Origin of the sequence: Leptolyngbya sp. AN10 (genome assembly GCF_050565645.1) — a bacterium.
Taxonomy (GTDB): domain Bacteria; phylum Cyanobacteriota; class Cyanobacteriia; order Leptolyngbyales; family Leptolyngbyaceae; genus Leptolyngbya.
In genome coordinates, this window is the sequence record NZ_JBNXVP010000012.1 from 56374 (window position 1) to 113717 (window position 57344).

55 protein-coding genes (1 of these 55 running past the window's edge) are annotated in these 57344 nt (G+C 46.9%); 19 read left to right on the forward strand and 36 right to left on the reverse strand.

Features of this window, described 5'->3' with window-relative positions:
• The 6 genes from ACQ4M5_RS18095 to ACQ4M5_RS18120 form a co-directional block, all read right to left on the reverse strand.
• On the reverse strand, window positions 1–77 hold the 5' portion of the coding sequence (locus tag ACQ4M5_RS18095; protein WP_430677054.1) for a response regulator. It extends 3085 nt beyond the left edge of the window; 77 of the gene's 3162 nt are visible here — the first part of the coding sequence; it begins with the start codon at window positions 75–77; its stop codon lies beyond the left edge, outside the window.
• Window positions 78–81: 4 nt separating this feature from the next.
• Window positions 82–4377: a GAF domain-containing protein gene (locus ACQ4M5_RS18100; RefSeq protein ID WP_430677055.1), complete on the reverse strand. Its 4296-nt coding sequence runs from the start codon at window positions 4375–4377 to the stop codon at window positions 82–84.
• Between the two features lie 56 nt (window positions 4378–4433).
• Window positions 4434–4871 (reverse strand): chemotaxis protein CheW, encoded by a 438-nt coding sequence (locus ACQ4M5_RS18105; RefSeq protein ID WP_430677056.1) that lies wholly within the window; start codon window positions 4869–4871, stop codon window positions 4434–4436.
• A gap of 86 nt (window positions 4872–4957) precedes the next feature.
• Window positions 4958–5323, reverse strand: coding sequence for a response regulator (locus ACQ4M5_RS18110; protein WP_430677057.1), 366 nt, complete (start codon window positions 5321–5323; stop codon window positions 4958–4960).
• Window positions 5324–5434: 111 nt separating this feature from the next.
• Complete coding sequence (locus ACQ4M5_RS18115; protein ID WP_430677058.1) at window positions 5435–6649, reverse strand: response regulator; 1215 nt, start codon at window positions 6647–6649, stop codon at window positions 5435–5437.
• 342 nt (window positions 6650–6991) lie between these two features.
• Window positions 6992–8191, reverse strand: a complete 1200-nt coding sequence (locus ACQ4M5_RS18120; protein ID WP_430677059.1) for a TetR family transcriptional regulator — start codon at window positions 8189–8191, stop codon at window positions 6992–6994.
• Window positions 8192–8362: 171 nt separating this feature from the next.
• On the opposite strand from ACQ4M5_RS18120, the gene ACQ4M5_RS18125 reads away from it, so the two are divergent.
• On the forward strand, window positions 8363–9202 hold the full coding sequence (locus tag ACQ4M5_RS18125) for an acyl-CoA desaturase (protein ID WP_430677060.1): 840 nt from the start codon (window positions 8363–8365) through the stop codon (window positions 9200–9202).
• A gap of 54 nt (window positions 9203–9256) precedes the next feature.
• On the opposite strand, the gene ACQ4M5_RS18130 is transcribed toward ACQ4M5_RS18125, so the two are convergent.
• Together ACQ4M5_RS18130 and mrdA are read right to left on the reverse strand one after the other, a co-directional pair.
• Window positions 9257–11053, reverse strand: coding sequence for a DNA polymerase III subunit gamma/tau (locus ACQ4M5_RS18130; protein ID WP_430677061.1), 1797 nt, complete (start codon window positions 11051–11053; stop codon window positions 9257–9259).
• A gap of 57 nt (window positions 11054–11110) precedes the next feature.
• Window positions 11111–12886 carry a penicillin-binding protein 2 gene (mrdA, locus tag ACQ4M5_RS18135; protein WP_430677062.1) on the reverse strand — a complete coding sequence of 592 codons (1776 nt, stop codon included), beginning with the start codon at window positions 12884–12886 and terminating at the stop codon, window positions 11111–11113.
• A 189-nt stretch (window positions 12887–13075) separates the two neighbouring features.
• Between mrdA and ACQ4M5_RS18140 the strand changes: the two genes are divergently transcribed.
• On the forward strand, window positions 13076–14305 hold the full coding sequence (locus tag ACQ4M5_RS18140) for an LL-diaminopimelate aminotransferase (protein ID WP_430677063.1): 1230 nt from the start codon (window positions 13076–13078) through the stop codon (window positions 14303–14305).
• A gap of 161 nt (window positions 14306–14466) precedes the next feature.
• On the opposite strand, the gene ACQ4M5_RS18145 is transcribed toward ACQ4M5_RS18140, so the two are convergent.
• Window positions 14467–15897: a glycosyl hydrolase family 57 gene (locus ACQ4M5_RS18145; protein WP_430677064.1), complete on the reverse strand. Its 1431-nt coding sequence runs from the start codon at window positions 15895–15897 to the stop codon at window positions 14467–14469.
• 156 nt (window positions 15898–16053) lie between these two features.
• Here ACQ4M5_RS18145 and glgA point away from each other — a divergent pair, with 156 nt between their 5' ends.
• Complete coding sequence (glgA, locus tag ACQ4M5_RS18150) at window positions 16054–17532, forward strand: glycogen synthase GlgA (RefSeq protein ID WP_430677065.1); 1479 nt, start codon at window positions 16054–16056, stop codon at window positions 17530–17532.
• Between the two features lie 229 nt (window positions 17533–17761).
• Window positions 17762–18406 (forward strand): peptide-methionine (S)-S-oxide reductase MsrA, encoded by a 645-nt coding sequence (gene msrA / locus ACQ4M5_RS18155; RefSeq protein WP_430677066.1) that lies wholly within the window; start codon window positions 17762–17764, stop codon window positions 18404–18406.
• Here the strand turns inward: msrA and ACQ4M5_RS18160 are convergent.
• The 3 genes from ACQ4M5_RS18160 to ACQ4M5_RS18170 form a co-directional block, all read right to left on the reverse strand.
• The gene (locus ACQ4M5_RS18160) at window positions 18391–20034 is read right to left on the reverse strand and encodes an MBL fold metallo-hydrolase (protein ID WP_430677067.1); all 1644 of its coding nucleotides are present in this window, start codon (window positions 20032–20034) and stop codon (window positions 18391–18393) included. The two genes, msrA and ACQ4M5_RS18160, sit on opposite strands and share 16 nt — an antisense overlap.
• Before the next feature lie 89 nt (window positions 20035–20123).
• A complete protein-coding gene (locus ACQ4M5_RS18165; RefSeq protein WP_277881347.1) occupies window positions 20124–20246 on the reverse strand; it encodes a hypothetical protein in 123 nt (40 codons plus the stop codon).
• Window positions 20247–20441: 195 nt separating this feature from the next.
• Window positions 20442–20900, reverse strand: coding sequence for a hypothetical protein (locus ACQ4M5_RS18170; protein WP_430677068.1), 459 nt, complete (start codon window positions 20898–20900; stop codon window positions 20442–20444).
• 328 nt (window positions 20901–21228) lie between these two features.
• Here ACQ4M5_RS18170 and mgtE point away from each other — a divergent pair, with 328 nt between their 5' ends.
• Genes mgtE through ACQ4M5_RS18185 form a run of 3 tightly spaced genes read left to right on the forward strand, consistent with a single transcriptional unit; the run spans window position 21229 to window position 24288 of the window.
• Window positions 21229–22581 (forward strand): magnesium transporter, encoded by a 1353-nt coding sequence (gene mgtE, locus ACQ4M5_RS18175; RefSeq protein WP_430677069.1) that lies wholly within the window; start codon window positions 21229–21231, stop codon window positions 22579–22581.
• Between the two features lie 34 nt (window positions 22582–22615).
• On the forward strand, window positions 22616–23797 hold the full coding sequence (locus ACQ4M5_RS18180) for a DNA double-strand break repair nuclease NurA (protein ID WP_430677070.1): 1182 nt from the start codon (window positions 22616–22618) through the stop codon (window positions 23795–23797).
• 32 nt (window positions 23798–23829) lie between these two features.
• Window positions 23830–24288 carry a DUF29 domain-containing protein gene (locus tag ACQ4M5_RS18185; RefSeq protein WP_430677071.1) on the forward strand — a complete coding sequence of 153 codons (459 nt, stop codon included), beginning with the start codon at window positions 23830–23832 and terminating at the stop codon, window positions 24286–24288.
• 115 nt (window positions 24289–24403) lie between these two features.
• Here the strand turns inward: ACQ4M5_RS18185 and ACQ4M5_RS18190 are convergent, their stop codons facing one another.
• The 8 genes from ACQ4M5_RS18190 to ACQ4M5_RS18225 form a co-directional block, all read right to left on the reverse strand.
• Entirely contained in the window at window positions 24404–24538 is a 135-nt protein-coding gene (locus ACQ4M5_RS18190; RefSeq protein WP_430677072.1) for a fasciclin domain-containing protein, read from the reverse strand.
• Between the two features lie 135 nt (window positions 24539–24673).
• A complete protein-coding gene (locus ACQ4M5_RS18195) occupies window positions 24674–25297 on the reverse strand; it encodes a hypothetical protein (RefSeq protein WP_430677073.1) in 624 nt (207 codons plus the stop codon).
• A 169-nt stretch (window positions 25298–25466) separates the two neighbouring features.
• Complete coding sequence (locus tag ACQ4M5_RS18200; RefSeq protein WP_430677074.1) at window positions 25467–26477, reverse strand: fasciclin domain-containing protein; 1011 nt, start codon at window positions 26475–26477, stop codon at window positions 25467–25469.
• Between the two features lie 208 nt (window positions 26478–26685).
• Entirely contained in the window at window positions 26686–27486 is an 801-nt protein-coding gene (locus ACQ4M5_RS18205; protein WP_430677075.1) for an anti-sigma factor domain-containing protein, read from the reverse strand.
• A gap of 25 nt (window positions 27487–27511) precedes the next feature.
• A complete protein-coding gene (locus ACQ4M5_RS18210; RefSeq protein WP_430677076.1) occupies window positions 27512–28087 on the reverse strand; it encodes a sigma-70 family RNA polymerase sigma factor in 576 nt (191 codons plus the stop codon).
• Window positions 28088–28253: 166 nt separating this feature from the next.
• Window positions 28254–28370 (reverse strand): fasciclin domain-containing protein, encoded by a 117-nt coding sequence (locus tag ACQ4M5_RS18215; RefSeq protein WP_430677077.1) that lies wholly within the window; start codon window positions 28368–28370, stop codon window positions 28254–28256.
• Window positions 28371–28378: 8 nt separating this feature from the next.
• A complete protein-coding gene (locus ACQ4M5_RS18220) occupies window positions 28379–29137 on the reverse strand; it encodes a hypothetical protein (protein WP_430677078.1) in 759 nt (252 codons plus the stop codon).
• A gap of 103 nt (window positions 29138–29240) precedes the next feature.
• A complete protein-coding gene (locus tag ACQ4M5_RS18225) occupies window positions 29241–30215 on the reverse strand; it encodes a fasciclin domain-containing protein (RefSeq protein WP_430677079.1) in 975 nt (324 codons plus the stop codon).
• 336 nt (window positions 30216–30551) lie between these two features.
• Between ACQ4M5_RS18225 and ACQ4M5_RS18230 the strand changes: the two genes are divergently transcribed.
• On the forward strand, window positions 30552–31667 hold the full coding sequence (locus ACQ4M5_RS18230; RefSeq protein WP_430677080.1) for a sensor histidine kinase: 1116 nt from the start codon (window positions 30552–30554) through the stop codon (window positions 31665–31667).
• Window positions 31664–32290: a response regulator gene (locus tag ACQ4M5_RS18235; RefSeq protein WP_430677081.1), complete on the forward strand. Its 627-nt coding sequence runs from the start codon at window positions 31664–31666 to the stop codon at window positions 32288–32290. Before ACQ4M5_RS18230 ends, ACQ4M5_RS18235 begins: the two co-directional genes overlap by 4 nt.
• A 248-nt stretch (window positions 32291–32538) precedes the next feature.
• Here ACQ4M5_RS18235 and ACQ4M5_RS18240 read toward each other — a convergent pair whose 3' ends face one another.
• From ACQ4M5_RS18240 to ACQ4M5_RS18250, 3 genes are all read right to left on the reverse strand, one after another.
• The gene (locus tag ACQ4M5_RS18240; RefSeq protein WP_430677082.1) at window positions 32539–32940 is read right to left on the reverse strand and encodes an ACT domain-containing protein; all 402 of its coding nucleotides are present in this window, start codon (window positions 32938–32940) and stop codon (window positions 32539–32541) included.
• Entirely contained in the window at window positions 32937–34052 is a 1116-nt protein-coding gene (wecB, locus tag ACQ4M5_RS18245; RefSeq protein ID WP_430677083.1) for a non-hydrolyzing UDP-N-acetylglucosamine 2-epimerase, read from the reverse strand. Before wecB ends, ACQ4M5_RS18240 begins: the two co-directional genes overlap by 4 nt.
• Window positions 34053–34249: 197 nt before the next feature.
• Window positions 34250–34624 (reverse strand): hypothetical protein, encoded by a 375-nt coding sequence (locus ACQ4M5_RS18250; protein ID WP_430677085.1) that lies wholly within the window; start codon window positions 34622–34624, stop codon window positions 34250–34252.
• Window positions 34625–35173: 549 nt separating this feature from the next.
• Between ACQ4M5_RS18250 and ACQ4M5_RS18255 the strand changes: the two genes are divergently transcribed.
• The 6 genes from ACQ4M5_RS18255 (at window position 35174) to ACQ4M5_RS18280 (ending at window position 43186) form a co-directional block, all read left to right on the forward strand.
• Window positions 35174–38629 carry a HEAT repeat domain-containing protein gene (locus ACQ4M5_RS18255; protein WP_430677086.1) on the forward strand — a complete coding sequence of 1152 codons (3456 nt, stop codon included), beginning with the start codon at window positions 35174–35176 and terminating at the stop codon, window positions 38627–38629.
• Between the two features lie 60 nt (window positions 38630–38689).
• Window positions 38690–38815 (forward strand): hypothetical protein, encoded by a 126-nt coding sequence (locus tag ACQ4M5_RS18260; RefSeq protein WP_430677088.1) that lies wholly within the window; start codon window positions 38690–38692, stop codon window positions 38813–38815.
• A gap of 92 nt (window positions 38816–38907) precedes the next feature.
• A complete protein-coding gene (locus ACQ4M5_RS18265; protein WP_430677089.1) occupies window positions 38908–42105 on the forward strand; it encodes a TIR domain-containing protein in 3198 nt (1065 codons plus the stop codon).
• Window positions 42106–42249: 144 nt separating this feature from the next.
• Entirely contained in the window at window positions 42250–42471 is a 222-nt protein-coding gene (locus ACQ4M5_RS18270; RefSeq protein WP_430677090.1) for a hypothetical protein, read from the forward strand.
• A 20-nt stretch (window positions 42472–42491) separates the two neighbouring features.
• Window positions 42492–42683 carry a hypothetical protein gene (locus tag ACQ4M5_RS18275; RefSeq protein ID WP_430677091.1) on the forward strand — a complete coding sequence of 64 codons (192 nt, stop codon included), beginning with the start codon at window positions 42492–42494 and terminating at the stop codon, window positions 42681–42683.
• A gap of 161 nt (window positions 42684–42844) precedes the next feature.
• Complete coding sequence (locus ACQ4M5_RS18280; protein ID WP_430677092.1) at window positions 42845–43186, forward strand: hypothetical protein; 342 nt, start codon at window positions 42845–42847, stop codon at window positions 43184–43186.
• A 316-nt stretch (window positions 43187–43502) separates the two neighbouring features.
• Here the strand turns inward: ACQ4M5_RS18280 and ACQ4M5_RS18285 are convergent, their stop codons facing one another.
• From ACQ4M5_RS18285 to ACQ4M5_RS18310, 6 genes are all read right to left on the reverse strand, one after another.
• On the reverse strand, window positions 43503–43874 hold the full coding sequence (locus tag ACQ4M5_RS18285; RefSeq protein ID WP_430677093.1) for a hypothetical protein: 372 nt from the start codon (window positions 43872–43874) through the stop codon (window positions 43503–43505).
• Window positions 43875–43987: 113 nt separating this feature from the next.
• Entirely contained in the window at window positions 43988–44386 is a 399-nt protein-coding gene (gene psb27, locus ACQ4M5_RS18290) for a photosystem II protein Psb27 (RefSeq protein WP_430677094.1), read from the reverse strand.
• 187 nt (window positions 44387–44573) lie between these two features.
• On the reverse strand, window positions 44574–44906 hold the full coding sequence (locus ACQ4M5_RS18295) for a DUF5615 family PIN-like protein (RefSeq protein WP_430677095.1): 333 nt from the start codon (window positions 44904–44906) through the stop codon (window positions 44574–44576).
• On the reverse strand, window positions 44903–45133 hold the full coding sequence (locus ACQ4M5_RS18300) for a DUF433 domain-containing protein (protein ID WP_430677096.1): 231 nt from the start codon (window positions 45131–45133) through the stop codon (window positions 44903–44905). Before ACQ4M5_RS18300 ends, ACQ4M5_RS18295 begins: the two co-directional genes overlap by 4 nt.
• Before the next feature lie 239 nt (window positions 45134–45372).
• The gene (locus ACQ4M5_RS18305; protein WP_430677097.1) at window positions 45373–45957 is read right to left on the reverse strand and encodes a DUF6658 family protein; all 585 of its coding nucleotides are present in this window, start codon (window positions 45955–45957) and stop codon (window positions 45373–45375) included.
• Between the two features lie 39 nt (window positions 45958–45996).
• The gene (locus tag ACQ4M5_RS18310) at window positions 45997–46371 is read right to left on the reverse strand and encodes a hypothetical protein (RefSeq protein ID WP_430677098.1); all 375 of its coding nucleotides are present in this window, start codon (window positions 46369–46371) and stop codon (window positions 45997–45999) included.
• 200 nt (window positions 46372–46571) lie between these two features.
• Between ACQ4M5_RS18310 and ACQ4M5_RS18315 the strand changes: the two genes are divergently transcribed.
• Window positions 46572–47432 (forward strand): UPF0104 family protein, encoded by an 861-nt coding sequence (locus ACQ4M5_RS18315; protein ID WP_430677099.1) that lies wholly within the window; start codon window positions 46572–46574, stop codon window positions 47430–47432.
• On the opposite strand, the gene ACQ4M5_RS18320 is transcribed toward ACQ4M5_RS18315, so the two are convergent.
• A complete protein-coding gene (locus tag ACQ4M5_RS18320; RefSeq protein ID WP_430677100.1) occupies window positions 47421–48797 on the reverse strand; it encodes a hypothetical protein in 1377 nt (458 codons plus the stop codon). The two genes, ACQ4M5_RS18315 and ACQ4M5_RS18320, sit on opposite strands and share 12 nt — an antisense overlap.
• A gap of 692 nt (window positions 48798–49489) precedes the next feature.
• On the opposite strand from ACQ4M5_RS18320, the gene ACQ4M5_RS18325 reads away from it, so the two are divergent.
• Genes ACQ4M5_RS18325 through ACQ4M5_RS18335 form a run of 3 tightly spaced genes read left to right on the forward strand, consistent with a single transcriptional unit; the run spans window position 49490 to window position 51670 of the window.
• A complete protein-coding gene (locus ACQ4M5_RS18325) occupies window positions 49490–50296 on the forward strand; it encodes a Tic22 family protein (RefSeq protein WP_430677101.1) in 807 nt (268 codons plus the stop codon).
• A gap of 6 nt (window positions 50297–50302) precedes the next feature.
• On the forward strand, window positions 50303–51172 hold the full coding sequence (gene prmC / locus ACQ4M5_RS18330) for a peptide chain release factor N(5)-glutamine methyltransferase (protein WP_430677102.1): 870 nt from the start codon (window positions 50303–50305) through the stop codon (window positions 51170–51172).
• Between the two features lie 3 nt (window positions 51173–51175).
• A complete protein-coding gene (locus ACQ4M5_RS18335; RefSeq protein WP_430677103.1) occupies window positions 51176–51670 on the forward strand; it encodes a DUF427 domain-containing protein in 495 nt (164 codons plus the stop codon).
• A gap of 361 nt (window positions 51671–52031) precedes the next feature.
• Here the strand turns inward: ACQ4M5_RS18335 and ACQ4M5_RS18340 are convergent, their stop codons facing one another.
• From ACQ4M5_RS18340 to ACQ4M5_RS18365, 6 genes are all read right to left on the reverse strand, one after another.
• Window positions 52032–52931 carry a carbohydrate ABC transporter permease gene (locus tag ACQ4M5_RS18340; protein ID WP_430677104.1) on the reverse strand — a complete coding sequence of 300 codons (900 nt, stop codon included), beginning with the start codon at window positions 52929–52931 and terminating at the stop codon, window positions 52032–52034.
• Window positions 52932–52967: 36 nt separating this feature from the next.
• Window positions 52968–53570, reverse strand: coding sequence for a hypothetical protein (locus ACQ4M5_RS18345; RefSeq protein WP_430677105.1), 603 nt, complete (start codon window positions 53568–53570; stop codon window positions 52968–52970).
• A gap of 270 nt (window positions 53571–53840) precedes the next feature.
• Entirely contained in the window at window positions 53841–54842 is a 1002-nt protein-coding gene (egtD, locus tag ACQ4M5_RS18350) for an L-histidine N(alpha)-methyltransferase (protein ID WP_430677106.1), read from the reverse strand.
• 10 nt (window positions 54843–54852) lie between these two features.
• The gene (locus tag ACQ4M5_RS18355; RefSeq protein ID WP_430677107.1) at window positions 54853–56010 is read right to left on the reverse strand and encodes an SUMF1/EgtB/PvdO family nonheme iron enzyme; all 1158 of its coding nucleotides are present in this window, start codon (window positions 56008–56010) and stop codon (window positions 54853–54855) included.
• Window positions 55979–56761, reverse strand: coding sequence for an ergothioneine biosynthesis protein EgtC (gene egtC / locus ACQ4M5_RS18360; RefSeq protein ID WP_430677108.1), 783 nt, complete (start codon window positions 56759–56761; stop codon window positions 55979–55981). Before egtC ends, ACQ4M5_RS18355 begins: the two co-directional genes overlap by 32 nt.
• 48 nt (window positions 56762–56809) lie before the next feature.
• Window positions 56810–57190 (reverse strand): DUF423 domain-containing protein, encoded by a 381-nt coding sequence (locus ACQ4M5_RS18365; protein WP_430677109.1) that lies wholly within the window; start codon window positions 57188–57190, stop codon window positions 56810–56812.
• Window positions 57191–57344: the final 154 nt, after the last annotated feature.

Below are 57344 nucleotides of genomic sequence, written 5' to 3' on the forward strand. Positions count from 1 at the left end.
AGATGCAAAAACTCCTGTGCTTCTTGCACAAAGAACTCATACGCTTGGTCACGAATTGCAGCATCCAGATCGAGCATAGGGCTATTTCACCTTGAATTGAGCCACACTAACTTGAAGTTCCTGCGCGACCTGTAGCAAATGATTAAAAGATTCCGCCACAGTCTCAGACTTCTTGGAGGTGTCTTCTGCGATCGCAGCTACTTGCTCCATCGTCTGACTCACTGTAACAGAGGTCTGAGTTTGCACAGTCGCAGCCTGAGAAATTTCTCGAACTAATTGATTAATTTCTGTACTCACTTGGCTAATCTGACTCAATTGGCGACGAGATTCTTCCACGAGCTGTGTTCCCGTGACTACTTGATCCGTTCCCGCTTCCATTGCAGCAACTACATCGCCTGTTTGCTTTTGAATTTCTTCAACCAGTTGTTCAATTTCCTCAGTTGCAGTAGCAGATTGTTGTGCGAGTGTGCGAACTTCCTCAGCGACGACTGCGAATCCTTCCCCTTCTTCCCCTGCCCTTGCAGCCTCGATCGACGCATTCAGAGCGAGCAAATTAGTTTGTGCTGCAAATCCATTAATTAGGTTGACCACCCGCGAAATTTTCTGCGAAGCTTCTCCAAGTCGCTTCACTTTTTTTGCGGTTTCTGCCACCGTTTCCCGAATTGCAGAAATTCCCGAAACGGTGCGGTTCATTGCTTCATCTCCTGCTTGAAGCGTTTGAGCTGCAATTTGAACGCTCGTTTCTGCTTGTTTCGCCCGTTGGGATACGCCTTGAATCGACTCAACCATCGCTTGAATCTGTCCAAGCGCCTCACTCACAGCTAACATTTGATGCTTTGCTTCTCCAGACAAAGCGCCGATCGCGGATTCGTTTCCGGTAGCCGTTTCTGCTACAGATTTTGATGCCGTTTGCACTTGCTCTACAATCTGTCTCAGCGATGTAATGATCGTGTTATACGAATCTGCGATCGTTCCAACTTCATCCGGTGTAACTTTCGCTCGAATCGTCAAATCACCTTTACAGACAGGCTCAACTTCAGTCAAAAGCTCCAATGCCCGACGTTGTAGAAATTCACGCTGTTGACGTTGTTCTTCTGCCTTTGCATCTGCTTCTTGACGGGCTTCCTGACGTGCTTTTTCTGTGTACTCCAGCAATCCTGCTTGATCCAGTGCAAATCCCAATTGAATTGCAAGTTGCGTAAACAAATCAATTTCTTCAGGTTCCCATTCTCGTGCCCCAGAACATTGATGAGCACAAAGCAGTCCAATCAGTTCTCCGTTCTGTAGAATCGGTGCGACGATGCTTGCCCGAATCTGGAAGCCTTCCAAAATATCTTTGTGACAGTCGGTTAATCCTTCTGCATAGATGTCATTCATCGCCCGGACTCGACCATTCCGATAGCGCTCGATTAAGCCTTCTCTGAATGGATCAGTGACTACTTCGCCTAAAATCTTGCGCCAACCTGCTGCGACCGATTCTGCCACGATCGCGCCATTCCAATCATCATGAAAACGATAGGCAATCACTCGATCTGTATTCAAAGCGTACCGTAGTTCACTCACCGTGGTATTGAGAACACCATCTTGAGTCATCGATCGACGCATATTTCCAACAATCTCACTTAACAAGCGAGACTGCTCAGCACTTCGAGTTTGCTTTCTGAGTGTTGCTGCTTGATCGAGAGCAAACCCAAGCTGAATCGCTAACTTTGTAAATAAATCGATTTCTTCTTCTTCCCACTTTCGAGATCCAGAGCATTGATGAGCGCAGAGTAATCCAATCAGTTCACCGTTCTGCAAGATTGGAGTCACGATACTGGCACGAATTTGGAAACCTTCTAAAATCTCCCGGTGGCAGTCTGTCAGTCCTTCTGCATAGATGTCATTCATTGCGCGGACTCGACCGTTCCGATACCGTTCAATCAAGCCCTCTCGAAATGGATCATGCACCGTTCGACCTAAAATCTTTTCCCATCCCAATGCAACAGATTCTGCAATGATTGTTCCATTCCAGTCATCGTGGAAGCGGTATACAATTACTCGATCGGTGTGCAGTGCATAGCGCAATTCGCTCACGGTTGTATTGAGAATATCTTCTTCTTTTTGCGATCGTCGCATTGTATCAACAATTTCGTTCAGTAAGCGCGATCGTTCTGCACTCCGAATCTGTTTTCTCAAAAGTGCTGCTTGATCTAACGCGAACCCCAACTGAGTTGAGAGTTTAGCAAACAAGTCCACATCTTCAGACTCCCAAACTCTCGCCCCAGAGCATTGGTGAGCGCAGAGTAATCCAATTAACTCACCGTTTTGCAGAATGGGAGCCACGATACTGGCACGAATCTGAAACCCTGACAAAATCTCGCGATGACAATCTGCAAGTTCCTCAGAATCCACATCATTCATCACTCGAACTCGACCATTCCGATATCGCTCAATTAAGCCCTCTCGAAACGGGTCGTTAACTTGTTCACCAAGAATCTTCGCCCAACCTAAAGCAACCGATTCTGCAACAATCGTTCCCGTCCAATTCGATTCAAAGAAGTAGACAATCACACGATCGGTATTCAAGGCATAGCGCAATTCACTTACCGTAGTATTGAGAATGTCCTCTTCTTTAAGCGATTGCCGCATGTTATCTACAATCTCGTTGAGTAGCCGCGATCGTGCTGCACTCCGAGTTTGCTTTTGTAACAATGTTGCTTGCTCTAAAACAAATCCCAACTGCGAAGAAAGCTTTGTAAATAAATCAATATCTTCCTCTTCCCATTTGCGTGCTCCGGAGCATTCATGAGCACACAGTAGTCCAATCAATTTCTCGTTCTGTAGAATTGGTGCGACGATACTTGCGCGAATCTGGAATCCTTCTAAAAGATCGCGATGGCAACGAGTTAGACCTGCTGCGTAAATATCACTCATCGCACGGACACGACCATTGCGATATCGATCGATCAATCCTTCTCGGAATGGATCAGTGACCTTTTCGCCTAAAATCTTTTTCCATCCAGCACCAACAGATTCTGCAATTACCGTTCCATTCCAATCGTCGTGGAACTCATACACAATCACCCGATCCGTATCCAGAGCATACCGAAGCTCGCTCACCGTTGTGTTGAGGATATCTTCCTGTTTGAGTGATTGCCGCATTCGCTCGACAATCTGAGTCAGAAGCTGCGATCGCTCACTCATTCGAGCTTGTTTTTGCTCTAGTTCTTTCTGTTTTCGTTGCAGATCTTGAACTTCACTTTCGACGAGTTGAGATGCGCGTTTAGTGCTGAAAATTGCGATCGCTGCAATCAAGACAGCAGTAGAAAGCGTTCCTAATGCCAGCAAGACCACCAAACGACGTTGAGCATCGATTACCGCTTGAGGATCAGCCGCAGAAACAATTCCCCAATTTGGATTTGGCATTCCTGCAACGGGGACTGTTTTGGCAAAGCCGATCGCGTAGTCTTTTTCAGTAGGAGATGAATTGATGCTTTGCAGGAGAGAAAGACCATTCTGCAACTTTCCAGAGGTTAAAGCGCCGAGCTTGCTTGATGCTCGATGAGGCTGAAGGTCTGTAAACTGAGTATCAATGTTTTGATTCACTTGACTTTTATCAGGTGCAAACAGAACATTGCCTGTGGCATCAAAGATATAGTCCTGAGCATTTGTACGATCGCTCAAAAGCGATTCTATTCGCTCTAAAGGAAGACGGGCTGTGATAACCGCGATCGTTTTTCCAGTGGTATCTTGAATGGGAGCCGCAAAGTAGAGATGTGAACTCTCTGGGCTACTCATCGCTGGGCGATTTGATTTGAGAACTGCTTGGAAATAATCCTTCGTCCTTATATTGGTGAGCGATGTTGCGCCTGTTTGAATAATCGGAGTTCCGATCAGATCAAAGATAGCAAGACTGTCGTAAAGGTCGTAGCTTTCTTTAAGTTGCTCTAATACGATCTTGTCTTGAGCCGTATTGTTGATGCGTAATCTGATTGTTTTGAAGTTTGGTAAGCTGGCTAGTGTTTCGATATCTCGGTAGCGCTCTGAGAGGAATTGACTGAGTTTTTCAGACAGTTGAAGCGATCGAGCTTTTTGAGCTTCAGCAGCATCATGCGTAATCGAACGAGTTGCACTCACGTAGCTAAGACCACCTAGTGCGAGAACGGGGAGAAGTCCTAACGCGATCGCTTTGAGCGTAATCTGCTGCCGCCATTCGAGTGGGAACTTTCGAGCAGACTGCTTGCTTGTGGATGAAGGGGTCACACGCTTAGCAGGCTGGTGATTCATGCGTAATGGAGGTGGCGCAGGAGGTTTGGGTAGAGCACCAGTTTTGGGTGGGGACTTTTGTGGTGATGCAGAATTTGATTGCTCTGCTGAATTTCCGTTCGATAGCATGAAAGTGTCCTTATTTTTTGAAAACTAGACGATTGAGACGTGCAATCTAATGCAATCTAATTTGTTCTCCGTTTCAGCGTTAACTGACTTCGACTGTGCAGAACGTTGATCACTGCATCACTATCAAGCACCCAAATCGTTTCGCCCTCTGGAGTTGACCAGTATCCTTGTAAACATTGAGAAAGTTTTGTTGTGCGCTGTGTAGCTGACAGCAGTTGAATTTCCGCAGGATTGCACCAGAAAGACTGGCTAATCTGATTAATCACTAATCCGATCATTCCCTGTGGATGCTGTACAACTAGCGCGTTGTAACTTCCTGATTCCAACTGGTGAAAGAGTGGTTCTGTACCAAGCAGGTAACTCAAGTCCACAAGCCACAAAACCTCACCCCGCCAGTTGAAGACCCCGACTACCTCTGGAAAAACATCAGGAAGCGGGATAATCTGTTGCGGGTTGAGGTTGAGAATCTCAGTGATCCGATCCGTTGCCAGCATGGTCTGAGTGCTAGGGGAAAGTGCAAATCTCAGAAAATGTTGGGATCGAACTGAGGGGGATGTAGGCTGAGTTGTCATGCGAAAAGTTATGGACTAACAAGGAGTCGGACAGTACGAATGAGTTCTTCTGGGTTAATGGGCTTGGTGATGTATGAGGAAGCGCCTTGTTTCATGCCCCAAAACCGATCGATTTCTCCATCTTTGGTAGAACACATGACGATTGGGATATTGCTGGTTTCAGGGTCTGCTTTGAGCGATCGGCAAAATTCAAAGCCGCTTTCACCGGGGAGAACAATGTCTAGCACGATCGCATCGGGTTTGAGGTCTCCGAGTCTAGTTTTTGCATCTTCGCTGCTAGAGACTGAGACTGTCTCAAAGCCGCTGCGTCGTAATGTTCCAGCAATAATTTCTGAATCGGTGAGCGTGTCATCTACTACAAGAACCGTTGCCATAACAGATTTCCCTCGCTGCATGCGAAATAAGCTAAATAATTTAAGAGGTAGAAAGTCTGATGCGGGGGCGAATAAACTGAGTATTCCCGGATTGCAGAGGATGTAACTGAATTATGCAATTGCAATCTGAGCGGGTTTGATTGTGGGAGTATCGTGACTGTGACCGAGATGTTTCTGAATAATCCGAATCGTTTTTTCGGGTTGGATGGGCTTTGCGAGAAACTCAGAGGAACCAACCATTTTCGATCGCAGTCGATCGATGATGGTGTCGTTGTCAGTCAGAATCACGATCGGTGTTTTCTCAAAAACAGAGGTTTTTCTCAAAAACGTACAGAGTTCATAGCCGTTTGTATTCGGCATAATCAGATCGAGAAAAATTAGATCAGGTTTGCGTTCCAGTAGCGTTGTGATGCCCTGTAGAGGATTTGCGATTGGCAGGACTTCGTAGCCAAGTGGATTCAGAATGTGTGAGAGCGTGTGTCCGACGAGGGGACTATCATCGATACAAGCAATCAGGGCTTTTGCCGTGGAACAGGGTCGGAATGTTGACATTTCTGGCTGTGATGCTGGCAGCGGAAGATCTGAGATTTCTTGTAGTTCGATGATGTCGGATTCGATCCAGGGAAGGAGGGCATGAAGGATGTCAGGGAAGGGTTTTTGCATGGCAACCGAGACATCCCACAGGCTGTGAGTTCCTTGTAGAAAGCGGGTCAAGTTGTGATAAATAATCGGAGAAACGCTGGCTTCTAACTGTCTGGGCTTACGAAGAATAGGGGCAAGATCAGCCAAAAAGCTTGGAGAAACTGTGCGAGAAAGATTGTCTAAACTGAACTTTTCCCAACTTGATTGGAGTGCGATCGTGGTTTGCAAAATCGGCTGAATCGGTAAGAAAGCGAGACGGGGTTCAATTAAGCGATCGGGGTGCCATTGTGCAGTTGCTTTTGGTTGTTTCATCAAGCTAAAAACGACTTCTTGAGCAAGCGTTTGCAGGATCGCTTTGGCTTGTGAATCAGTCATTTGATTTTGCTCGATCGCGTGATCTAATAGTTCGAGTTCCCACCCGATTTCGTTACTTTCTGGGCGAGGTTGCCACTGAGTATTGTAAGAAGGATGGCAATGCTGTCTGAGGGCGCGATACCATCGACGAACGGCGTGATTTCCTCCGGTCGCGTAGACGAGACAGCCTGCGTAAAAATAAAGCCGCCACGGAGCAGAGGTTTTACTGGTGATGAAAAGCTCACCTGTTGACCGTTGCTCATATAGGTCGGAAAGAGTTTGCGAGAGTGCTTTACCCCATGCCGTGATGTTAATCGCTTCAATTGCCATAGAGCTAGTGAAGGTGAGTCATTTAATAGGATTAAAATTTGTCTTCAGTCTAAATAGGACAAATTTATTCACTTATTAAACTAGCATCAACAAATATCCATAAATGTGTGATTGGGACAATAAAACAATGAAGCTTTTATGTTGTTTTTTATTATTTGGAGTGCCAAAAAATCGCGATTTCAGTAATATTATCGAGGGTCTGTTTGGGGGTTTTGATCATCGTAATCCTCAAAGGTAAAAATCCTGGTGTTTGTACCTGTTTGGAATTAGGAAAGCAGTAGATTTCAGTAGTCATGTCTAAGGGATTCTAAGGATCTCTGTCAGAATTACTGAGGGGTTATTTTAGGGACTCGATTTAATTCGAGGGGGTTGATCTAGGCGGATCGCATGTTCTAGAGCAGCTTTTTCTCTTGCTCGATCGACAAAGGGCTGCAATTGTGTTAGATCTCGTCGTGTCAGAACTTGTAAATCTGTGATCGACATTCCCCGCATCAAGAGTTCGACGCACCAAGTTTGGTAAGCTTGCTCGATTTTTAGCGGGTGATCGTTCAGAATGTCCTCAGTCAAACTATTCCAGCGTTGCGATAAATCGGATTCGTTAATCGGCTGACCGCTTGAATTCAAAAACATGGCAGAAAGCGCATCTTTTCGACTTTTAAGCCACTGTGTCAATGGATTCTTTGTATATGAGCCGTAGCGTTTTCCCAAAATCCATTGGTTCAGCGGGCGAATTTGTCCTTGAGGAATGTGTAATTCTTGTTGGTGTCGAGTGGCATGATAATTCGATCGCGTCAGTTGAATAAGCTCACTCGAATTAAGTCCCGCCCCAAAGAGGACGTAAGCGATCGCATAATCTTGTAATCCTCGTTTCTTGGCACGTTGCAAAATTAGGTGAACGGTATCAGCAGGAAGATCTTCAACCTCTGAAGTGACAGGTTGAAAGGGTTGAATTGCCCCTTGTAAAAAGAGCGTAACCAAACTAGATAAAAATTCTTCTCGACTTTGCCAGAGTTCATGAAATTCGCTGGTGAATTCGATCACTGCGTACCCCAGAAGCATTCCATTCAGCAGACTAGCAAGGGTTTCAGCGGAAAGGTTCGGCTGCATTTGGCGGCGCTGAATCATTTGGTCGAAATATTGAGCGACGTAACGATTCGCTTGGGTAAGACCGCGACCAAGGGCTTTACGGTTTTCAGCGGGATATTGTCCAGCTTCTCCAACCACCGATCTCACCATTTCGGGGACTCGTTCGAGTGCTTCTAGGCAAGCGGTGGCGTATTCCTTGAGCGCTTGATCGACCCCAGCAGATTGATCTGCTTGTTGGATGAGAGTTTGACCGAGTTCAGTGAAAACGGCGGCTTCTTCGATCGCGGCGAGTAATAGCCCGTGTTTATTCCCGAAATGCCGAAACAGCGTCACTTCATTTACGTCTGCTAATTCAGCGATTTGTTTGGTCGTGGTGTCGGTTACACCGTGGGCAGTAAATAGCTCCAGTGCTGCCTGAATCAGCCTTTGGCGGGTTGTAGTGCGGGGAGTAGACATAAATAATGCAAGTAGCACTTGCAGAAATTCTCATTCGTTGTTAGGCTACAAATGCAAGCGTCACTTGCAAATGTGTCTATCAACTGTAACGGATTTTGCCGTAAGTTGGGGGATGCGAATGAGATTGGCTTGAATGCAGGTCGATCGTTGTTAACTCAGTAAAGGATTTTCATGACTTCTAATTCTGTTCAAGTAGACTCCGAAAAAGCTCTCAAATTGGAGTGGACGAACGTTGCTTTTTTCGGAGCCTTTCACCTGCTGGCGCTGACTGCTCCTTGGTTTTTTTCCTGGAAAGCGCTGGGTGTGATGATTTTTCTGCACTGGTTGTTTGGCAGTATCGGGATTTGCTTGGGCTATCACCGACTGCTGACCCACCGGAGTTTGCAGGTTCCCAAAGTGGTGGAGTATGCGCTGGCGGTGATTGGATCGCTGGCACTGCAAGGAGGAGTGATTTTTTGGGTTGCGGGACACCGGATGCACCATTTACACACGGAAGATGTGGATAATGATCCGTATTCGGCGAAGCGTGGATTCTGGTGGAGTCACATGGGCTGGGTGTTGTACCCACGCGAGAAGTTTTTTAACTATGAATCTTATCGACGGTTTGCGCCAGATTTGGATCGCGATCCGTTTTATCGCTGGCTCGATCGAACTGAGAATTATTTAATGCTACAGATTCCGGTGGCGATCGCACTTTATTTGATGGGTGGCTGGTCGTTCATCATCTATGGCTTGGTACTAAGAGCGGTGTTCTTGTGGCATAGCACCTGGTTTATTAATTCTGCGACTCATTTGTTTGGTTATAGAACGTATGAAGCGGAAGATAATTCGCGGAACCTTTGGTGGGCGGCATTGATTACCTACGGTGAAGGTTGGCACAACAATCACCACGCTCAGCCGAATGTGGCGAAAGCGGGTCGGAAATGGTGGGAAATTGATGTGACCTGGTGGGCAATTCAAGCGTTGAAATCCGTTGGTTTAGCTCGTCGTGTGGTGATGCCGCCGAATTGAGCCAAATTGAAAAGTTGAACCGCGATCGTACTTTTTACGACCGCGGTTTTTGCTTTAAAAGTCGGTATCGTCGTCCTCGTCGTTTTCTTCGATCGTGTCTTCTAACGGGGCGATGTCAGAAGAGAGGTCGGAAACATCGATCGTATCGATATCAGCCTCATCATCGACTAAGGAGCCATTAAAGGCTTCAGCGAGTGTTCTGGCGGCGCGAGTCACTTCGTCTTCATCCCAATCGGGTCGTGTGTAAGCTTCGGGAGTGGGTTCTTCAGGAAAGGGTTCGGGATCGGGAGTGCGATCGCGAATCGGTTCGGGTTCGGGGTCTGAAGGTTCAGCCGTTGGAGTGGGGATGTTTGTAGTGCGTTCCTCGTTCGTTCCGGTGATTGAGGCAGCAACTAAGCTGAATTTGATCTCTTTTCCAAAGGTTTTATTCAGAGCAGCAACAATGCTTTTCGATCGACTTTGTGCCATCGGTAAAAGCTTCTGTGGAAAGCTGATTTGTGCTGCTTCACCGTCATATAAAACTAGGTTGCCGTGTTGTTTGAATAGAGCTTGAGTGCCAAAGGGTTGAATATTACTGATGATGTTTTGCCATAAGCGATCAAGATCTGTTTCCTCAGTTTGAGTGGGTTCGTCGATCGGTTCTTCTACAGGTTTTGGTGGTTCTTCTACAGGTGAGCTAACAGATTCAACGGGTTTGGAAACGGGACGAGAAATCGATCGAGTTGGTTGCTCAATTGATCGAGTCGGTTGCTCAACTGAAGTAGCAGAAGCTAACAGTCCCATGAGTGTCACTTCTAACCAGAGTCGGGGTTGTGTCGAGTTTTTGAGTTGAATTTCGCTTTCTTTTAGACGTTGTTGACCGGAGAGAATTGTTTCGATCGACATTCCCTTAGCAAACTCACATAACTGTGTCCAAGTTGAGGATGTGAGTGCAACCAAATCGCCTCGATCGGGAGCGGTTTTTGCAATGAGTAAATCGCGGTAGAAGCTGGCTAGATTTTGCAGAACAATCAAAGGTTCTCGTCCGCGATCCATTAAACGGCGGGTCGTATCGAGAACGGATTCGGGATGATTTTGTGCGATCGCTTCAATCAGCGCCATCAAATCCCGCTCTGGAACTGCACCAACAAGATCCCAAACTCGTTCAGTTGTGATATCTCCAGCTAAAAGACTGAGTTGATCGAGAAGGCTTTCGGCATCGCGGAGTCCGCCTTGAGAAATTTGGGCGATCAGATAGAGGGCATCATCTGCGATCGCGATTTGTTCTTTCTCGGCGATCATTTTTAGGTGTTGGGTCATATCGTCGATCGGAATCCGGCGGAAGTCGAACCGCTGACAGCGAGAGATGATCGTGGGTAATACTCTTTGTGGATCAGTGGTCGCTAAAATGAAAACAACTCGTTCCGGTGGTTCCTCTAAAGTTTTCAATAAAGAATTGAACGCCGCATTACTAAGCATATGACATTCATCTATGCAATAAACTTTGTATCTGCATTGCACTGGTGCGAATTGGGAGCGTTCGATTAACTCTCTAATATTATCTACTCCAGTGTTGCTTGCAGCGTCAATCTCAATGATATCTAAAGCATTACCTTTAGTGATCTCGATACAAGTCTGACAAACGCCACAAGGCTTATCCGTCGGAGCATTCACAGAAATGCAATTCAGTGATTTTGCAAAAATGCGGGCGCTGGAAGTTTTACCTGTACCGCGTGCGCCAGTGAAGAGATAGGCGGGAGCGATGCGGTTCTGCAAGAGCGCATTAGAAAGCGTGGTGGCGATCGCAGATTGACCCACAAGCTGTGAGAACGTTTGGGGACGATACTTATGATGGAGGGGAATGTAGGTCACAGGGCGCTTGTGCAAATCGACTGATTGATCCTACCAAGCTCAGTGCGACTTTGGGACTTATTCTGATTTTGGCGTGGGTTTGACTCCGAAAAAGGCTTTATAGACTTCGTGCGCGATCGGAACGGCTGAAGTTGCACCGTATCCACCGTTTTCGACCACGACTGCGATCGCAATTTGCGGATTGTTCGCAGGACCGTAACCAACATACAGCGAGTTGTCTTCTTGTCCTTGAACTTCTGCGGTTCCTGTTTTTCCAGCGGTAAGCGGGATCGAGCCATCGTTTAGACTGCGGGCGGTTCCTTCTTGAACTACTGCGGTCAGTCCCTCTTGTAAGACCTTGAGTGCAGAAGGTTCAAACCCTAACGATTCTGGCTGCATATTCGACTGGTAGGTTTGACTCTTCAAGAGATGCGGTTTGATACGTTTTCCGCCATTTGCGATCGTTGAAACCATGACCGCCATTTCAAGTGGGGTCATCTGTACCATGCCTTGCCCGATCGAAGTACTGACGGTATCGCCAACGTACCAAGGTTCTTTGAACTGCTGCTCCTTCTGCTTAGGAGTTGGAATAATGCCGTGACTGCCGCCATCTAAGCCCATTGTAGAAGTCGTACCCACTCCAAAACGTCCTCCCCATTCGGAGATCGCTTCAGGTCCGATTTTCATACCGAGTTGGTAGAAGAAAGAATTACTGCTGACAGCTAGGGCATCTCGAAACCCGATCGTGCCGTAGCTGGCATCTCCATGCTCGTGGAAGAACGTTCCCCCGATGTTCATGGCGCTGAATGTCGGCAACATGGAAGACGCGGAGAAATGACCGGATTTCATTGCTGCCATTGCAGTCACGATTTTGAAGGTGCTTCCGGGAGGATAGCCTTGTAACGTGCGATTGAGGAAAGGATGATCTTGGCTTTGTAGCGCATCCCAGGTTTTCTGGCTGATTTTGCGAGTGAAGATATTTGGGTCGAATGTGGGACCGCTTGCCATCAACAGTACGGCTCCAGTTTTGACATCCAGTGCGACCACTGCCCCTCGACGGTTGCCTAGTGCTTTTTCTGCGGCTTGTTGCAGTTTGACATCCAGTGTGACTTGTAGCGGCAAGCCTGCGATGGGTTGCTGCACTCCGAGCATTTTCAGTTCTTTTCCGCCAGAATCGACCTCGATTAATCGATTGCCCCAAGTTCCGCGTAGAGTCGCATCTTGAATGCGTTCGATTCCCATTTGTCCGACGAGCATTCCATTGGGAAATTCGGGATTGGCTTTGAAATCTTCTTTGGTCGCTTCTCCGATGTAGCCGAGAACGTGGGCAGCGAGGCTGCCGTAGGGATATTGGCGGGTTGATTCGGCTTGGACTTCTAAGCCGCGAATTTGTCCGATTTCATAAAGTGCGGTGTATTTTTTCTCATCGAGTCCCCGTAAGATTCGGACTGGGGAAACCGATTTATATTGCACTTCTTCGAGCTTTTTGATGATGTCTTCTTTGGGAATGTCTAAGAGTTCACTGATGCGTTGTGCCGAAACTTGCCATTGTTCTTTGGTTTGCTCACGCGGGTAGAGATAAACCGATCGAGATAATCGATTGACGACGATCGTTTTCCCTTTGCGATCGATGATATTTCCGCGATCGGCGACGATGGAAATCGATCGAATGCGGTTTTGATCCGCGAGTTGGCGATTGTGTCTGCCTTCGACGAGTTGGAGATATGCCAGACGAAATCCACACACGCTCATCAAGCCAGCGGCAAGCATGAAGAGAATCACAGCCCGGAACGATCGCTGCGATCGCGCTTTACTGACCCAAGAATTGGTAGATGAGAAAGACGAGTTCGCCATACGTCACGTAGTGAAGGTTAACTTTCAGACAAGTTCAGGACATTCGCACTTACTGTAACAGAAACTCAGTCGGTGTGCGATCGTCCTTTTCTAGTTTCGTAGGGGATTAGGATGGCTCCGGAATCATTATTTGAAGCCTGCGTAAAATCGAGGAATAATGGTGAGTCAGATCTGATTTAACCGAGTGACATGGCAACCGTTAACGACAACTATTTGAAGCTGAAAGCTGGCTATTTGTTTCCCGAAATTGCTCGTCGGGTGAATGCCTTCGCACAATTGAATCCTGATGCCCCGATTATTCGGTTGGGAATTGGAGATGTGACTGAACCGCTCCCGGAAGCGTGTCGCAGTGCGATGGTGAAAGCGATCGAGGATATGGGCGATCGCGGTTTGTTTAAGGGCTATGGTCCTGAACAGGGCTACGAGTGGCTGAGAGAAAAGATTGCGAAGTTCGATTTTCAGGCTCGTGGGTGCGAGATTGATGCGTCTGAGATTTTTGTGTCCGATGGCTCAAAGTGCGATAGCGGCAATATTTTGGAAATCTTTGGGCACGACAATACGATCGCAGTCACTGATCCGGTTTATCCCGTGTATGTCGATACGAATGTGATGGCGGGAAATACCGGAGATGCCAACGAGAGCGGGGAATACGGCGGATTAGTGTATTTGCCAATTTCGGCTGAGAATCACTTTACGGCTGAGATTCCTTCGCAGAAAGTGGATTTGGTGTATCTCTGTTTTCCGAATAACCCGACGGGTGCGACTGCAACGAAGGAATACTTGAAAGCTTGGGTGGATTACGCGAAGGCGAATGGCACGATCATTTTCTTTGATGCGGCGTATGAAGCGTATGTGACTGATCCGACATTGCCGCGATCGATTTACGAAATTGAAGGAGCGCGGGATTGTGCGATCGAGTTTCGATCGTTCTCGAAGAATGCTGGATTTACTGGAACTCGATGCGCGTTCACAGTAGTTCCGAAAACTCTGACTGCGAAGGCTTCGGATGGTTCTGATGTGGAATTGTGGAAGCTTTGGAATCGTCGGCAATCGACTAAATTTAATGGCGTTTCTTATATTGTTCAACGAGGCGCAGAAGCGGTTTATTCCGAAGAAGGACAAGCTCAGATTAAACAATTGGTGAGTTTCTATTTGGAAAATGCCAAGATCATTCGCGAACAGTTAACAGCAGCGGGAATTGCCGTCTATGGTGGCGTGAATGCTCCTTATGTTTGGGTGAAAACGCCGGATGGTTTATCGAGTTGGGACTTTTTCGATAAGTTGCTGAATGTTTGTAATGTTGTGGGAACACCCGGATCGGGATTTGGTGCAGCGGGAGAAGGATATTTCAGAATTTCTGCTTTTAACAGTCGCGAAAATGTGGTCGAAGCAATGAAGCGGATTACAGCAAAGTTCTAAGGGAGTGCTTGAAAAGCAATCGTTCATCGCATTCATCCGCCCGGAGATTCATTTCCGGGCGAACTCGCAACGCAGCAAAGCCGCTTTTTATACTTCTCAAACATCCTCTAAATTGATTAATGCGACAGAGCGATCGATAAATCTCTGTCGCATTCCATCATTTAACTCAAGACAGATTTTCCACGTCGATAAATTTCACGAGCATAGTCCGTCCAAGCCCCTTGACCCCAATATCTGAAACAACTGGTTTGTAGTAGCAAGTTGTACATCAATGCTTCTTGATAGTTCGATTGTTCCGTGACGCTTAGATCGGTTGTATCGAACCTCTGATGAAATAGTGCACTGAGTTCGGTCATCGGTTCTAGAACATTCTCATAGCCTCTGACCCAACTGAGATCATTTGTCCAAGATGCGCCATCAATGTGAAAGCGATCGTCATTTTGTTTCAATTGCGCGATCGCTCTTTCCACATTTTCAGGCGTAATGTGATCCACCTTCTGCCAAATCTTATGTTGCTGAACCGCTTGAATCTCAGGATAGTCGTTAGCACCAACTCCGGTCGATTCAATTAATTCTAAATACTCTGTTCCATTGATTGCGACAACACCCGAATGATTGTTGCCTGAGTCTCGAATCTCGTGATAGATCCTGAAGAAATCACGCGGGTATTCATTCATCATTACGCCGCCATTTTCCCCATCTGCAATTTGCGAAACGAGTGAAGGGATTGTAGTGTTATTGATCGATTGCTTTGATCGAGTTTTTGCCTCGAAATAAGGCTGCATTTGCGCGACCAATTTCGTATCTGAGCCTTGAGTTTTAATTAATGCAGTGATCGAAATTGTTTCGCCATTAGAATTACGTGCAACCAATTGGTTTGGAATGTACTTCTGATCGTGCGGCAAACTTGAACCATCTAAGCACTCTACAGAATGTTCTTGAACTAACAACCATTGATAACCGCATTCTTTCAGCGCTTTGATGTACTCGAACAAGGTATCAGGATGATTCGGTAAGTGCATCTCTGGTGGCGAAAATCCTCGAACTCGTTGAAGTGCATCGATTCCGAAGATTGAAGCGAAATGATGCTGCCATGCTTGAATATGCAACTTGAGATCGGGAATGGGAGTAGATGGAACGACTGCATGGCTCCACATTGTACCGAGCCATTCGACGTAGGGTTGGAATTGTCGATCGCAAGTTATCTTCTTCAAATTATTCAAAATATCATCCCGTCCCATCTGCTGAAGTCCCCAGAGCAGATTCCCGGAATAGTCCAGCATGATGCGCGGATTACAGCCTTGAGCAATCAGATCCGGGATAAATTCGCCCATGCGACCGTAGCACCAAGCGAACACACCCGCATTGTGATTGTCGCCTTGGTTCGGATGCTCGAACATGTGTTGTAGATTGCTGATCAATTCGCCATTCATGCCAGCAGGAATCGTCGGTTGGTGCATGTGGAGAGCGCAGGCGAACGCGGAATCGATCGCATCTAATCTTAAATTTGTGGTCGGTAAAAAGACGGGAGAAGATGTCTGAGGCAGTGTTGCGCCCGAAATCGGGGGCAGTTTGGTGAGGGTTGCAGTCATGGAAAATGCCTATATCTATGGCTCAAATCATAGATCGGACGTTCTGAGAGCGGGTTTAAGTTTTAAGACAGAAGAGGGATTTCTCTTGCAAAAAAGCAGGCTTACGTATTGAATAAAGACATCAAAAATGAATTTTTGTTAAGTAAGGGGATACAAATGTACATCGTGCAAATTGCCTCCGAATGCGCCCCGGTGATCAAAGCGGGAGGCTTAGGAGATGTGGTCTACGGGCTGAGTCGGGAGTTGGAAAGTCAAGGGCACTGCGTCGAATTGATTCTGCCAAAGTATGACTGCATGAGGTATGACCACATTTGGGGACTGCATGAGGCTTTTGTCAATTTGTATGTACCTTGGTTCGATGGCTTAGTGCATTGCTCGGTATATTGCGGTTGGGTGCATGGTCAACTTTGCTTTTTTATTGAGCCGCATACTGAAGACTTTTTCTTCGATCGAGGATGCTACTACGGCTGCAATGATGACAATATGCGCTTTGCGTTCTTTAGTAAGGCTGCACTGGAATTCTTACTACAAAGCAACAAGCGACCAGATGTGATTCATTGTCATGATTGGCAAACTGGATTAGTGCCTGTGATGCTGTTTGAGATTTATAAGTATCACGGCATGGCAAATCAGCGAGTGTGCTACAGCATCCATAACTTTAAGCATCAAGGCTTTGGTGGTTCGGATATCCTAGAAGCGACGCAGCTTAGACGACCGGAGTACTACTTTAGCTATGACAAGCTGAGAGACAATTTCAATCCGTTCTCGATCAATTTTATGAAAGGTGGGATTGTTTACGCGAATGCTGTGAATACGGTTTCGCCGCATCATGCTTGGGAAGCTCGACATACAACAATTAGCTATGGTTTGGGGCATACCTTAGAGGTACATCAAGACAAATTCACTGGAATTCTCAACGGGCTTGATTATGGCTTTTGGAATCCAGAGAACGATCGATATCTTCCCTACCATTATTCTGCGGATAGCTTCGAGCAGAAACACTACAATACTAAAGCCCTTCGCGAACGGTTGTTATTGCAAGAAACAGAAAAGCCGATCGTGTGTTTTGTCGGTCGCTTAGATGACCAAAAAGGCGTTCATCTCGTTCATCATGCGATGTACTACACATTAGAGCGAGGCGGACAGTTTATATTGCTTGGATCAGCGACGGAAAAAGCGATCGACGAATGGTTTAGACACGAGAAAGAATTCCTGAACAACAATCCAGACTGCCATATCGAACTTGGATTCAACGAGGAACTATCGCACTTGATTTATGCAGGCTCAGATATGATTGTTGTTCCGAGTAACTTCGAGCCTTGTGGATTAACACAGGTCATTGCTCTGAAGTATGGAACAGTGCCGATCGTTCGGGGTGTCGGTGGATTGGTCAATACAGTGTTTGATCATGACTATGATCAGGCTCATCCACCTGAAGAACGCAATGGATTTGTATTCTACGAATCGGATAACGTCGCGCTCGAATCGGGGATGGGGCGGGCATTTGACCTTTGGGGACAGAATCGGAAAGTCTTTAATCAGTTAGCGACTCAGGGAATGAAGTACGACTATTCTTGGAAAGATCCGGCGAAAGAGTATGTGGCGATGTACGATCGTATCCGGCATAAATACTAGATTGCTAAATTGCGATGTGAACGCCGTGGCGAATAGAATTCGCGGCTATACAAACGAAGTCCGCGTTCGGCGGGACTAACAGCCAGTTTCTTAACCCGCGACGGCGGGTTTTGTCTGTGTAGCTGCGAATTCTATTCGCCAAACGTTCGGAGTGATTAGATTCACATTCCTAAGCAAAATCAGCGTTCACGCTAAAATCTAGAAGTATGAACATTGAGAGTAAAAACAAATGGTCTTATTTGGATTTGGCAAGAAGCTTACAGTTCCGACCCCGGATGAAGCGCTCAAAGGTCGATCGACAAAAATGCCCGTTCCCGCGAAACATTTCGTCAATGGTCATCCGTTGCAGGCTCCATTCCCCGTTGGAATTGAAACCGCAGTCTTTGGTTTGGGTTGCTTCTGGGGTGCAGAACGGAAATTCTGGCAGCAAGACGGCGTTTATTCGACCGCAGTTGGATATGCGGCAGGTAGCACTCCAAATCCGACTTACCAAGAAGTTTGCTCTGGTATGACCGGACATAATGAAGTGGTGCTAGTTGCTTACGATCCGAAAGTGATTAGCTATGAAAAGCTTCTGAAAGTGTTCTGGGAAAGTCACGATCCGACTCAAGGAATGCGCCAGGGTAATGATGTCGGAACACAGTATCGATCGGGCATTTATATCTACAACGATGAACAGCGCCAAGCCGCAGAAGCATCGTTGAAGATGTACCAGGAAGAACTCGCAAAAGCAGGCTACAAGCCGATCACGACTGAGATTTTAGATGCCCCTGAGTTCTACTACGCAGAGGACTATCATCAGCAATATCTTGCTAAAAATCCGAATGGCTACTGTGGATTAGGTGGCACGAAAGTCTGCTATCCCGGAGCTTGATCGACATCTTCGCGAATCGGCTCGATCGCAGTTTGAGCCGATTCAAATACTGGACAGTATCCGTCTGGGGTCACTTTGAAATTAAACAACGGTGATCCCGGATTCCAGCAGCGTTGTCCTCGAAAATGCCGACACCGGAAACAGCAATCTCTTTCGTCACTCTCCATCCAAGCAGGCGATCGCTCATTGTTCTGCGTCATCAATTCCCGCTGAGACAAGCCCCGCAACACGAGATCCTGACCTTGCCAGCGAGCTTCGACGAGTCCCGTATCAGAAATCGATCGCCATCTCGAATCATTCGTAATCGCATCCGGTAGCGTAATCGTCACGACTGTTCCAAGCTCTGCAAGTTCGCCCTCGTAAGTTGTTTCTGGCGGTGCAGGTTGCAGAAATGTTTCCCCGATCGGTAATTCGACTAAGCTTCCCGATGCGGGAGAGTGCAGATGATAGCGATTGTGCAATTCATCTAATCCGGTCAAGTCCGCGAGATAGTTCGGATCGCCGTGAACAAAGATGACGTGCTGTGGACGTAAGTTGTGAATAAACTGCGTGGTACTTGCCCCATCACAATGCTGTGCTAACACATACGTTTCAATATCGAACTCTGACGAAATCTCGATTAAGCCTTCTTCTAAATGGTGCGGCAGTAGAATCAGCCAGCGTTCAGGACTGTCTTCGCAGAATTCTTGCCAATCGATCGAGAAATCCGTTAGCACCACACAAGGCGATTCACCGACCAGCGATCGCTGTTCTGGATGCAATCTCCGAACTCTCGGACGCACTCGCTCATCCCAAAACAACGATTGATGTTTCGCAAAATTCTGAACCGATGCGGGTAAGTGCGGTAACAGTTCCAAATACGCATCACACCCGGAGGCAACTGTTCCATCGACCCAAATATCGATGTCCCGTCCAGTGAATAAATGATGGCTTCGGAGCAACATTAGGAGTTCTTGTCCGAGTCCGACCATTGGAAGCGGGAAAAGGATCGATTGTCGATCGCTGAGTGCCCGACTAATTTTTTCCGCAATTTGATTTTCTTGCTGTCTTCGGTGTGGAAATCTCGCTGTTCCGTAAGTTCCTTCAACAATCACGACATCCGGGCGCAATCCTCGCAATTCTTCTAGTCGCAAGCCCTCCACCAATCGCGAATTCGATAAAAAGAAATCTCCGGTATATAGAACGGAATACGATCGACCTTCTGGCGGCGTATAAGTTAACAAAATGGCAGCCGCACCTGGAAGATGTCCCGCTGGGAACAATTCAGCCGTGAGTCCATCCTGAAACTCAACGGGCGATCGCCAAGGTAGCGCATGAACAAACTGAGGAACGCGACCCGGTTCATCCAGCCAATTCAGCGGTAAAAGCTGCGTCGTGACTTCACTCGCATAAATCGGCAACTGTGGAAACGCTCGATGCAAACTGAGCAGTCCTTGAGCATGATCCGAATGGGCGTGACTGCACAGAACAACATCTGCGGGCGTAGAAGGATCTCCATCACCCAAAAGCGCAGATAGATCCGACAGCCCACAGTCCAGCAAAATTCGATAAGGACCCATCCGAACGAGGAGACAAATACCTTCGTCGCTGTGTCCTGCACCGTAAGGGAAACACTCCAATTGCGTCACGAATCCACCCTAGAGAAACTCAGAATTACAAACATCCAGAATTCGAGGATGGAGTTTGTCACCTCGCTTTCTGTGTTTGAGGGTCTATTTTAATGCGCGGAACCGTTGCCATGATAGTTATCGGTATCATAAAACCCGTTGCGTGTTCCAAAGAACAGACAAGCTACGGTAAAAACGCCAGAAAGCACGAGTAAAACGAGTTTGACATCCATTTTTGGTACATCCTTTTAGATAAGTGTACAAGAGCGGGAATAAGAACTGATGCTACAAATCTTGAACAATCCTAAAGCTAATTTGCTTTTAGCCCAAGAAACCACAGATTGATCTTAGATTCTCCTAAAGGTAGAAGTCTCAAGACTTTATTTTGTGGATCGCTGAATCAGTAAAAATTTTGCGATCGTACTGTCTTACTGAGGTCGAATCAGTTGACCTCGATCGGTAAATCTCACTGATTTAATTTTCAAAGCGCGATTCTGCGTCAAAGTCCTTCGCACACTGCCAAAGAGTGCCAACTGTTCACAATTTGCCAAAGTAGAAAGCGATCGACGTGCATTTGGGATCGGACGAAAATCGATCGTTGCGACTCCAGACTTTACTCTGACGCGATAGCCCGCCACATCTAGACTCTCACTATTGGCTTTTAAGAGCGTTTTCGCGATCGCTTGCGTCACAGGTTGATTCGCGGGAACGGCTTCTTTCGTCGCAACAAATCGATTGCATTGATTATCTAGCTGAAAAATATTAACCGCGATCGTCTTTCCTTTGGGTGTGGGAGACGGTTTTGGCGTAGATGAAACTGGGGAAGGTGTGACTTCGATCCGGATCGGTTCGGGAGACCGACAGCCGCTCAGTATAAAAAGAACCAAATTGAAAATGAAAAACCCTCGAATCATTTGAGTTGAAACTTTTCCTGTTTTTGAACTGCGTAGCTGGAAAGAGGAACTATACCAACTAGGGTAGACCATCGATCGAGTTCGCTTACGCCAAAAGACGGGATTTTCCGCTCCGTGTTCTCGGAAACATTGTGAAAATTCAGTTTCAGGGTTAGCATGGAGCCAGCGATGCCCACTAGGGGTATTGATGTTGCGTTCTTACATATTCATGGACGAAGTCCATTTATCCAACACAGCAAACCTTTCCTAGCGTGGATGCCTTTGGTCTTCCAGCGCGAGGAAGATCGAGGAGAAAAGTTAAATGCTGACTCAAGACAGTCGAGCAACGCTCGCGGGTATCTCGGATTTAAACCGCTTAAAGCTGGAACTCAATGAACTGCCTGCGATCGATGTAGGCGATTACATTACTGAACTCGAACCCGAACAGCGGGCGATTACGTTTCGATTGTTGAATAAAACTCAAGCGACGGATGTGTTTGAGTACTTGCCGCCTGAAGTGCGAGAATCGCTGATTGGTTCACTGCAAAATATTCAAGTGCGTCATATTGTTGAATCGATGCGCCCGGACGATCGAGCCGAGTTGTTCGATGAGTTGCCTGCTGGAATCGTTAAACGCTTAGTTCAACAACTCAGTCCCGAAGAACGGCAAGCCACCGCAACGATTCTAGGGTATGCCGAAGGAACCGCAGGTCGGGTGATGACCACGGAATATGTCCGACTGCGGGAAGGTTTGACGGTTGGCGAAGCGTTGAACAAGATTCGATTGGCTGACCGGGATAAAGAAACAATTTACTACGCTTACGTAACCGACAATAATCGGAAACTCAAGCAGGTTGTGTCTTTGCGGCAGTTGGTGTTTTCGATTCCGGATACGAAGATCGAAAATATTGGCAGCGATCGCGTCATCAGAGCGCGTACCGATATGCAGCAAGAAGAAGTGGCGCAACTGATGAAGCGCTATGACTTGATTGCGGTTCCAGTGGTCGATCGAGAAGATCGCCTCGTTGGAATTATCACGGTCGATGATGTGGTCGATATTCTCGAACAAGAAGCGACCGAAGATATTCAAAAGCTCGCGGGGGGTGGCGGTGACGAATCTTCGCTTTCAACCCCATTGGAAAAACTCCGAAATCGTGTGCCCTGGTTGCTTGGAATCATGGGGCTTTACATCGGAGCTTCGAGTGCGATTTCGCCGTTTCAATCCACGATCGCGGCGGTTCCTGTACTCGCGGTGATCATGCCGTTATTTTCAAATACGGGCGGAACAGTAGGAATTCAAGCTTTAACTGTAACGATTCGATCGCTGGGTGTTGGAGAAGTGACTTCAAAAGATGCGCTGAAGATTCTCAAAAAGGAACTTCTTGCAGGATTGGGAACTGCTCTTGCGCTAGGAATTACGATGTTTATTCTGTCGCTGATTTGGACAAAGCCAGAGGAAAGATGGGTCGGCGTTGTTGCTGCGATCGTGATGGCAACGAATAGCATGGTTGCGGTTACGTTGGGAACTTTGCTGCCGATGGGATTGAAGCAATTGAAGCTCGATCCGGCTTTGGTCAGTGGTCCTTTAGTCACGACTTTGCTCGATTCGATCGGCTTTATCACGTTCTTAACGCTGATTACATTTAGCATCAATGTGTTGAAACTCGCGACTTAGGCTCTAGGATTAAGGGTAGTTCATCCGCTCTTTTATGCTAGATCTGACAAAGCTTGCTCAACAGATGCAGGGAATTAGCCAACAGTTGACGCTAGAGGCAACCGCGACTCGACAAAGACTCGATCGAGCCAGATTACTCATGGCACAAGCGCACGATCGACAATCCGAATTAGTCGAAGCTCACGAACTGTGGCGCGATCGATTAAGTTTCACTGCTGCAATCCCGATCGAACCTTTGGACACTCGCATCGAGATTGATCCGGCTCCCGCTGCTCATACCGTGATTGCAACGGATGGTTCTCAAATTGCACCAAGCCATCACGAAATTGCATATTGCTACTTGATTAATGTGGGACGAATCATTCTGCATTACGGACAGAGTAAATTACCGTTATTAGATAGCTTGCCAGAAGTGTTCTATCGTCCTGAAGACCTTTATGTTTCAAGGCAATGGGGCATTCGGACTGAGGAATGGATGGGCTATCAGCGAACCGCATTAGAGGCGCAAATTCTGGCAGAACTGGGACAAGCTTTGAGTGATGAAATGAGTGCGCCAACGATTTCATTAGTTGATGGATCGTTGATTTATTGGTTTTTGGAACAGATGCCAGCAGAGGGACGCGATCGCATTCTCACCCCAATTCTTGCAGCATGGGATCAATTAAGAGCGATCGACATTCCGCTAGTTGGTTACATCAGTGCGTCTAGAAGTGGAGAAGCGATGAACTTTTTACGGCTTCAAAGCTGTGCTTATCTCGCTCCCGATTGCGCGAGTCATTGTAGTGAAGTTCGCGATCGAGCGCCTTGCCAAGTGTTAGATCCGCTCAAAGATGCTGCAATTTGGGGAATGTTGTTACAGCCTGGAGAACGAAGCCCTTTATGGAAAAGTTCGGCGCGGATTCAGGAATTTTATGGTGATCATGCAGTTCATTTCTGCTATGTGAATGTGGGAAGTGAGATTGCGCGGGTCGAAGTTCCGGCTTGGGTGGCGAAAGATTCGGTGATGTTGAATTCTGCATTAAGTTTAGTCTTAGCTCAAGTGCAGAAAGGATATGGGTATCCGGTTGCTTTGGCGGAAGCGCACAATCAGGCAGTTGTGAGAGGAGGCGATCGCGCTCGATTTTTTGCCTTGCTGGAACAACAGATGATCAAAGCAGGTTTACGAAACGTGGGAACTTCCTATAAAGAAGCCCGGAAACGTGGCAGCATTGCATAGAATTGAGAGAATCACAATGCTGAGAGGTTCACATGAATACAGAACTTAAAGTCAGCCAGTCAGACTTGTATGAAGTCGATTACTACCTATGGCTTCAAGACACGATCGAGAAGCTCAAACATCAAAATTATGAGCAGGTCGATTGGAAAAATTTGGTCGATGAAATTGAAGATATGCCAAAACGTGAACGCCGCAGTTTAGAAAGCAATTTGGTCGTTGTTTTACTTCATCTTCTAAAGTGGCAGTATCAATCAGGTCGGCGTTCAGGAAGTTGGTCAGGTAGCATCATCGAACATCGTAGACGCATCAGAAAAGTACTCAGAGACTCGCCTAGCCTTAAAAACTATCTTGAAGAAGTTCTTGTTGAGTGTTATGAAAGCGCGGCTGAACAAGCGAGTGCTGAGACGGAATTACCGATTGAGACATTGCCTGGCGAATGTCCTTACTCGATCGACCAAATTCTAGAAGCCGATTTATCCGAATTCTCGTAACATTTTCATGACTAGAAGACAATGAAGCTCAAACAATGTCGAGCTTCAGAATCGCGATCAAATCTCAAACCAGTAGACAGATCGCTTTGCCTACTGGTTTCATGCGATGCCAAGACTATTTGAGATTGGGGGGTAAAAGAACTCGATCGATCACATGAATCACACCGTTGCTCGCTTTCACATCTACCGAAGTGACTCTCGCATTGTTGACTTGGATGCGATCGCGACTAGAGCAGAAATCAGCAAACAATCAAGTGAATCGCAACAGGTTAGGGCGTAGCTCTCAGAAGTTGTCGAAAAGCTTAGTAGAGCCAGATAGTAAGAGTCGATGACAACTACCACGCTTTCTGTTTCAACCTCGAACCTTCATCAGATGAAGAGCATTCTAACCGTATGTTTTGTCTGGATTACAAGCTTCACGTCCACGTTTGATCACTAAGTTTTCGCGATAGACCTTTTGCTGCTGAGGCGTGAAGATGGACATCATTTGAGCTTCAAATTCGCGGTTCAGCTTGTCCTTGATTGCGATTTGCTTTGGCGTAAAACGCGATCTCTGGGGAAGGGAGAAGGTTGCATACCGACCGTACTTCTTGGTCAGCAATTCCACTTGCTGATCAGCAGGTACTTTCTTCTGTGCCATCGCGCTCATCATGTCGGTAATTTCTTTCCAAACCTTATCGATCTCGCGTCCGACTCCTTCCTTCACTGCAACGTCAACACTTGTGTCCTTCATGGTTTCGGTCTGAATAGGTCCAAGTTGAGCTTCCGACTTTCTACTCAGTTCGGCTGAAAATCTGCGGAATGCTGCCTCTTGCTCAGGAGTGAACGTGATGCCTTGGAACTCAAAGAAGAAACCATTTCTAAGAGGAACGCAACTGACAGGAGCTTTGGGTTGAGTTCGATTCTGCGATCGAGTTTGAGCCTGAGCAGATTGTTGCATAGATGTGCCAACCATTGCTGAGAGCATCACCATCAAGCCAAAGGTGCGAAGCGATTTTGTAAGTTTCATAACAGTGAAAATCTCCAAAAGATTGAGAGAGCGTTGTTCTTGATCAGCTTACGAAGTGAGAGTGCGATCGGATTAGTCTTGTTTCGGACTAGCGATCGCAGTGCAGTCTGATCGACTGAGAAAGCTGTGATACTACTTAGCTCAGTCATCAGACTTTCTGAAGCAAGAACTACAGATTCGGGGGGAGCAGCACTCGATCGATCACGTGAATTACTCCATTGCTTGCATCAACATCAGCTTTCACCACATTGGAGTTATTGACTCTGATTCTGCCATGTCCGACTCGGACGTTGACGCGACTCCCTTCCACCGTTGCCACTCGCCCAGAGCGCAGATTCTTCGCCATCAGATCGCCCGACACAACATGATAAGTCAAGACTTTCCGAAGCAGATTGCGATTCTCTGGTTTTAGCAACTTCTCCAGAGTTCCCTTTGGCAGTGCCGCAAAAGCTTTGTTAGTTGGTGCAAAGACGGTGAACGGTTGTTTGCCAGAGAGTGTTTCGGTCAGTCCTGCTGCTTTGAGCGCTGTAACGAGTGTGCTGAATTCTGGATTTGCAGCGGCGATATCTACGATCGTTCGGGATTGTCGGGGCGGAGTAGTCTTGGACATCAGATCGGGGGGCAACAGAACGCGATCGATAACATGAATTACGCCATTTCTTGCTCTCACATCGGCTGAAGTGACTCTCGCATTGTTCACTTGGATCTGATTGCGATTTACCGCGATCGTGACGGGATTGCCTTCGACCGATGCCACTCTCCCAGAGCGCAGCGTTCTGGATTCAACTGCACCAGGGACAACGTGATAGGTTAGCACTTTTCTCAGAGTTGCTCGATTTTCTGGCTTGAGTAATGCTTCCAAGGTTCCTTTCGGCAATGCAGCAAAGGCTTGATTGGTTGGAGCAAAAACAGTGAGAGGAGTGTTACCAGATAACGTTCCCGTCAATCCTGCGGCTTTCAAGGCTGTTACCAAGGTCGAAAAGTTGGGATTGGCGGCGGCAATATCCACGATCGTGTTGGTCTGACGAGGAGAAGCTTGAGCTAATGTAGTGTTCTGGGAAGAAGTTTCGATTTTGCTTTGAGCTTGCAAGGACTGCTGCACAGATGCTCCAGCGATAACAGTGAGCATCGCCATCAAACTCAGAGTACGAAGCGATTTTGAACGAAAGATACGTTTCATGAAAATCTCCAAAAGGGTAGGTTGAGAGAGTAGGGTTTGGTGGAAGTAGCTTGTGTTGCTGCTTCTGAATCAGAACTCAGCTTGGTTCTTGATCAGCATACGAAGCGAGATTGCGATCGGATCAAATCTTTTTCAACATTGCTATGAATAAATCAAAAACTTCCGAGGTTTTCAAAATCTCGGAAGTTTCGTACCCATTCAAACTCAGTTAAGTAGAGCTTTTCATCACTAATGGACCTGCGGAAGTAATCGGATCGCTCGGAGCATCCAGCGTGATCAACAACCGCGAAGGATTCTTCGTGCAGGCTACATTCGGAGCAATCCATTGAGCTTTCCCGGTGTCATCTTGGCGAAACTCTCCGCAGTACGTTGGAGCCGCTGCCGGAGTTGCAACCGCCCAAAGTCGATAGATTTGATTCTTCGGAAGCTTGGGAAGATCCTGGGCAACGAGTGTCACAGTCCGATCGCGCTTGTTCGACAATACACGAGCCGTTGCGCGGTTGGATGTCGCACTCACCAATGAATACACCTGCGTATCCGGTTGACTCAGCCGTGCGATCGTTGCTTGGTTTGTTTGCAGTTCATCCCGGAGCCGCGCAATTTCAGTGTTTGTTGCTTCGAGTTGTCGCTGGAGCGCGATCGTTTGCTGAGACTGTTGAGCGAACTGACTAAAACCTAGAGCCGCGACTGCAACGGCTGCAATTCCTGTGCTGATTGCCGGAATCCAGCGTCTCCAGTTGCGTCGAGCGAGGGGAACTACGTTGGGCTGTTGTGCTGCGGACTGAATGGCAGCACTGAGAATTTTTTGCTTGAGGCGGGGGGAGGGTTCGAGCATTGGCGTATCGTAGGGGAGGAGCGCAAAGGCTTCTTGGAAGGTGGCAATTTCTTGAGCGATCGCTGGATCTTTACGCGCCTGATTTAAGCGATCGACTTCCTCAGGACTGAGATCATCGAGGATGTAGCCTGCTGCTAAATCAATCGGGTTGGTGTCGTCGTTGGAGCGAGTCATGGTGATCTGGGTGAGGTAGGAACGATCAAACGAGGGGAGCGAGTTCGGCACGCAGCTTTTTGAGTGCCTGACGAGCGCGGGATTTGACAGTGCCGAGGGGAATGCCGTGTCGCTTCGCAATCTCTGACTGGCTCAACCCTTCATAGTAGGCAGTTTCTAAAAGCTGTCGGTCAGCCGATGGAAGCTGCTTGAGCGCTTCATGCACCCGATGAGAACGCTCTTGAACCATAGCAAATTCTAGGGCTGGATTGTAGTTTGATGCACCCTCTGAGAAGACCTGAAATCGCTGAATCTTTGCATGAGCGGCAGATCGCGATCGCAGTCGATCGAGGGATCGCGATCGGGTCATGGTGATCAGAAATCCACTGAGCGATCCGCGATTTGGCTGGTAGAGGTTGCTGCGCTGCCAGAGGCGAAGGAAGGTTTCTTGCGTCACTTCTTCGGCTTCTTCAATGTTGTTCAGGATGCGGAAGGCGAGGCTGTAAACTAGCTTGCCGTAGCGATCGTACAGGGTGTCTAGCGCTTTGACCTGCTGTGCCTGAATTGCTAAAAAAAGCTCCAGGTCTGTGGGTTGTTCAGGGGCGATAGGCGGCAAATCCATAGATCGAGGTGAGTAGAAAAAATGTAGAGGCAATATATTGTGAGAGCTTGGGTAGTTGCATCACGAGGCTTTGCGCGATCGCGCTTTGTCCCAAGTCAGTACACTTTAAAAATGTGTGACCAGCAGGCAGGTTGCGCCACCCACTGGATTTCATTCGATGCCAGGACTATCTGAGATCGGGGGGTAGCAGAACACGATCGATCACGTGAATCACCCCATTGTTTGCTTTCACATCCGCCGAAGTGACTCTGGCATTGTTGACTTGAATACGATCGCGATTCACCCGAACTGCTACTTAGGTTGAGCGGCTTTTGTGCTGGGTGACTGTTTGACGATTCTTCCCAGTGCTGGATAACCGGAAACGGGTTGTTTTGCATCACAGACTTCATTGATCCGGAGTCTAGCTGCCAGATTTTTGCTGTATTGTGGCTGTTGCTCAGGGGTCATGAGGGCTTGAACTTGGCGATAAAAATCGGTGCTGATCTCAGAGAGTTGCGTCTGTTGCGCTGGTGTGAGATAGGTGATGTAGGAACCGATAAAGAGTCCATACTTCCCAAATCTCTTCTCAAACCTCTGATTTAGCGATTCCAATTGATCCATTGTCGGTTTGCGATCGAGTTCTGCGTTGATTGCGTCTTGAACCTTCAAGGGAGTGCTGGGTGCGAGATACAAGAACGAAACGGTTGCCAACGGATCTGCGACAGAGATCGTCTGTTTATATAGCTCCGCTCGTCTCGCCTCCGCTTGCGCGTCTAAGGCTTCGTAAGCCTTTTTCTGGGCATCCGTCAAGTTCAATCCTTGAAGGTCATCAAAAAAGAAGCCTCCATCCGATTGAACATTACTGTTTTCTTGAAATACGCGATCGCAGATCTTAAATTGTTCTAGCTCATCTAGCCTACGTTGTTCTAGCTGCTCTCGCGTCAGGAACTCAATCCCGTCTGGGATGTCTTGAGCTTGAGCCGTTTTCGCCATGGTTGGGAGGGCAACGATCGAGAGCATCGTCACCAAACTAAGAGTGCAAAATGTCTTAAATAAACCGGGTCGTTTCATTGCAGTAAAATCTCCAAAAGGTAAGTTGAGAGAGTCAGGTTTGATTAACTTTGTGAACCAGCAGACAGGTCATATTGCCTACTGGTTTCATCTGATGCCAGGACTATCTGAGATCAGGGGGTAGCAGAACTCGATCGATGACATGAATCACCCCGTTACTTGCTTTCACGTCTGCCGAAACTACGGTCGCATTGTCCACTCGGATTTGATTGCGATTTCCCGTAATCGCCACAGGATTGCCTTCGACCGTTCCCGCGAATCCAGCGCGCAGTGCGCTAGTAGACTCAACTGCACCCGATACAAAATGATAGGTCAGTACTTTTCTCAAGGTTGCTCGATTCTCTGGTCTGAGCAATCTTTCCAATGTGCCTTTGGGCAAGGCAGCAAAGGCTTCGTTCGTCGGTGCAAAAACAGTGATAGGGATGTTTCCAGATAGCGTTCTCGTCAATCCTGCGGCTTTTACTGCTGTTACCAAGGTCGAAAAGTCGGGATTGGCAGCGGCGATATCAAGGATCGTTTGAGAGGATTGAGCCGGACGGGTCGCGGCAACATTGGACTTCGATGTGCCTGACATCGAGACTTGAGCAGATTGTTGCACATACGGGCGAGGGGATAAGATTCTATCAAAGGGAATGGGTTGAGTACAGGCTTGAATCCTGCGTTGAACCTCTAAGTTAGCTTGATAGATGGGTCGCTGCTCAGGTGTCAGAAGCGCCATCGTTTGAGCTTCCAACTCACGACCAATCCGTTGACCTTCTGCAATCTGTTCCGGAGTCCAGACTGATGCGTTTTCGACAATCTTGGTGTTGGCGGTTATCGCTTCAAGTCTTGCATTGCTTCTAGCCTCAAGTTCCCGGTAGGCTGCCTGTTGCTCTGGAGACAAGGTGATACCTCCAAACTCTTGATAGATGATATTTTGGGCAAGGCAAATCCCATCCTCATTCAGAGCAAGAGTACCGGAACCTGGAAAGGTATCTTGAGCTTGAGTGGACTGTTGTGCAGTTGTACCAACCATCACAGTGAGCAAAACCATCACGCCAAAAGTGCGAGCGGCATTAGACAAAGAAGCGAGTTTCATAGTAGTAGAAAGCTCCAAAAGAGTAGCTTGAGAGAACGTTTTTAATGGAAGTTGCTGGATTTGCACTGCTCCTTCCGCATCAGAACTCAGAGCGAACTTTGTTCTTGATCAGCTTACGAAGTGAGAGTGCGATCGGTTTAATCTTTTTTCGCGATTCGCGCTGTGCAGTGCCCTAACATTTGGTAGCCATGTGCAGTATTCTAGCCAGGAGTGAAAGCGCAGAGTAGTCCGGAGATGCACAGAAAAACATGACCCAGGTCATGGTCAGTCACTTAAACAAATACAGTATGGTAGTGGCAATTAGAAGTCGCTGCTGTACAACTACGCTCGTTCACTATGGTTTTCCTGCGATCGCTTCCCCAATTCTTCCGATCTCTAGAATGGACTTTCCTCATTGCTCATCTGGGAATGTTGCTGAGTGCATCTGGCTATAATTTGTCGATCGTATTAATCAGTTGCGGCGTGCTGTTTCTCATGAGTTGGATTTTTCCGCTGCATCGTCCGCGATGGCAACGCCTCAGCTATGTGGTGCTAGGAACGATCGCGGTATTAGTCCCAGGCGTTTTTGGCGTGAATCTGGGATTATTTCTACAAGTGTATGCTGCTAAAAGTTACTTTCTACTCGGACGAAGAACTGCGATCGCATTAGTTGCACTAACCGCAATTCCTTGGGCACTGAATGAGTATACGAGGGAATCCCGTCAACTGGGTCTAAATCCGATCGATCCGATTCGGTTTGTATTTTTTACGATCGCGATCTATGCGGCTGCTAGTTTCTTCACGCTGATGCTGAGTCACATGATTGTCATGCAGCAGAAAAAAGACCAGCAAATTGAAGAACTATCAGAGCAAGTTGAATCTCTCGCAGCAACCTTAGAGCGTACCCGCATTGCACGAGAAATCCACGATTCTTTAGGGCACACGCTGACTGATTTGGATACTCAGCTTGCCGTCGCGCAAACATTACGATCACACAATCCAACCCAAGCCTTTCAAGCCGTTGACACTGCAAAACAACTTGCTCGGCAATGTATTGAGGATGTGAGTCAAGCAGTGAGGCGAATGCGTGAATCTGACTTTGATCTCAATCAAGCCTTAATTGCTCTGCTGGAACAATTGAGACAGACCTCTAGTCTAAAAGTAGAGTGGAAAGTGAATCTTCCGACTCTCCCCATCTATCAGAGCTATCAAATCTATTGCTTAGTCAAAGAGGCATTGATGAATGTTCAGAAACACGCTAAAGCATCTCACATTCAATTTTCTGCACAGCAAACCACTCAAGGAATTACGATCGACATATTAGATGACGGCATTGGATTCGACAAGAATACTTTTACGCCCGGATTTGGGCTTCAGGGTATGATGGAGCGTGTTCAACTCCTCGGCGGTCAGTTTGAGATCCAGACCGAAATCGCTCAGGGTACTCAGATTCACATCACGATCCCGTTATGATTCGACTGCTGTTAGCAGATGACCAAGAGATTTTCCGGCAAGGACTCGCGACGATGCTCTCCGTTGAGACAGATCTAGAAATTGCGGGACAGGCTGCGAATGGTCAAGAAGCGATCGACGCAGCAAAACGATTACAACCGCACGTCATTCTGATGGATGTGCAAATGCCGATCTGTAATGGGGTGCAGGCAACTCAGATCATTCGTGAATGCTATCCGTGGATTCGGATTTTAGTCCTGACAACGTTTGATGATGATGAATACATTCTCCAGTCGCTACAAGTTGGAGCATTAGGCTATCTTCTCAAACGGACACCCGCGCCTGAAATTGCGGCAGCGATCCGATCTGTCGCACAGGGCTACAGTCAACTTGGTCCGACCATTGCAACAAAAGCCTTTTCTCAACTCAAAACCCCATCCTGCACTACTGTGCCGAGTGCACTGAGCAAACGAGAAATCGAAGTGTTAAAACTCGTCGGTGAAGGCAAGAACAACACAGAGATTGCACAAGAACTCTATCTCAGCGAAGGAACGGTGAAAAATCACGTTACACAAATTTTGGGCAAGTTAGAAATGCGCGATCGTATTGCCGCCGCACTCTGGGCACAACGCCATCTGCTCTAAGAGGGTGTTTGAAAAGTATAAAAAGCGGCTTTGCTGCGTTGCCAGTCCGCCCGGAAATGAATCTCCGGGCTAATGGAAGAAACCCCGCTGAAGCGGGCTGGGAGAATCATTCGGAGTTCTTAGCCCAGTTTAGTGGGCTTCCCTGATTAGCCCGGAGATTCATTTCCGGGCGGGTGAATGCGATCAACGATTACTTTTCAAACACCCTCTAAAGCGTGATCGAATCAATTTTTCCAATAATGCTCTAACTAGAACTTCTCATCACTAATGAACCTATCCAGTAACTCTATGACTCGATCTGCCTGTGCAGTTGGGATAAAAAGATGATCATGATAGTAGGCTGAAACTGCGTTCACACTAATTCCCTGTGCAGCCAATCTGCTAGTAATTGCGGCTAAAAATCCAACCGCTTCTAAGCTAGAGTGAACTGATAATGTGATTAAGCGAAAAGTCGAGGCGTAAGGAATATTGGATTGATCGGCAATTTGTCGATCGAGAATTAGCGTGAGTCCTTCCTCTTCTCGAAAAACCCCGATCGGATTCAGCCTTAACCAATCCTCAAAATCAACGCTGCAAAAGACATATTCACCCTGTCTCAAAACAGGATTCATCGATTTAAGCAGCGTTGTTAAATCTGTTTCTCCACTCACTTTGATAGATACCGTTCTACAATTTGAACAATTCGCTCAGAAGCTAATCCATCTCCAAAGGGACTAACGGCATTTGCCATTGTTTGATATGCGATCAGACTACTCAACAATTCCCCTGCTTCTTTCAAGATATTGTCCGAATTCGTTCCAATCAGTTTCGCCGTTCCTGCCATCACTGCTTCCGGTCGCTCGGTCGTCTCTCTCAATACCAAGACAGGTTTACCCAAGCTTGGTGCTTCTTCTTGAATTCCGCCCGAATCCGTTAACAATAGATAGCAGCGTTTCATTGCTCCAACTAAATCGGTATAGTCCAAAGGTTCCGTTAAGAACACTCTGGGATGATCGCCAAGAATTGCAGTTAATGGTTCGCGAACGGTTGGATTTCGATGCAGAGGAAGGAGTAAAGCTGTATCTTCAAACTGAGTCAGAACTTTGAGAAATCCTTGGGCAATGTCTTCGAGCGGCTGACCCCAATTCTCGCGACGATGAACGGTTGCTAAAATCGTGCGGTACTTCGACCAATCGAGACCAGGAATTTCACAAGGCGGATTACGATCGGCAACCGTCAACAGCGCGTCGATTACCGTATTTCCGGTTTGATGAATCTCACCTAAAACGCTCGATCGCTCTAAATTTTGAACCGACAACGCAGTGGGCGCAAAATGAAGCTGTGTAATCTGTGAAACTAACCGCCGATTTGCTTCTTCAGGATAAGGATTGAACACATTCTCGGTTCGCAATCCTGCTTCAACGTGACCGACTGGAATTTTCTGATAGAACGCAGCTAGAGCAGCAGCAAAAGCAGTCGTCGTATCTCCTTGAACGAGAACTATTCGCGGCTGGAGTTGTTGGAAGAGTTCCTCTAATCCGCGCAGTGCCCAGCAGGTAATATCCGTCAGCGTTTGCTTCGGTTGCATAATCGCCAGATCGTGCTGCGTTGATAGATCAAAGAGTTGCATTACTTGATCCACCATTTCGCGGTGTTGACCAGTTAGAACAATTTGAGTATCAAAAATGGGCGATCGCTGAAACGCCTGAATCACCGGAGCCATCTTAATCGCTTCGGGGCGCGTTCCTACAATCAGACAAACGGGAATCGGCAACTTAAGCATCGGAACTCACCAAACAACAAGGGAACGATCCAATTTTCTGTTTTGCCCGTAAAAGTCCGGAGCATTGGTCGATCGCTCACTCATCATAATTCGGGATCTGGTGTAGAAATAGAATTAAGAAATGTAAAGTTAATTCTCATAAAAAAGCCCGACCGAAGCCGGGGGAGTCAGACCAGTTCACCGAATGAAAAATGTATTTATTCGCTAAGTTCGCAAGTCAAGGGGCAGGACGCATACACCGAAGTGTGCAGCGGGTTTTCTTTGCCACCCAACCAGCGCATGAACTCAACTTCTTGAGGATGAACCCCTTTGGAGGTTAACCAAGCCGAGGCAAACATAATGCCGAACGCATGGACACCAATCACAACAGCAGAGACGAACAAAATCGAGCTAAAGGGCAGAATTGTGTTTAGGACAAATGCCGCGAAAGCACTCAGCGAAACTACCAAAATAAACATTGGAAATCCGACCACAATCATGCAGACAGTCAACGTAAATACCCAGACCGAGAAGCTTTTGAGGGTAAACAAGATAGCAGAATTCTCTACAGATTGACTGTTTGCCAAGGTCATCACTTTACTCCTTAGAAAATACGGTTTATTTAGTAGTACGAAAGCTTTTTCGTTGGCGGCTTAGTGACCGCTCTCATGAAAGTCAGTATAGGGAAATGATTAGAAAAGGTGAATAGTAATTAAAGAAAGTTTAAACTACGAAATTAATCTATGCAAATGATTGAGTGGGATCACTGAATAGGGTTTGAGGATAAATACTTAGTCGTGGTGAGATTCAGATATAGCAGTGGAAGTTTAGATTAGGACATCCTCGGAGTTGCCCCCAAACCCCCAATTCTGGGGGCTTAAGACTCTTGCTCCCCCAAATTTGGGGGCTGGGGGGCTTCTTAGAAGTGTCTGAACTGAAGTAGGTACAGCGGTAGAAAGTGTGAACCGTTGAAGATTTAGAGCGTTATTTGGTCGATCGCTGTGGGAACTATTACGCAGTCAGGGTTGCATCGATTTTGAAGAACTGGAATTTTACGGAGAGGTTTTTCGTAAAGTTCATTCGCATCTAAATCCGAATGACAGCCCTGCGATCGATATCCCTATCGTTTGCAGGCTTTTCTCATGGCATCGCGTACTCATAAGATTTTCTCCTTCACGAGCCAGCTCACGTTGCTCTGTTTGACCATTGCGTTTAGCCCGATCGCGGTTTCCGCTCAGACCAGTCCCGCAGAAATACGCAAATTGGCAACCGGAGAACAATCACAATCCGCGATCGCAACTCTAAAAAAACGTGGCAAACCTGCGATCGATGCTTTGATTAGTCTTGCTAAGAATCCGAAAGAGCCACAGCGATCGAGACTTTTTGCGATCGTTGCTCTGGGTGAACTGAATGCGAAATCTGCTACTCCAGTGTTAACAGATGCGATTCGTAGTAACTCGAAGGAGATTCGCCTTGCTGCATTAGCCGCACTATCGAAGATTGAAGAGCCGGGGAAAGAAGCCATTCCGTTCTTGATGATTGTGTTACGTGATCGAGATGCTGATATCCGAATCGGGGCGGCTCAGGCGTTGGGGAACTATGGCAGTGCAGCAAAAGAAGCAGTTCCTGAACTGATCAATCGACTTGCTGATCAAAATCGTTTAGTCCAAGTCAAAGCGATTAATGCGATCGGAGCAATTCGATCAGAGGCTCAGTTGGCGATTCCACCTCTGACTGATGCGTTGAATACTCCAGAGCGAGAGGTTCGATTAGCTGCGATCGTAGCGTTGAGTAAGTTAGGTGCAGATGCGAAACCCGCAGTACCAATTTTGGCGCAATTATTAAGTGATGCTGACTCTGAGATTCGGATTAAGACTGCATCGACGCTAGGAACTTTCGAGAAAGATGCGAGTGAGGCAGTTCCACAACTCAGACAAGCTTTGCAACATCCCGATCGTATGACTCGATCGTTTGCAGCGCGGGCACTTGGACGAATCGGAGCAGAGGCAAAATTAGCAGTGCCAGAACTAACACACGCACTAAAAGATCTGGATAAAGATGTGCGACTAAATGCTGCTACTGCATTGGGATGGATTGGATTAGAAGCGCGATCGTCGTTACCGGAATTAGTCAATCTATTGAAAGATCAAAACTCTGGAGTACGATTTAGTGTCGCGACAGCAGTGGGAAGAGTTGCAGGCACATTACAAGATAAAGCTTCGACACTGGGAGCAAATGATATCTCTACGGCGTATAGTACGTTAGAAACTGCATTACCGCTTTTAGAAGATCCGAAAGCAGAATTTAATCAGGAAGTTACAGTTACAGTTCGTCGATCGCTGAATGTGCTCAAGAATGAAAAGGATTCTCGGCTATTCGAGCGAGTCCTGGAATGGTCACAGGCGAATCCAGCCATTGCATCGATCGCGCTTTATATGTTAGCGATGCCGTCACTATGGTTAACTGTCTTGCTGATTCGTCCGCTTTGGTTACTTAAACTGAATAATGCACTGCAACCTTATACGGACTTTGAGATTCCTAGTCCTTTAGGTGGCAGTATCAAAATCCCGTTGCGGTTTGTATTGTTCATCGGTTGGCTGCACTATCATCCGAGAGTGTTGGATTCTTGGGTGAAAAAGCAGATTGAAGTTGCACGAGAAGCATTTGCACATAAGAATACAGTCAGCGATCGACGAGTTTATATTCCGATTCCCGTAGTGATGGATGGAAGTGCGATCGCAGAACTATGCAGCGAAGATTTGCATACAACTTTTTGGGATGGACGGCAGTGTTTACTGATTTGGGGCGAAGGTGGAATCGGAAAAACTAGCCTTGCCTGTCAGTTAGCAAAGTGGGCAATGTCTGACAATAAAATGGAGCGCTTGAGTCGTCATCGAATGCTCCCGGTGTTGATCGAGCAGGAACTAGACTTCAAACTACCAGAAGAAAAGAGTCCATTCCGTGAAGCAATTCGAGGACAGTTGCAAGCTTTGATTGATGCCGCAGAACCGCTGAGTGATGAATTTCTAGAGAAATTGCTCAGACAAAGACGGATTTTGGTGATTGTCGATCGCTTATCTGAATTGAGCGAAGAAACTCGCCAAGAAATTCGCCCTGGACATCCTGATTTTCCTGCTAATGCGCTGATTGTGACTTCGCGGGTAGAAGAAGTTTTAGACGAAGTTCCAAAAACGACTGTGAAGCCGCTCCGAATCGAAGGAAATCGCTTATCTTCATTCCTGGAAGCTTATCTGAATCAACGGAACAAGCGTGAGCTATTCAACGATCCAGAGTACTTCGATGCTTGCGGACAGCTATCGAGAATGGTCGGGCAGCGGAACATTACCGTTCTTTTGGCGAAGCTTTACGCGGAACAAATGATCGCGAAAAAAGAAGGCAGCGAAGGCATCTTGCCCGATAACATTCCCGATTTGATGTTGAGCTATCTAAATGAGTTAAATCGCGATGCCGCAGAAGATGAACCCGATAACATAGCAGTGCATGAAGATGCAAAAATCATTGCTTGGGAATGTCTGAAACACTATTACCGTCCGGCTCCTGCAAAACGAGAAGCAATTCTAGATGCACTGCAAACTCAGACCGAAGCAGACGAAGAAACCGTAAAAATCCGACTAAAACACTTAGAAAAACGACTGCGGATTGTTCAAGCGATCGGTCCTGCACAAGATCAAATCTGTTTCGCGCTCGATCCGTTAGCTGAATGTTTAGCAGCATTGCACTTAGTCGAACAGTATCAAGACGATCGAGAATCTTGGAGTCGCTGGCTGATGGAAGCCGACACGATGCCCGGAGCACCCGATACCATTCAAGGATTTCTCCTCGCAATGCGGGATTGCTGTTTAACTCGCAGTGCAGAGATTGATGTCCCTGACTTTGTGATGGAAGAATTGGGGCAACGGGTGGGACTGAGTGCAGAAGTCTTACGCAAATCGCAGATTGATCAACGCTTAAGACGATTAACCCCGATGCTTTCAAACGGAGATACGATCGCACGTTTAGAAGCGATTCGAGAACTCGGCGAACTGGGTTCTGCTTCCAAAGATGTCTTGCCTGCTTTGATTCGAGAGTTTCAGGATCGCGACTGGTGTATTCGTCGGGAAGTGGCAAAAGCGATCGGGAATATTGGTCCTGAAGCTCGAACTGCGATTCCTGCTTTGATGGAACGGTTGCGCGATGACGATCGACGAGTGACGGGAGAAGCGATCGCGACCCTCGGTAAATTGGGCGTAAGTTCGATTCCTGCCTTGGTGAGTGCATTAGAAGCAAAAGCTCCTTATGTTCGGAGTAGTGCGGCTTGGGTGTTGGCGACCTTTAACGCGGCAGCAAAACCTGCGATTCCTGCTTTGATTGAAGCGCTAAAAGATGACGATTGGCAGGTTCGATGGGTGGCGGCTTATGCGCTCGGTTGTATTGGTCCAGATGCGAAATCGGCGATTCCTGCTTTGATTGAAGCATTCCGGGGCGAGTATGAATTGGTGAGTAAAGAAGCGAGTCGAACCTTGTGGCGGATTAGTGGAGAAGCAGAAACGATCGTGGCGGCATTGGGTGAATTGACTCATACGAACAGTCGAAACTAATGATATTAGAAGCGTTCACAACTCAGAGCTGATCTTGCGGTTGGTGTATTTTTACGATCGATGACCGTCACCGAAGTCTTCTTTCGCCGCGATCTCGTTTCTGGCACAGCCTACTACAGTCTGCTCGTACTCTGTGCGCTGATGATCTGGCTACAAGCAACACAGAAAAAGCATCAAATTTATTAACTTAGCAAGTTCTCAACAGATTCCGTACTTCTACGAGCTACCCCTCATCGGGCTTGTGTTCTTATGGTGGGATAAAATCTCTCAATCCGGTTATGAGTGATATTTTTATCTCCTACTCCCGAAAAGATAAGGCGTTTGTCGAGCGGTTGCATCAGGCGCTAAAAGAGCAACAACGCGAAACTTGGGTAGATTGGCAGGATATTCCTTTAACAGCGGATTGGTGGCAAGAGATTGAACGCGGCATTGAAGGGGCAAATACTTTTGTGTTTGTGATCAGTCCCGATTCGATCGCTTCGGAGGTGTGTACGCTCGAAGTCAATCACGCGGTCAAACACAACAAGCGACTGATTCCGATCGTGCATCGTGAAGGCTTCCAGCAAACACATCCAGCACTCGCGAGACACAACTGGTTATTTTTTCGAGATTCGGATCACTACGATCGCGCATTCGAGCAGCTAACTCAAGCGATCGACACCGATTTAGATCATGTCCGGGCACATACCCGAATTTTAGAACGTGCGATCGAATGGGACAAAGCCGATCGCAATGAGAGTTTTGTCCTGCGTGGGGACGATCTGCGATCGGCGCAAACTTGGTTAACTGATGCAGATTCTAAAAATCCGCTACCAACCGATCTTCAGCGAGAATACATTAGCGCCAGTCAAGCCACCGAGGAAGCAGCAGAAATTTTGCTCAAGGCAGGACAGCAAGCGAAACGCATGGTGCAAATTGGCTCAGGAGTCTTGGCGCTTACACTAATCAGCGCGTTCGCTGCGGGTGGGATGGCTTGGAAATCGACTCAGGAGGCAACAGCAGCCGCACAAAAAGCACTCCAAACCGAGAAGCAAGCAGACGAGAAAGTTTCGATCGCACAACAACGAGCCGATATTCTCGATCGACAAGTGAAACGAGCCGAAGACAAGCTCAAAGCCGCAGAAACGAAGACTAAAGCCGCAGAAAAAGCAGTGATACAAGCGAAGGCAGCACAAGCACAAGTCTTGGCGCAGTCGGAGCAAGAGATTCAGCGGGCGCAAGCACAGGTGATAGAAGCAGAACAGCAAACGCAGACTGCAAGCGGACAAGCTCAAAGTGCAGAACAACGCCGACAGCAAGCAGAAGCAGCGGTTCAGGTTGCACGATCGCGGGTAGAGCAAGCAAATGAGGCAGTTCGGATTGCTGAGAATCAACAGCGAGAAGCAGAGATGCTTCAGGCAGAGGCAAAAGCAGGCACTCAGATTGAACGAGCAGGTGCGATCGCGCTCAGACGATTTGATGCGGATCAAACTGATGGATTGCGGTTGGCGATGCAGGCGGGATTTGAATTGCAAAAATGGAAGCGAGGGAAATCGCTGGATCAATATCCTGCTCTGAGTCCGATTTTGGCACTGCAATCTGGCTTAGAAAGCATTCGAGAAACTAAGCTTTTGAGCAATCAAGGCACAGTTTGGAGTGTGGCATTTAGTCCAGATGGAAAAACACTGGCAACAGGCGGATTTGAGGGCAGCGTCAAACTTTGGAGCAAAGACGGCAAATTAATTACTACACTTGACGGCAATCAAGGTATTGTTTGGAGCGTAGCATTTAGTCCCGATCGAACTTTGCTTGCGGCAGGTGGATTCGATGGCAGTGTCAAACTTTGGAACACAGACGGCAAATTGATCACGACAATCAATAGCAATCAGAGCGCGATTCGGAGTGTAGCATTTAGTCCCGATGGAACTCTGCTTGCTACAGGTGGAGAAGATGGCAATGTCAAACTCTGGAACACAGACGGCAACCTTGTAACTACAATTAACAGCAATCAGCAGAGTGTTTTGGGTGTCACCTTTAGCCCAGATAGCAATCTGCTTGCAACAGGTGGGGGAGATGGTAGTGTCAAACTCTGGAACAATGATGGCAACCTTGTAACTACAATCAATAGCAATCAGCAGAGTGTTTGGAGTCTAGCATTTAGTCTAGATAGCAAGACACTGGCAACAGGTGGGGGAGATGGTAGTGTCAAACTCTGGAACAATGAAGGCAACCTTGTAACTACAATTAACAGCAATCAGCAGAGTGTTTTGGGTGTCACCTTCAGTCCTGACGGGAAGACACTTGCAACAGGTGGAAAGGATGGTAGTGTCAAACTCTGGAACAATGATGGTAAATTGATTACCACACTGAATGGCAATCAGCGCAGCGTTTGGAGTATCGCGTTTAGTCCCAATGGTAAGACGCTGGCGACGGGTGGCGATGATGGTAGTGTAAAATTCTGGAACAATGATGGCAGGCTTCTGAGTACGTTTAATAGCGATCGACGTAGCACTCGGACTGTAACTTTCAGCTCAGACAATAGACATTTGGCAACCAGTGGCTCTGATGGCAGCATCAAACTTTGGAACAGAGAGGGCAACCTTCTCAGCAGTTTCAATAGCAATCAGGGCAACATTCGAGCGATCGCATTCAGTCCAGATGGAACGATCCTTGCAACAGGCGGATTCAATGGCAGCGTCAAACTGTGGGATAAAAACGGCAAACTGATCACCACACTAAACGGCAATCAAGGTAGCATCTGGAGTGTAGCCTTCAGTCCAAATGGAACGATCCTCGCAACAGGTGGAGATGATGGCAATGTCAAACTGTGGGATAAAGACGGCAAACTCATCACCACCCTAAGCGGCAATCAGCGCAGCATCTTAAGTATGAGCTTTAGCCCAGATGGAACGATTCTCGCGATCGGGGGCGCGGATAGTAGTGTCAGACTGTGGAACAAAGACGGAACACTGCTCAGTACATTCAATAGCAATCAGCGCAGTGTTTGGAGTGCAACCTTTAGCCCAGATGGAACGATTCTTGCAACGGGTGGCGGAGATAGCAGCGTTAAACTCTGGGACAAAGACGGCAGGCTTCTGAGTACCTTCAATAGCAATCAAGGCAGCATTGCGCGTGTCACCTTCAGTCCAGATGGAACGGTTGTTGCAACAGGGGGAGACGATGGTAGTGTCAAACTGTGGGATAAATACGGCAATCAGATCGGGCGATTTGAAGGCGGTTCGTTAGCGGCGATCGATTCGGATTGGCAGACGATCGCACTTGTTCAAAAACCTACTTATTTCGGCGCACCGCTTCCCAATTCGGAATCCACGATCGTCAATCTCTACCGCATCGATCTCGACCTTGATCGCCTCCTTCACCGCGCCTGCCGTCATCTCAAATCCTATATTCTCAGCGACTCTAAACAGACAACCGAGCAGAGCCTTTGTGAGGCGCACTTAGGAGAAAGTTGGGAAGCAGAACGAATCGCGAAGTAGGGAACAGCGAGGATTTTGCTACGATCGCTGACGATTCCGCCAGGACGACAGAGAGAATCACGATCGCTGTTCTCACCCGACTGTTTAAGCTTTAGAAATTAATGCAGATACGGCTTGCATGAGCCACAATCTACTTAGCGTAGAATGAAAAAGCGTTCTCCAAAAGACTTTGATATGCTCGACATCCAGAAGCAGTATGTTGTTGACGAAAACCAGCGCCCGATCGCTGTACAGATCGCGATCGCAGATTTTGAGCAAATCGAAGAAATTCTAGAGAACTACGGGCTAGTTAAATTGATGGAAGAATCAGACGACCTAGAAAGACTCGCTAAAGAAGAAGCGTTAAAGTACTATCGATCGCTCTAACGAAACCAGCCTTTCGTAAAGTGAAGACAGCGATCGCTTCAAAATTCACAGCTTCCACCCAAGCAAACGCAGCCTTTTATGAAGCAAACACAGCGATCGCTTCAAAATTCACACTGTTTCTTAAAGCGAAGACAGCGATCGCTTCAAAATTCACAGCTTCCACCCAAGCAAACACAGCCTTTCATGAAGCGATCGCTGTGTTTACTTCATAATTTCCTATGTGTATATCATAACAATAAAGTGACTGAGTAGAAATGCTCAAAATTAAAACAAATTCATCGATTCAAATCTATTTTTTGGACAGAATTGCTCAACCGCGACTGAAACCGCGATCGCTACACTGCAATCATCAAACCCTTAAACAGGAAGAATAATGACAAACAGAACCAAGCAATCTAAAGCACTTGAAAGAGCACAAGCACGAATTGAGGGAATGAAGAGTACTGGCGCATTGATCGATCTGGGCAACGGTGTCTCCCTACAAAATTACGTTGCCAAAACTGAAGCGCTGCGGAAACAGGTCGAATCCTACAACGCCCTAATCCAAACCTTGGAACAGACCCGGCAGAACATCGCTCAAGCCGAACAAGAACTGAACGACTTTAGTGAACACATGCTGTTAGGAGTCGCCGCACTCTATGGCAAGCAAAGCAAACAATACGAATACGCAGGCGGAACCCGCAAACAAACGGGCGGCTGGATCGATCGGAACTAACCCCAATCCAAATCAACAAAAAGACCCAGGCAGCAAAAAATTTCTCTTGCCCCTGGGTCTTTTAGATTTTGAACTTTAAAACTATGGCGATCCGATTCAGGTTGTGAAACCCTCCAAAGCCCCCTAGATCCCCCCATTCTGGTGGACTTTGAGATAAAAAATTTTCTCCAATTCCAGAAATCAGCCCTATTTCAAAGTCCCCCAAATTTGGGGGATTTAGGGGGCACGATCACCCCTGCAATGAACGACTAATTTAGGACTGCTATAGCTCTCTCTTCAACTTGGCGACGGAGCGCAACAGGAATATATGTTGTACTCACGACGCATTCAGCAGATTTTTCAGATTATTGGTCTTAAGCAGGACAATTAGATGCTCGATGTGCTCATATTCGTCGAGTTCGGCTTGCTCGATCGCCGTTAAATCTCCCGCCTTACTACGATCGAGAAGCAGTTGCAGTCGTTCCTGCATTTCAGCAGTCGGCTTAAAGTTAGCGAGTTGTTCAGGTGTAGGATTGTGGCTAATGAAATCGAGAATGTATCGGTAGAAACGAGCCGGAATTGCAGGTTGTCGTAGGCTCAACGCCAAGAGTTCAGGTAAACGGTCACGCTCACGTGTGCCGAAGGCAGCGCTGATTGCTGCAAGCTGGTCAGATAGCTCGTCTGGGACTTCTAAAGTAATCTTCGCCATCGCTGAAACCGCTAAATCTTGTCTTCATCCTATTGCATTTTTCGCTTCAAACATGACAAAGACCCAGGCAGCAAATTATTCTTGCCCCTGGGTCTTTTCATTAGAAATTCAAATTAGTTGCCGCGTTTGAGCGAGGCTTCTACCTGGTTGAACTCGATATTTAATCGATCGACCATTTTTTGAGGAACCGGACGATTGGGATACGAGCTATAGTGTCCAGCCAGTGAATTTAGAGCCGTTCGCATCGTCGTAAAAGAACTCAGCTTTGCCAACGACGTATCGCGACGATAGCGGGCAGCAAAATCATTGATTAGTTTGCGAGCTTCGCCTTGAATCGCCGCCTTGTCTGGTGCATCAGCGGGGAGCGTCATCGCAGTTTTGAGGGTGTTGATCACCGTGAGCGTATCATCACGGTAGTTGCCTGTCAGACCAGCAGGTGCATTCGTACATCCGACAAGCCCGATCGCGACAACGACCACTAAAGCCAGCAGGCGAGACAATAAGCGCTTCATAAGCAAATTCGCGTTAGATGAATAAAAGTAACAGTCTTCTCATCGTATCGTGATTGGGAACGGCGGGATCATGAAGAAGCAGATTCGTGCTGACAGAAGGATTATAGCTGCTTAGAATCTAGAAAATTTTTACAGAATCTATGACTGCACTCCTCTAGATTTCATAAAAATCTAAGTTTTTTGTGTCCTACTGCAACTCTAGACAATGCAAGTTCGGATTATTCAGCAACTCTTGAATCGCTTCTGCTCCAGCGCGAATCAAATCTTCCACTTGCTGAGTGGGCGCGTTCCCACATCGAAGCCATATTACTTTAGGTGGAGAACCATACAGACGACTTCGTTCAGCAAAATCTATATCCTGAGTGACGATACAGAAATCATGTGCCTTTGCAAATCTCCAGATCTCAGTATCTGTTTCTTCTGCTAACTGATGAGACTGAACATGGCTGGAATTCGGAAAAATGTCTGCTAATCGAGCGACTAACTTCCGGCTCAAATTTTGGTCGAAGAGCAGTTTCAACCAGCACCTACTGAAGCAATGAGGCGATGATCACGATCAGCCGCGAATTCTAAACAAGCTCTGATATCAGCTTCTGTCAGTTCAGGGAAATCTTCTAAAATTTGAGTATGAGACATCCCCGCAGCCAGCCAGCCTAAAACATCATACACAGTGATTCTCATGCGGCGAATGCAAGGCTTTCCGCCCCGTTTGTCTGGCTCGATCGTAATAATGTCTTGGTAGCTCATCGTTTTACCTGAACCCGTTGATCTGTCTCAGTTTAATGCAGTGTAGTGGTATGCGGAACAAATTTGATACCGTTGTAATTCTTTAATTTTTACAGATACGCGAATCGATTATTAGCTCCGGTATCATTCTTTAGCGCGATTTTTTTGAACGAGGCAAAATTGATTTGTATTTTACTAAGCGAAAAAAGCCAAGGGTAAACCTTGGCTTGTGACTTGAGGTAACTAGAGGAGAACTGAACTTAATCGATCGCGTCTTTGACTGCTTTCTTGGTTAGCCCTCGCGTTTCGTCTCCAGCACCAACAACGCTATTCGATACGCTATCTGCCACATCTTCAGCACCTTTACCGAGCCGCTGACCAAGTTCTTTCGTTTTCTCAACCGCACGTTCGCCACTGTTGCTCAAGCGCTCTCCAACTTTCTGCGCTTCTTCTTTGACGTTGTTTGCACGAGAGGTCACAGCGTTCCCGATCGTATCTTTGGTGCGCTCAACTCCGTAGCCTGGATTCTTATAAAGCTTTGCGTTACGCGGATCTGCATTACGGGGATCATCACTCGTGATATTGCGTTCAGCGTTATCCACAAGTTCTCTCGCTTTGTCGGTCGGGATTTGTCCAGGAGGCGTATCGCTAAAATTATTCATGCCACCTTCAAAAGGTTGGGCTTGTCCGACGGGATGCGGACCGCCATCATCGGTTTGAGGGGGCATTTTAGCTTGAGCGGAATTGCTGCAAGCGGTATTCAATAACAGCATCACACCTGCGAAAAAGACGATCGCAATCTGCTTTAGGCGCAGGGCTTTGATAAAAGATGCAAGTTTGCTCATAAAAATCTCCGTTGAAGTTAAATCATGTAAGTTGAAATACTACTTTTCGATCGCAGGATTCATTTTGGCTTCAGGACGCTCATTTGCACCTGCTACGGTGTCTTTGATGAATGCCGAAGCATCTTGAATCGACTGACCTGCTCGCTCGAAAACTTTCGAGTTTGGATCAGCGCGATCGATCATCGGTTGTTTCGCGTTGGGCAAAGGTGGCAAAGATTTTTGCTGCATTGCACCCACATCCGGATTGCTAGAGTTAGAGACATCTGAGCCAGGATAGTTCAGATCTGAGGCATTCGTTTTGACACCAAGATCGGCGATTAGAGCATTCGGCGCGATCGAGTTGACGTTAGTGAAAAAGACGACGACTGCGACCGCGATCGAGGCAAAAAGCTGCTTAATGTTGAATCGTTTCATGCTGCGCTCCTTTATATAGGACAGAGAAATTCCCGCTTCGACTTGGCTAGGATTTGACTGATCCCTGATGCGTTTCAACCATACAGATCTGTTCAGAATTTCTTCCTCTAGCGCAAGTCACATTCCTGCGAATCCGGAGGCTGAATGTGTTTCTGCCCTGAGAAGGATTACGCTGGAAAGATGAATCGATCGAGAATTTCATGCAGCGTTTTCGACTCAAATCTTTGCTCCGCTGGCTGATTCTGGCAGCCGTAGTCTTCTTTTTGTTTCAATCTCTTCAAAAACATTGGCAGGATGTGACTCAACTCCGGCTAACTCCAGCGGGTGTAGCTTGTCTTGCGATCGCGCTTGGGGTTACTTTATTTGCACACATTTTTGCGGGCGTGGTCTGGAGTTGGATTCTGCGATTTTTGTCGTATCCGGTTTCTGGAACTTGGGGCGCAGAAACTTATCTAAGGACGAATATTGCCAAGTATTTGCCAGGGAATGTATGGCATTTTTACGGACGAATTAATGCTGCGAAACAGAAAGGAATTGCGATCGCACCTGCCACACTCAGTGTTGTACTCGAATCCCTGTTGATGTTAGCGGCAGCTTGTTTTCTTGCAATTGTCGGGCTTCGGTCTTGGGTACAGTTTGGAATTGCGATCGCGATTCTGATCGGGATTCATCCGGTCTTTCTCAATCTCGTTCTCAGACGATTGCAGAAATCGAATCCGGTTCAGATCGATCGATATCCGTTCCTGCCCTTAATAGGCGAATTGGGATTTTTGGGATTAAGAGCGATCGGGTTTGTGCTGACTTTTCTCGCGCTGCGTCCGATCACGGGTTCAGACTTGCCGCTTTTAATGAGTGGATTTGCCTGGTCGTGGTTGTTGGGATTTGTGATTCCGGGATTACCGGGAGGCGTGGGAGTCTTTGAAGCGATCGCGATCGCGGTTTTGAGTCAAGGATTTCCCAGCGGACAGGTGTTGGGAGCCGTTGCCTTATATCGATTGATTAATACGATGGCAGAAGGAATGGGAGCGGGACTTGCAACTCTCGATCGTTCACGCGGGTGATTCGGGTTCTGCTTTCGGACGAATAATCGGCTTCATTTGCGAAAAAATCCGATAATGGTCGAGGTTCGTTTGGGGTGCAGCTTCTTGAGCTTGCTGCATTTTCACCAGGTTGTATTGCACGTTTTCTGCATGAATTGCAAACGTGACATTAAAGATTTCCAGAAAATTGATTACCCAACTACAATTCTGTTCTGGAAGCTGTTCGTAATGTCGAATTAAAATGGCGATTTGGGCTTCTAAATGCGATCGAGAAGCATTACAAATCAGAACAAGTTTCAGCAAGACAATTACTAATGTCATCGGGTTGCCTTGCGACAGTAACAAGACAAAAAGCGGAGAAGGTTCTTTACGATTTTCTGTGGTCAACGTTTCGATAATCCGATTACACGTCCTGAGAATCAGCGCATCACTGAGTGGAGAAGATTCGTAATCTGAATAGAGCGATTCTAGTTTCTCTGCGAGTTTTGATTGAAGCGCGATCGCATAATCACTATGATGATCGACCGAGAAAATTAGATAGTTCTGAAGACTTTGCTTAAACTCTTTGTAGTTCAGAGTTTGGATCTGATTAATAAAAATATTGGCTAAATTTGCATAACTATATTGTCCGCGTTTTGCCACGATCGCTTTAATCAGCATTAGGACATTATCACCTAGAGCTGTCGGATTTTTCGGCATTTTCTCCGATGAGGTTGCAGACTGAGATTTAGCAATATACATCGCCAGATCGAATTTAAATCGATCTTTTAGCTGTCTTGAAAGAGCGCGGGCTGCTTCTCTTTGCTCGATCGAATTGCGAATATCAACATATTGTGGAACCAGCAAATAAGACGTATAACGGCTGATCCATTTCTCTCTTGCTTGAGTTTCGTATCGAGCCGTAAATAGTTTTAGTTCTTCGTAATCTTGACTCTGTTTGAAGTTCTCGATCCAAGTTTTTAATCGCTTGATGCTGGGAGAAATTGTTTGAGGCTCGATCGTAGAATCTTGAAACGCTTGAATCAGAGCTTGAATCGCTTTATATTGCCGCGCTGCATCCCAGTTATTCACCAGAATGTAACAACACCGCTTCAATGTATTTCTAAATTCGATTTCATCATTTTGTAAAATTAATTGATGAACCGCTTGAACGGCTCCCGGACTTGCTAAATCAATCTGATAGAAAAAGAGCCGCTTAAATTCCAATAAAACTTCTTCTGGGTCCCACTGTCTGACCACTTCCAAAAGAAATTGATAAAGCGTTTCTTGTGCCTGGTAGATCTCTGGAGATTCAGCGATAAGACGCTGAACAGTTGAATCGATCGAGAAAACCGATTCCGCATCTAATTCCAGATCATGCGACTGTCTACCTGACTCTTTACTCATATTTCCAGCACCATAACGAACGAGGCGGATTCGCGTGAACTTCGGCAGAACCGAGGCTCAGTGATACTACGGACGCAACCACTCTGATTCAGTGTGCCCACTCCCCATCTTTGAACAAACAGCCTCAAAACTGCTCGATGCCGACTCAAAAAGTAATCGCTCATTGCATCAACCGCCCCTCGAATGAATTCGGGGCTATCGGAACAAAGTCTGTTAAAACAGACTGAAGAACCTACTAAGAGCGCCTTTCAGTCCCCTTTAGTGGACTTTGATCCGATAGACCGTGATTTTCAATCACGGGCAGAACACAATCGCAGTGAAGACTCTTCTTATACTTTTCAAATGTCCTCTAAGTATTAAACCTGACTGATGACATTCTGATTTGATCAAATACTGTTAGTCACAGCACAAATTCGATAGAAAGCGATAATTTGTTTCGACATTGTGCGATCGCAACTTGAATGTTACGGCAGTGCAAAACGATGCTAATATTTCCGAGAATTGTTTAACAAATGGTTCAAAAGAGTAAACATCTGAATCTTGATCACAGTGTGGAAACTAATTCACATCAATTCAGGTCAGACGAATAAACAAAACCGATTCGATGCAGCGACCGATTCGTTTGCTGCCGTATCGAATGGGACAGTAAACGCTTGGATTTCGGTCATCGTTTTTTGAAGCCAGGAGCAAACATGAAATCATTGGTTCGTTGGAGTACAACCGCTGCAATGGTAGGGGGAACGCTCTTAGCTGGGCTGCAAGCACTCGCACTCACTCCAGAGCAAATCACCCAGAAGTTACGGGCTGTCCCCGTTTTTACGATCGCCAATACTCAAGGTGCGCCGCTGGTCGCTCAACCGCCAAACGGTCAGAAAGGAAATCCAGTGGCAGGCGTATTTATTAGTCAAAAAGATGCCAATGCGTTTTTAGAAAATTTACGATCGAGAAATCCCGCACTGGCAAAAGATGTTCGAGTCGTGCCTGTATCGCTGGCAGAAGTGTATCAACTGAATCAGGGCGCTCAAGGTAGACAGGAAAAGCTTGATTTTGCATACGTGCCCGCGAAACAGCAATTGGATGCTGCACTCGCAATTCTCAAAGCAAACGGTCAGCAAGCGACGCAGTTTAACGGAACACCTTTGTTTGTCGCACGTGCAGGCAAAGACAAAGGATTTTTAACGATTCAAGAAGGCAACCAATCGGTGATTCCAATGTTCTTCAATAAAGAAGACTTGCAGCCGTTGGTCGAACGATTCAAGCAACAAAAGCCGGATCTTGCGGCAACGGTTGATATTCAGGTCTTCCCGCTCGAAGGTGTGATGCAAGCGATGCAGCGCGAGAAAGATCCGCAGCTTGACAAAATTGTGCTGATTCCGCCAAGAGAAACGCTGGAATTCGTTCAACGGCAACAACAGCAGCAACCCCAACAACAGAGACCACAGCAAACTCAACAAAGACCCCAACAAAGACCCCAACAACCTGCGGCTCCGAAGCGCTAACACCGAATGAGTGTTCTGATTCCTGGAAGTCAGCTTTGGAAGTGGCGATCGACCGCGAAAAATCAGTCGATCGCTCATGACATTTCCCCAAACGAAGTCGATTGGCTCTTGCAAGAATTTGCAGGAATCGATCGACTTTTTTTACGATTACAACCCGATCACGCGATCGAATCGAAGGTGTCGCTTTCGGATCTCGATCGAGCTTGGCAACATCGAATTGAACAACGAACTCCAATTCAATATTTGGCGGGAATTGCTCCTTGGCGCAATTTTGAATTGAAAGTGGCTCCTGGAGTTTTGATTCCACGACCAGAAACCGAATTATTGATTGATTTTGCGATCGCTCAAGATCCGATTCTGAAATCAGGAAATTGGGTCGATTTGGGAACGGGAAGTGGCGCGATCGCGATTGGACTTGCGCTATCTCTGCCGAATGCGATCGTTCATGCGGTCGATCAAAGTGAAGATGCTTTGAAAATTGCTCGATCGAATGCTGAATTGCTCAACGCAAAGGTTCAGTTTTATCAAGGAAATTGGTTTGAACCGATCGAGCATTTAAAGCGATCGCTCAGTGGTGTAGTTTCTAATCCGCCTTATATTCCATCGCAAACTGTTTTAGAACTCGACCCTGAAGTGAGACTGCACGAGCCGCATTTAGCGCTAGATGGCGGTTCAGATGGATTAGACAGCATTCGCCACTTAGTTCAAACTGCGCCAGATTATCTAATTTCGGGCGGCGTTTGGATGGTGGAAATGATGATGGGACAAGCAGAAGAAGTTACCGCGTTACTTTCGGCTCAGGGAAGCTACGATCGCATTACGATCCAAAAAGATCTTGCTGGCATTGAACGATTCGCGATCGCGTACCGAAAATAATTTATGCGTCCTACTCCTATCCCTCCTCAACCCGGACAAGAATCCGTCTGGGATTATCCGCGCCCTCCTCGCTTGGAACCTGTGAATAAGCGAATTCAGATTATTTTTAATGAAGTCACGATCGTAGACACCGAGAAAGCGATGCGGGTTCTCGAAACCAGTCATCCGCCGACTTATTACATTCCGCCTGAAGATATCAAGCAGGAGTATTTGCTCCCGTCTAGTCGATCGACCTTTTGCGAATGGAAAGGTCAGGGAAGTTATTACAGCGTGAAAGTCGGGGAGAAAAGCGCGATCGATGTGGGTTGGTACTATAGCAATCCGACTCCTAACTTTAGCGCGATCGAGAATTACGTCGCGTTCTATGCGGCTCCGATGGATGCTTGTTATGTGGATGGCGAAAGGGTGATACCGCAGCCTGGGCAGTTCTATGGCGGTTGGATTACGAGTGATGTGGTTGGACCATTTAAGGGTGAGGCTGGATCTTGGGGTTGGTGAGATTTGCTGCGTTCGGAGCGTCTTTAGCCCCCTAAATCCCCCATTCTGAGGTAGGGCTGATTCATTCTAGCGAAAGTCTTCTCTGCCCTCACCCTAGCCCTCTCCCCAAGGGAGAGGGAACAAGATTTCTAGCTCCCTTCTCCCTTGGGGAGAAGGGTTGGGGATGAGGGCAGAACGGCTGAATCGGAGCAGAAAAAACCATCTGATTAGAATGAATCAGCCCTACCCCACTCTGAGGGACTTTGAAAGTAGAAACTGCTCCTGAAACACTGAACTTCTCTGATTTCAAAGTCCCCCAAATTTGGGGGATTTAGGGGGCATTAGCCGATTTAACCGCAGCCAACTTTTCATGGAAGTGACTCTAAATCAAATCTTCCGCCCCGGTCGATCGCCCTAACGCCAACCGCACGATCGACAACATCAAAATCATTAAAAACATCACAAGCCCGATCGTACAGGCATAGCTAATTTCTAATCTCGTAAACGCCTGCTCGTACACATAAAACACGATCGTTTTCGAGCTATTCAACGGACCACCCTGCGTCATGATGAAAATCTCTTCAAACACTTTGGTTGCAGAAATCGCAGAAATCACAGCAACGAGAAATAGATAAGGCTTCATCAGCGGAATCGTAATATCTAGATGCTTGCGAATTCCATCAGAACCATCGATCGCGGCAGCTTCATACAAATCGGCTGGAATCGATTGCAATCCCGCTAGATAAATCACCATGTAGTAGCCCAATCCTTTCCAAATCGTCACGACCATGACGCTAAATAAAGCAAGATTTGGATCAGTCAACCAGGGCACACCCTCAAAGCCGATCGCCCTTAAAAACTGATTCAGCAAGCCGTTATCCGAATACAACCATTTCCAGGCAATCCCCGCCACAACCATCGAAATAATCACAGGCGTGTAGTACGCCACTCGAAACCAGCGAATTCCACGCAACTTCTGATTTACGAGAATAGCTAAGGCGAGGGGTGCGATCGCTAAAATCGGAACCACACAAACCAAATACAGCAACGTATTTCGTAACGTTTGCCAAAACACTGGATCGCGACTTAACCGCTGAAAATTCTGCCAGCCGATCCATTCCGGCTCACCGATCAAGTCGTAGCGAGTGAAACTCAGATAGAACGCTTGCAGGGCTGGATAAAATACAGTGAGTCCCAACACGATCAAAGCTGGCAACAGAAACAGATAAGGCGTAAGTCGCCGCTGCATCGGATACCAGCTTTTTAGGAGTGCGTTGTTCATCAGAAGTGAAATTGAAAATCACTTCACACTGTACTATTAATCGATTTCCTCTGCTTCAACTCGACGAATCGATCGACGAGCAGGCAGCACTTGAGTTCTACGACGATTCGACAAATATCCAGGATATTCATCGTGAACGACTTCGATCGTGCGGGAGGGTCGCTGCTGTTTCGCAAACAGAACGAACATACCAACGAGCGCAATTCCGCCGCCAAAGGTCAGAATCACACCGCCCAACATCCAGAGCAAATTCGAGAAAACGGGATTATTCTCGATCGACGAATTCGCGGGTTTTTGCGGATTGGCTAACGCAGCCTTATTCTGAGCATTCAGCGTTTCGATCAGGGCTTGCTGACTTTGAAGCTGAGTTTTAAGTTGCTCAGTTTGAATGCGCTGCTGCTCGACCAGCGCTCTCAATTGCTCAGTTTCAGCACGTTGCTTATCGGTATCGATTCCGGTCGTCGTGGGGGGAGCCGTGGGAACAGGCACACCTGGCTGGACAGAATAGCCGTAGTTGGGAAGAGGTTGAGCGGGAGAGAGCATGGGGGTATTCGTACTGCCGACTCCTCCTCTGAGCAAAATCACAGCCGCTAGTCCTGCGAGTGCTGCTCCTCCTAAAAATGACGTTGTTTCACTCATCTCCCCTTCACCTTCATGCTGGATTGCAACGCGAATGTTCTCCTAAACCGTATTCAGGCAATTGTGACTCAATCCAGGATATTCCGATCGTTTCAGTGATTCCACTAATATTCAAGATCAGATCTTCCCGTTTGTCCATATCAGTTTATATAGTTTTTTCAAAAAAAGGGCAGTTTCTAACAAATTTAAGCATTAGAAATGCCCAGTTTTGCAAAGTGCTGGACGAAATTTAGAGTGCCCAAGGTTTGATCAAACTCGACTTTTTCAACTTTAGGCACGTTGACAAAGTAAAACGGCAAAGGCAGACTGCGAATCTGTCCAAACCTGGATGCAGTTGAGTTGTTTTTCTGTCAACAGCTTTTTCATTTGATCGAGATCAAATTTCCGCGAGATTTCACTTAGGATCGTTTCTCCTTCTGCAAATTCGACGGTTAAATTTAATGCTTGGAGATGCACAATTTGCGATCGCAAACTCCGCAGGTGCATTTCAATTTGTCGCTCAGTTTCGTTATAAATTGCAATGTGTTGAAACTGGGTTAAATCAAAATCTCCCTGAAATCGCTGATTCAGATGACGCAACATATTCAAATTAAATTCAGCAGTGATTCCTTGTCGATCGTTATATGCCGCTTCAAGTTGTTCAGTCGATTTGTGTAAATCAATTCCGAGTAGAAAATACTCTTTTGATTTCAGCGCATGTGCGATTCGATCGAGAAAAATATCGCACTCTTCCGGGTTCAAATTCCCCAATGTACTGCCAATAAAGCCAATCATGCGGCTCGAAAGATGCGTATTCGGTAATTTTTCTAGTGCGAGTTCATAAGTTCCAACAAGTCCATAGACTTCGAGTTCCGAGTAATCACGCAAAAGACTGTGAGCACTACTTTCGAGAATTCCAGCACTGACATCGATCGGGCAATACACGAGCGGATGACCGAACGATCGATACGCATCGAGTAAAATCCGAGTTTTGGTCGAATTTCCACTTCCCAGTTCAACCAGTTCACAAGCTTCGGTAATTTGAGCAATTTCGGGCGCACAGGATCTTAGAATTTCGGTCTCGGTGCGGGTGAGATAGTACTCCGGAAGCTCGGTAATTTGTTCAAACAGTTGGGAACCTCGATCGTCATAGAAATATCGAGGCGGTAGCGTTTTCGGGGTTTGGCTCAATCCGAGAACCACATCACTACCGGGATGCAACTCGTCTTTGGATGGAGTTGAGCGATCGATTAGATAAGTGAGATGAACACGATCATGAATACTTTGAACCACAGCAAGCTCCTTACACACCAGAAACACAGCGAAACCCAGAGAAAATCTCTCGAACGTGCGGATAATACCAGTTTCGGAAGGAGTTTCGCATCGCCCACGGAAAAGTGACGAAGCTTCCACCTTTGAGAACTCGGTGAGCACGATCGAAGTAAGTTTGAGAATATCCAGGATACGGATAGTCTTCAAAGTTGGGATAGGCATCAAACCAAGTCGCTGTCCATTGCCAAACTTGACCGAGCATATTTTGAAATCCAGCCGCTTTTTCCCATTCAGCTTCGGTTGGAAGTCGTTTTCCGACAAATTTTGTGTAAGCATCGGCTTCATACCAACTCACACCGCAGACGGGGGAATCGTCGCTGCGGTTGGGGTGGGTTGTGCCCCCTAAATCCCCCATTCTGGGGGACTTTGAGGAAGGCAGCCAGTATAGAGGATGTTGAATTTTGTTTTCCTGAAGCCAGTTCCAGCTTTGCTCTGACCACCATTTCGGATCTTGGTAGCCGCCCGCTTCGATAAACGATCGATATTCTCGATTCGTCACCGGATATCGATCGATCCAATACGCTTCTAAATACACTTCATGCGACGAACGTTCATTATCTTGCGCCTCGATCGCGTCACTCCCCTGAACAAACGAACCCGCCGGAATCAAAATCATTCCCCCACACTCTGAAGAATCCTCATTCTCAAAGTCCCCCACTCGTGGGGGATTTAGGGGGCTTCCACCCGCTCCCAACTGTGCAAGCACGATCGACATCGTTTCCGCATGTTGGCATTCATGTTGCAGCAACCATTTCCACAATCGTTCCTGCTGATCCAGAGGCGCGATCGCTAAATAGTCAAAAACTTTCGATCGCACCGTTTCCAAATAGTCCAGCACGACTGGAATTTCAGGCAAACGAACGCGATCGCACTTCGGCAATCCATCCTGAGCAAACAAGCGATGATACTCAGAAAATACAGGCGGATACCCTGCACATCGCTGCAAAATCCAGAGCGCTTCAGTATACGCAATATGTCCCAAATGCCACCCGATCGGGCTGAAATCTGGATGGGCTTGAGTGCAAAACGCCTCATAATCCAGCGATTGAATCAGGGAAAGCGTTCTCGATCGACACTGCTGCATTGAGTGTCGCAACTCAGATCGGAGTGATATCTGGCTCAAAGTCATGATCAACGGTCAACAAACAGCGATCGGGCAACGCTTTCCACTTTCCCTCAAACAGCGGTTCCGATGCAATCAGCACAGAGTCGGGGAAAGTTAAATCATTCTGCAAATAATAAAGCGTTGGAGTCTGAACGCCCTGAGCATACCGAGAAGCCACCAGTTGATAGCCATCACTCAAAATCAGATTTGCAGAAAATGGAACTTGATGTTTTTCTCCTAATTCCATCAGCACCTTTAAAGTCCGGTGCAACGCATCCGTGAGATTGGTGCTAGATTCCAATTCATCAATCACCGTGGCAAAGAGATGCTCCGAATCGGTCACTCCTTGCACCAATTGATAAGCCAGATCACTCAATCGATCGCGCATCGGACGATACAAAGTTTGGCGAAAATCTTGAATGAATCCGTTATGCAGTCCCATAATCGACGCATATTGAAACGGTTGAGTATTACTCAAATCCGTTGCCAATCCTGCCGTTGCACTCCGAACATTCGCTAGTACACAGCCCGATTCGACATATCGACTCAAACTCTGCAAATTTACATCGTTCCAAATCGGTAAAGTGCTGCGATAGGTAAACGGTTCGGTTTCACGAGCGGCATGATACCAACCGACTCCAAAACCATCCGCATTCACCGTACCCGCTGTCATTTCTTTAGGCTGATAGCTTTGCACGACGAGAGAGTGATCCGATTGAGAAATTAATCGATCGAGCAACACAGGTCGCCCTAGATAACCAAGCAAACGACACATAAATATAGTTAGGGATCGAACATTCCAACTCTGACATAAATTCTCAGATTATGGTTTCAACCGCCAAGCAGAGATCGCCAAACAAGCCCATCCTGCCAGAAACGCCGCTCCACCGATCGGAGCTACTGCGCCTAAAATCTTCACACCCGATAATGAAAGCGCGTACAGGCTCCCAGAAAACAAGACAATTCCGACAATAAATGCAATCCCTGAAGCGGTTAAAAGCGGATCTGAGAAATTAGTTTGGCTAATAAAAAGAGCAACTAAAATTAATGCGATCGCGTGATACATCTGATACTGCGCTCCCGTCTCAAAAATCTCTAAAGCTCGATCGTCTAATTTTGCTCTCAAGGCATGAGTCGCAAATGCACCTCCCGCAACTGAAATTCCCGCCAGAATCGCTCCTGCTGATAAGAAGAATTGCGTCATTTTCCAATTATTTCGATTTGTTCTACTCGATGATTCTAGATCCGGGAATAAAGCTCGATCGTTACTATGAAGTTTCTTAAACAAAAATAAATCGATTCTGATCTATCAACAGAATCAAATCGAGCATGAATTCGGTTAATTCTGAATACTTGAA

Bases quoted from the DNA above. Each gene is read 5' to 3' on its own strand.
- ACQ4M5_RS18305 (WP_430677097.1), bottom strand. From the start codon at position 45,957: ATGAGCAAACTTGCATCTTTTATCAAAGCCCTGCGCCTAAAGCAGATT.
- ACQ4M5_RS18115 (WP_430677058.1), bottom strand. From the start codon at position 6,649: ATGGCAATTGAAGCGATTAACATCACGGCATGGGGTAAAGCACTCTCG.
- psb27 (WP_430677094.1), bottom strand. From the start codon at position 44,386: ATGAAGCGCTTATTGTCTCGCCTGCTGGCTTTAGTGGTCGTTGTCGCG.
- ACQ4M5_RS18325 (WP_430677101.1), top strand. From the start codon at position 49,490: ATGAAATCATTGGTTCGTTGGAGTACAACCGCTGCAATGGTAGGGGGA.
- prmC (WP_430677102.1), top strand. From the start codon at position 50,303: ATGAGTGTTCTGATTCCTGGAAGTCAGCTTTGGAAGTGGCGATCGACC.
- mgtE (WP_430677069.1), top strand. From the start codon at position 21,229: ATGCTGACTCAAGACAGTCGAGCAACGCTCGCGGGTATCTCGGATTTA.
- ACQ4M5_RS18205 (WP_430677075.1), bottom strand. From the start codon at position 27,486: ATGACTCGCTCCAACGACGACACCAACCCGATTGATTTAGCAGCAGGC.
- ACQ4M5_RS18270 (WP_430677090.1), top strand. From the start codon at position 42,250: ATGAAAAAGCGTTCTCCAAAAGACTTTGATATGCTCGACATCCAGAAG.
- ACQ4M5_RS18280 (WP_430677092.1), top strand. From the start codon at position 42,845: ATGACAAACAGAACCAAGCAATCTAAAGCACTTGAAAGAGCACAAGCA.
- msrA (WP_430677066.1), top strand. From the start codon at position 17,762: ATGGTCTTATTTGGATTTGGCAAGAAGCTTACAGTTCCGACCCCGGAT.
- ACQ4M5_RS18200 (WP_430677074.1), bottom strand. From the start codon at position 26,477: ATGAAACGTATCTTTCGTTCAAAATCGCTTCGTACTCTGAGTTTGATG.
- ACQ4M5_RS18120 (WP_430677059.1), bottom strand. From the start codon at position 8,191: ATGTCTACTCCCCGCACTACAACCCGCCAAAGGCTGATTCAGGCAGCA.
- wecB (WP_430677083.1), bottom strand. From the start codon at position 34,052: ATGCTTAAGTTGCCGATTCCCGTTTGTCTGATTGTAGGAACGCGCCCC.
- ACQ4M5_RS18345 (WP_430677105.1), bottom strand. From the start codon at position 53,570: ATGAGTGAAACAACGTCATTTTTAGGAGGAGCAGCACTCGCAGGACTA.
- ACQ4M5_RS18310 (WP_430677098.1), bottom strand. From the start codon at position 46,371: ATGAAACGATTCAACATTAAGCAGCTTTTTGCCTCGATCGCGGTCGCA.
- ACQ4M5_RS18300 (WP_430677096.1), bottom strand. From the start codon at position 45,133: ATGAGCTACCAAGACATTATTACGATCGAGCCAGACAAACGGGGCGGA.
- ACQ4M5_RS18340 (WP_430677104.1), bottom strand. From the start codon at position 52,931: ATGAACAACGCACTCCTAAAAAGCTGGTATCCGATGCAGCGGCGACTT.
- ACQ4M5_RS18145 (WP_430677064.1), bottom strand. From the start codon at position 15,897: ATGACTGCAACCCTCACCAAACTGCCCCCGATTTCGGGCGCAACACTG.
- ACQ4M5_RS18220 (WP_430677078.1), bottom strand. From the start codon at position 29,137: ATGAAACGACCCGGTTTATTTAAGACATTTTGCACTCTTAGTTTGGTG.
- ACQ4M5_RS18165 (WP_277881347.1), bottom strand. From the start codon at position 20,246: ATGGATGTCAAACTCGTTTTACTCGTGCTTTCTGGCGTTTTTACCGTA.
- egtC (WP_430677108.1), bottom strand. From the start codon at position 56,761: ATGTGTCGTTTGCTTGGTTATCTAGGGCGACCTGTGTTGCTCGATCGA.
- ACQ4M5_RS18140 (WP_430677063.1), top strand. From the start codon at position 13,076: ATGGCAACCGTTAACGACAACTATTTGAAGCTGAAAGCTGGCTATTTG.
- ACQ4M5_RS18210 (WP_430677076.1), bottom strand. From the start codon at position 28,087: ATGGATTTGCCGCCTATCGCCCCTGAACAACCCACAGACCTGGAGCTT.
- ACQ4M5_RS18125 (WP_430677060.1), top strand. From the start codon at position 8,363: ATGACTTCTAATTCTGTTCAAGTAGACTCCGAAAAAGCTCTCAAATTG.
- ACQ4M5_RS18260 (WP_430677088.1), top strand. From the start codon at position 38,690: ATGACCGTCACCGAAGTCTTCTTTCGCCGCGATCTCGTTTCTGGCACA.
- ACQ4M5_RS18195 (WP_430677073.1), bottom strand. From the start codon at position 25,297: ATGAAACTTACAAAATCGCTTCGCACCTTTGGCTTGATGGTGATGCTC.
- ACQ4M5_RS18335 (WP_430677103.1), top strand. From the start codon at position 51,176: ATGCGTCCTACTCCTATCCCTCCTCAACCCGGACAAGAATCCGTCTGG.
- ACQ4M5_RS18230 (WP_430677080.1), top strand. From the start codon at position 30,552: ATGGTTTTCCTGCGATCGCTTCCCCAATTCTTCCGATCTCTAGAATGG.
- ACQ4M5_RS18105 (WP_430677056.1), bottom strand. From the start codon at position 4,871: ATGCTGGCAACGGATCGGATCACTGAGATTCTCAACCTCAACCCGCAA.
- ACQ4M5_RS18320 (WP_430677100.1), bottom strand. From the start codon at position 48,797: ATGAGTAAAGAGTCAGGTAGACAGTCGCATGATCTGGAATTAGATGCG.
- ACQ4M5_RS18285 (WP_430677093.1), bottom strand. From the start codon at position 43,874: ATGGCGAAGATTACTTTAGAAGTCCCAGACGAGCTATCTGACCAGCTT.
- ACQ4M5_RS18265 (WP_430677089.1), top strand. From the start codon at position 38,908: ATGAGTGATATTTTTATCTCCTACTCCCGAAAAGATAAGGCGTTTGTC.
- mrdA (WP_430677062.1), bottom strand. From the start codon at position 12,886: ATGGCGAACTCGTCTTTCTCATCTACCAATTCTTGGGTCAGTAAAGCG.
- ACQ4M5_RS18235 (WP_430677081.1), top strand. From the start codon at position 31,664: ATGATTCGACTGCTGTTAGCAGATGACCAAGAGATTTTCCGGCAAGGA.
- ACQ4M5_RS18250 (WP_430677085.1), bottom strand. From the start codon at position 34,624: ATGACCTTGGCAAACAGTCAATCTGTAGAGAATTCTGCTATCTTGTTT.
- ACQ4M5_RS18315 (WP_430677099.1), top strand. From the start codon at position 46,572: ATGCAGCGTTTTCGACTCAAATCTTTGCTCCGCTGGCTGATTCTGGCA.
- ACQ4M5_RS18365 (WP_430677109.1), bottom strand. From the start codon at position 57,190: ATGACGCAATTCTTCTTATCAGCAGGAGCGATTCTGGCGGGAATTTCA.
- ACQ4M5_RS18185 (WP_430677071.1), top strand. From the start codon at position 23,830: ATGAATACAGAACTTAAAGTCAGCCAGTCAGACTTGTATGAAGTCGAT.
- ACQ4M5_RS18355 (WP_430677107.1), bottom strand. From the start codon at position 56,010: ATGACTTTGAGCCAGATATCACTCCGATCTGAGTTGCGACACTCAATG.
- ACQ4M5_RS18180 (WP_430677070.1), top strand. From the start codon at position 22,616: ATGCTAGATCTGACAAAGCTTGCTCAACAGATGCAGGGAATTAGCCAA.
- ACQ4M5_RS18255 (WP_430677086.1), top strand. From the start codon at position 35,174: ATGGCATCGCGTACTCATAAGATTTTCTCCTTCACGAGCCAGCTCACG.
- ACQ4M5_RS18225 (WP_430677079.1), bottom strand. From the start codon at position 30,215: ATGAAACTCGCTTCTTTGTCTAATGCCGCTCGCACTTTTGGCGTGATG.
- ACQ4M5_RS18110 (WP_430677057.1), bottom strand. From the start codon at position 5,323: ATGGCAACGGTTCTTGTAGTAGATGACACGCTCACCGATTCAGAAATT.
- ACQ4M5_RS18100 (WP_430677055.1), bottom strand. From the start codon at position 4,377: ATGCTATCGAACGGAAATTCAGCAGAGCAATCAAATTCTGCATCACCA.
- glgA (WP_430677065.1), top strand. From the start codon at position 16,054: ATGTACATCGTGCAAATTGCCTCCGAATGCGCCCCGGTGATCAAAGCG.